This is a genomic window from Acidobacteriota bacterium (genome assembly GCA_016208495.1).
GTDB lineage: Bacteria > Acidobacteriota > Blastocatellia > Chloracidobacteriales > Chloracidobacteriaceae > JACQXX01.
Genome location: JACQXX010000103.1, coordinates 1 through 57,671 on the forward strand (window position 1 = coordinate 1; position 57,671 = coordinate 57,671).

Annotated in this window: 46 protein-coding genes (1 of these 46 running past the window's edge); 30 read left to right on the plus strand and 16 right to left on the minus strand. The window is 50.0% G+C overall.

Features of this window, described 5'->3' with window-relative positions:
* Positions 1-21: 21 nt before the first annotated feature.
* Positions 22-1,083: a prepilin-type N-terminal cleavage/methylation domain-containing protein gene (locus tag HY774_20735; GenBank protein ID MBI4750913.1), complete on the minus strand. Its 1,062-nt coding sequence runs from the start codon at positions 1,081-1,083 to the stop codon at positions 22-24.
* 698 nt (positions 1,084-1,781) lie between these two features.
* On the opposite strand from HY774_20735, the gene HY774_20740 reads away from it, so the two are divergent.
* Together HY774_20740 and HY774_20745 are read left to right on the plus strand one after the other, a co-directional pair.
* Complete coding sequence (locus tag HY774_20740; protein ID MBI4750914.1) at positions 1,782-4,409, plus strand: hypothetical protein; 2,628 nt, start codon at positions 1,782-1,784, stop codon at positions 4,407-4,409.
* 244 nt (positions 4,410-4,653) lie between these two features.
* Complete coding sequence (locus HY774_20745) at positions 4,654-5,823, plus strand: hydroxymethylglutaryl-CoA reductase (protein MBI4750915.1); 1,170 nt, start codon at positions 4,654-4,656, stop codon at positions 5,821-5,823.
* Positions 5,824-5,976: 153 nt separating this feature from the next.
* Here the strand turns inward: HY774_20745 and mqnC are convergent, their stop codons facing one another.
* Positions 5,977-7,065, minus strand: a complete 1,089-nt coding sequence (gene mqnC / locus HY774_20750) for a dehypoxanthine futalosine cyclase (protein MBI4750916.1) — start codon at positions 7,063-7,065, stop codon at positions 5,977-5,979.
* 181 nt (positions 7,066-7,246) lie between these two features.
* Here mqnC and HY774_20755 point away from each other — a divergent pair, with 181 nt between their 5' ends.
* From HY774_20755 to HY774_20765, 3 genes are all read left to right on the plus strand, one after another.
* Positions 7,247-8,350, plus strand: a complete 1,104-nt coding sequence (locus tag HY774_20755; protein ID MBI4750917.1) for a PilT/PilU family type 4a pilus ATPase — start codon at positions 7,247-7,249, stop codon at positions 8,348-8,350.
* A gap of 82 nt (positions 8,351-8,432) precedes the next feature.
* Positions 8,433-12,149 (plus strand): Ig-like domain-containing protein, encoded by a 3,717-nt coding sequence (locus tag HY774_20760; protein ID MBI4750918.1) that lies wholly within the window; start codon positions 8,433-8,435, stop codon positions 12,147-12,149.
* Positions 12,150-12,183: 34 nt separating this feature from the next.
* On the plus strand, positions 12,184-13,032 hold the full coding sequence (locus tag HY774_20765; protein MBI4750919.1) for a hypothetical protein: 849 nt from the start codon (positions 12,184-12,186) through the stop codon (positions 13,030-13,032).
* Positions 13,033-13,110: 78 nt separating this feature from the next.
* Here the strand turns inward: HY774_20765 and HY774_20770 are convergent, their stop codons facing one another.
* Positions 13,111-13,482 carry a hypothetical protein gene (locus HY774_20770; protein MBI4750920.1) on the minus strand — a complete coding sequence of 124 codons (372 nt, stop codon included), beginning with the start codon at positions 13,480-13,482 and terminating at the stop codon, positions 13,111-13,113.
* Between the two features lie 189 nt (positions 13,483-13,671).
* On the opposite strand from HY774_20770, the gene HY774_20775 reads away from it, so the two are divergent.
* Entirely contained in the window at positions 13,672-13,905 is a 234-nt protein-coding gene (locus tag HY774_20775) for a hypothetical protein (GenBank protein MBI4750921.1), read from the plus strand.
* Between the two features lie 34 nt (positions 13,906-13,939).
* Here the strand turns inward: HY774_20775 and HY774_20780 are convergent, their stop codons facing one another.
* The 7 genes from HY774_20780 to HY774_20810 form a co-directional block, all read right to left on the minus strand.
* A complete protein-coding gene (locus HY774_20780; GenBank protein ID MBI4750922.1) occupies positions 13,940-14,329 on the minus strand; it encodes a hypothetical protein in 390 nt (129 codons plus the stop codon).
* A gap of 8 nt (positions 14,330-14,337) precedes the next feature.
* Entirely contained in the window at positions 14,338-14,619 is a 282-nt protein-coding gene (locus HY774_20785; protein MBI4750923.1) for a hypothetical protein, read from the minus strand.
* A gap of 664 nt (positions 14,620-15,283) precedes the next feature.
* Positions 15,284-16,570, minus strand: coding sequence for a glutamate-5-semialdehyde dehydrogenase (locus HY774_20790; GenBank protein ID MBI4750924.1), 1,287 nt, complete (start codon positions 16,568-16,570; stop codon positions 15,284-15,286).
* 209 nt (positions 16,571-16,779) lie between these two features.
* Positions 16,780-17,196, minus strand: a complete 417-nt coding sequence (locus HY774_20795) for a hypothetical protein (GenBank protein MBI4750925.1) — start codon at positions 17,194-17,196, stop codon at positions 16,780-16,782.
* Complete coding sequence (locus HY774_20800; protein ID MBI4750926.1) at positions 17,196-17,927, minus strand: ParA family protein; 732 nt, start codon at positions 17,925-17,927, stop codon at positions 17,196-17,198. Before HY774_20800 ends, HY774_20795 begins: the two co-directional genes overlap by 1 nt.
* 537 nt (positions 17,928-18,464) lie before the next feature.
* Positions 18,465-19,514 carry a hypothetical protein gene (locus HY774_20805; GenBank protein MBI4750927.1) on the minus strand — a complete coding sequence of 350 codons (1,050 nt, stop codon included), beginning with the start codon at positions 19,512-19,514 and terminating at the stop codon, positions 18,465-18,467.
* A 101-nt stretch (positions 19,515-19,615) separates the two neighbouring features.
* On the minus strand, positions 19,616-20,785 hold the full coding sequence (locus HY774_20810) for a hydroxymethylglutaryl-CoA reductase (GenBank protein ID MBI4750928.1): 1,170 nt from the start codon (positions 20,783-20,785) through the stop codon (positions 19,616-19,618).
* Between the two features lie 483 nt (positions 20,786-21,268).
* Between HY774_20810 and HY774_20815 the strand changes: the two genes are divergently transcribed.
* The 5 genes from HY774_20815 (at position 21,269) to HY774_20835 (ending at position 27,454) form a co-directional block, all read left to right on the plus strand.
* The gene (locus HY774_20815) at positions 21,269-22,429 is read left to right on the plus strand and encodes a hypothetical protein (protein ID MBI4750929.1); all 1,161 of its coding nucleotides are present in this window, start codon (positions 21,269-21,271) and stop codon (positions 22,427-22,429) included.
* A 361-nt stretch (positions 22,430-22,790) separates the two neighbouring features.
* Positions 22,791-23,786 (plus strand): hypothetical protein, encoded by a 996-nt coding sequence (locus tag HY774_20820; GenBank protein MBI4750930.1) that lies wholly within the window; start codon positions 22,791-22,793, stop codon positions 23,784-23,786.
* Between the two features lie 146 nt (positions 23,787-23,932).
* The gene (rnc, locus tag HY774_20825) at positions 23,933-24,682 is read left to right on the plus strand and encodes a ribonuclease III (GenBank protein MBI4750931.1); all 750 of its coding nucleotides are present in this window, start codon (positions 23,933-23,935) and stop codon (positions 24,680-24,682) included.
* Positions 24,683-24,728: 46 nt separating this feature from the next.
* The gene (lepB, locus tag HY774_20830) at positions 24,729-25,739 is read left to right on the plus strand and encodes a signal peptidase I (protein MBI4750932.1); all 1,011 of its coding nucleotides are present in this window, start codon (positions 24,729-24,731) and stop codon (positions 25,737-25,739) included.
* Positions 25,740-25,753: 14 nt separating this feature from the next.
* Positions 25,754-27,454, plus strand: coding sequence for an AsmA family protein (locus HY774_20835; GenBank protein MBI4750933.1), 1,701 nt, complete (start codon positions 25,754-25,756; stop codon positions 27,452-27,454).
* Between the two features lie 131 nt (positions 27,455-27,585).
* Here the strand turns inward: HY774_20835 and HY774_20840 are convergent, their stop codons facing one another.
* Positions 27,586-27,855: a hypothetical protein gene (locus HY774_20840; protein ID MBI4750934.1), complete on the minus strand. Its 270-nt coding sequence runs from the start codon at positions 27,853-27,855 to the stop codon at positions 27,586-27,588.
* A gap of 164 nt (positions 27,856-28,019) precedes the next feature.
* Between HY774_20840 and HY774_20845 the strand changes: the two genes are divergently transcribed.
* Both HY774_20845 and HY774_20850 read left to right on the plus strand, forming a co-directional pair.
* On the plus strand, positions 28,020-28,676 hold the full coding sequence (locus tag HY774_20845) for a hypothetical protein (GenBank protein MBI4750935.1): 657 nt from the start codon (positions 28,020-28,022) through the stop codon (positions 28,674-28,676).
* A 190-nt stretch (positions 28,677-28,866) separates the two neighbouring features.
* Positions 28,867-29,328 carry a DUF533 domain-containing protein gene (locus HY774_20850; protein MBI4750936.1) on the plus strand — a complete coding sequence of 154 codons (462 nt, stop codon included), beginning with the start codon at positions 28,867-28,869 and terminating at the stop codon, positions 29,326-29,328.
* A 300-nt stretch (positions 29,329-29,628) separates the two neighbouring features.
* On the opposite strand, the gene HY774_20855 is transcribed toward HY774_20850, so the two are convergent.
* Positions 29,629-29,958, minus strand: coding sequence for an iron-sulfur cluster assembly accessory protein (locus tag HY774_20855; protein ID MBI4750937.1), 330 nt, complete (start codon positions 29,956-29,958; stop codon positions 29,629-29,631).
* A gap of 221 nt (positions 29,959-30,179) precedes the next feature.
* Positions 30,180-31,574, minus strand: coding sequence for an aminopeptidase P N-terminal domain-containing protein (locus tag HY774_20860; protein MBI4750938.1), 1,395 nt, complete (start codon positions 31,572-31,574; stop codon positions 30,180-30,182).
* A 278-nt stretch (positions 31,575-31,852) separates the two neighbouring features.
* Between HY774_20860 and HY774_20865 the strand changes: the two genes are divergently transcribed.
* The 8 genes from HY774_20865 (at position 31,853) to HY774_20900 (ending at position 44,720) form a co-directional block, all read left to right on the plus strand.
* A complete protein-coding gene (locus HY774_20865) occupies positions 31,853-32,785 on the plus strand; it encodes an SDR family oxidoreductase (protein MBI4750939.1) in 933 nt (310 codons plus the stop codon).
* Positions 32,786-33,076: 291 nt separating this feature from the next.
* The gene (locus tag HY774_20870; GenBank protein ID MBI4750940.1) at positions 33,077-34,138 is read left to right on the plus strand and encodes a hypothetical protein; all 1,062 of its coding nucleotides are present in this window, start codon (positions 33,077-33,079) and stop codon (positions 34,136-34,138) included.
* An 11-nt stretch (positions 34,139-34,149) separates the two neighbouring features.
* Positions 34,150-35,136 (plus strand): MoxR family ATPase, encoded by a 987-nt coding sequence (locus tag HY774_20875; protein MBI4750941.1) that lies wholly within the window; start codon positions 34,150-34,152, stop codon positions 35,134-35,136.
* 929 nt (positions 35,137-36,065) lie between these two features.
* Positions 36,066-37,709, plus strand: coding sequence for a formylglycine-generating enzyme family protein (locus HY774_20880; GenBank protein ID MBI4750942.1), 1,644 nt, complete (start codon positions 36,066-36,068; stop codon positions 37,707-37,709).
* Between the two features lie 497 nt (positions 37,710-38,206).
* Complete coding sequence (locus tag HY774_20885) at positions 38,207-40,210, plus strand: histidine kinase (GenBank protein MBI4750943.1); 2,004 nt, start codon at positions 38,207-38,209, stop codon at positions 40,208-40,210.
* A gap of 73 nt (positions 40,211-40,283) precedes the next feature.
* Positions 40,284-41,048 (plus strand): response regulator transcription factor, encoded by a 765-nt coding sequence (locus HY774_20890; GenBank protein MBI4750944.1) that lies wholly within the window; start codon positions 40,284-40,286, stop codon positions 41,046-41,048.
* A gap of 156 nt (positions 41,049-41,204) precedes the next feature.
* Positions 41,205-43,691: a hypothetical protein gene (locus HY774_20895; protein ID MBI4750945.1), complete on the plus strand. Its 2,487-nt coding sequence runs from the start codon at positions 41,205-41,207 to the stop codon at positions 43,689-43,691.
* 69 nt (positions 43,692-43,760) lie between these two features.
* The gene (locus tag HY774_20900; GenBank protein ID MBI4750946.1) at positions 43,761-44,720 is read left to right on the plus strand and encodes a hypothetical protein; all 960 of its coding nucleotides are present in this window, start codon (positions 43,761-43,763) and stop codon (positions 44,718-44,720) included.
* 127 nt (positions 44,721-44,847) lie between these two features.
* Here the strand turns inward: HY774_20900 and HY774_20905 are convergent, their stop codons facing one another.
* Together HY774_20905 and HY774_20910 are read right to left on the minus strand one after the other, a co-directional pair.
* Positions 44,848-45,378: an Hsp20 family protein gene (locus tag HY774_20905; GenBank protein MBI4750947.1), complete on the minus strand. Its 531-nt coding sequence runs from the start codon at positions 45,376-45,378 to the stop codon at positions 44,848-44,850.
* Between the two features lie 370 nt (positions 45,379-45,748).
* Complete coding sequence (locus tag HY774_20910; GenBank protein ID MBI4750948.1) at positions 45,749-46,639, minus strand: universal stress protein; 891 nt, start codon at positions 46,637-46,639, stop codon at positions 45,749-45,751.
* 512 nt (positions 46,640-47,151) lie between these two features.
* Here HY774_20910 and HY774_20915 point away from each other — a divergent pair.
* The 4 genes from HY774_20915 (at position 47,152) to HY774_20930 (ending at position 52,311) form a co-directional block, all read left to right on the plus strand.
* Positions 47,152-48,102 carry an HAD family hydrolase gene (locus HY774_20915; protein MBI4750949.1) on the plus strand — a complete coding sequence of 317 codons (951 nt, stop codon included), beginning with the start codon at positions 47,152-47,154 and terminating at the stop codon, positions 48,100-48,102.
* A gap of 21 nt (positions 48,103-48,123) precedes the next feature.
* Positions 48,124-49,251, plus strand: a complete 1,128-nt coding sequence (gene proB / locus HY774_20920) for a glutamate 5-kinase (GenBank protein ID MBI4750950.1) — start codon at positions 48,124-48,126, stop codon at positions 49,249-49,251.
* A gap of 261 nt (positions 49,252-49,512) precedes the next feature.
* A complete protein-coding gene (locus HY774_20925; GenBank protein MBI4750951.1) occupies positions 49,513-50,286 on the plus strand; it encodes a DUF4384 domain-containing protein in 774 nt (257 codons plus the stop codon).
* A 144-nt stretch (positions 50,287-50,430) separates the two neighbouring features.
* Positions 50,431-52,311, plus strand: a complete 1,881-nt coding sequence (locus HY774_20930; GenBank protein MBI4750952.1) for a protein kinase — start codon at positions 50,431-50,433, stop codon at positions 52,309-52,311.
* Between the two features lie 136 nt (positions 52,312-52,447).
* Here HY774_20930 and HY774_20935 read toward each other — a convergent pair whose 3' ends face one another.
* On the minus strand, positions 52,448-53,797 hold the full coding sequence (locus HY774_20935; GenBank protein ID MBI4750953.1) for a phosphoenolpyruvate kinase: 1,350 nt from the start codon (positions 53,795-53,797) through the stop codon (positions 52,448-52,450).
* Positions 53,798-53,919: 122 nt separating this feature from the next.
* Here HY774_20935 and HY774_20940 point away from each other — a divergent pair, with 122 nt between their 5' ends.
* The 5 genes from HY774_20940 to metH all read left to right on the plus strand — a co-directional run.
* A complete protein-coding gene (locus HY774_20940; protein ID MBI4750954.1) occupies positions 53,920-54,189 on the plus strand; it encodes a hypothetical protein in 270 nt (89 codons plus the stop codon).
* A 186-nt stretch (positions 54,190-54,375) separates the two neighbouring features.
* Positions 54,376-56,322, plus strand: coding sequence for a redoxin domain-containing protein (locus HY774_20945; protein ID MBI4750955.1), 1,947 nt, complete (start codon positions 54,376-54,378; stop codon positions 56,320-56,322).
* Positions 56,323-56,461: 139 nt separating this feature from the next.
* Positions 56,462-56,902 carry a DinB family protein gene (locus HY774_20950; protein MBI4750956.1) on the plus strand — a complete coding sequence of 147 codons (441 nt, stop codon included), beginning with the start codon at positions 56,462-56,464 and terminating at the stop codon, positions 56,900-56,902.
* Between the two features lie 116 nt (positions 56,903-57,018).
* Complete coding sequence (locus HY774_20955) at positions 57,019-57,603, plus strand: Uma2 family endonuclease (protein ID MBI4750957.1); 585 nt, start codon at positions 57,019-57,021, stop codon at positions 57,601-57,603.
* A gap of 12 nt (positions 57,604-57,615) precedes the next feature.
* Positions 57,616-57,671, plus strand: the beginning of a protein-coding gene (gene metH / locus HY774_20960; protein MBI4750958.1) for a methionine synthase. It continues 3,637 nt past the right edge of the window; only the first 56 of its 3,693 coding nucleotides appear in the window; it begins with the start codon at positions 57,616-57,618; the stop codon falls past the right edge of the window.

Genomic DNA, 57,671 nt, shown 5'->3' on the forward strand with positions numbered 1-57,671 from the left:
CCCGAACCCCGAACCCTGATTTTATGGTTTCCATTCGTGAACATAAGCAGTAAAGTCAAATCCTTCAGTGAGTTTCAGATTTCGGTCAGACAGTTTTCCGTGAACGGCAATCCCGCGCAGTGTTGCCAGATTGACCGGCAAAGCGGCACTTTCTCCCGTGTCCGACACATACCGGAGCGAAAGTTCGATTGAAAGCGGGGAGGAGTAATCGGTTTGCGTCTGCGAGGGATCCCCCTGGCTGGTGCACCGCGAGCGTTCCGTCCGCAGAATCTGACCATTGCCGAAGTCATAGCGAATGATCGTGGTGACCGGGACGGCGGACATGGTGGTGGTCACGGTCGAACCCAGCGACGCAAATCCATCGCAGGCGGCATTGGCCGTGCCGGTCAGGACCACCGTCCGGTCCGGAATCAAAATCGTTCCGGCCACCTGACCCAATCCACCGCCGCCGGTCCCACCGCCGGTCCCACCACCAGGACGGTCTGGGATTCGAGTCTCCCGTCCAGGACCTGAACCCGAGTCGCCTGGATCGGGAACGCTGATCGGATTGCCGCCCGGAATGATGAGTTCCGACTGGGTTGGATTTCGGGGAGCTTCCGTCAGTCGAAATAAGGTGGGTTGCTGGCCGCCGCCTGAAAACAAGACCACTGTTCCGATCTTTAATTCTTTCCACACATCGGGGTCAATCCCATTTAAAATCACGGTTGAGCCCGAGACTTGAACCACGCGACCATTGGTGACCAGATTGGTGCCGATCACCATCAGCGATTGATTGTCATTCGAGAGATACACCGCCGGACGACCGACCGACCCTTCCTTGACCACCAGCCGCTCCTCGGATTTGCTCATCAATCCGGCGGTTTCAATGTCGTTTTTGAGGATGGCCGTCAAGTTGTAAGTCAGTTCCTGGAGTCGTTTTTGGGTGGCGACCCGCACCCGGTATTTTTGATAGACGGTGATGCCGGTGACCAGCACCCCAACAAACAGGGACAGTAAGAACAAGGTGACGAGCAGTTCCAGCAGGCTCAGCCCACGTTCACTCTGGGGGAGGGTGGAATTTGAAAACGGCTTTTGGCGCGGCATACTGAATTTCATCCTGCAAAAAATTTGAGAATTACCAGCCACAAATACAATCCTTGTGCCAAAGGCTGGGACTCCTCCGTCAAGAGATCCCGCCAGTGATGTCCGGCCTCATCAAAAGTCCTGGTCCGAAGCGCGAGCGGAAATCAAACCGAAGCGAACACCGCTTCCTGTGCTTTTTCCAGGAAAACAGTATGGGGTTTAAATCGTTAACCCATAATGAGTTCAAGGAAGAAGCAGGTCGAGTCCCAGGACTTGATTCCGGGCCTGGGTTTGAGCGCCAGGTTTTACCGAACGAACCAGCATATTTTGGCATGGGATTGAGCGTGGGTGGCCCCCACATCATATCCAGGCATTGTGCCTCGATAAACCTAAAAGTGCAACCAGATTCTCGGCTGTCCTCCATGACCGGAATTGAGCCTTGGGAGATTTAAATCAGCTTTTTGGATTCTTTTAAATTCATTTCGAAATTAATTGACTTGGTTCATCACAGTTCTATCAAATTTGGTGTGAGTTGATACCCCTTCAGATTTCTTGTTTAGCTATTGAAATCGTAAATTTTCCTCTTTTTGGCAGGATGGGTTCAGGCCGTGTTTCCCGGTTGGCCCTTGTGATGTCGGTCAACTCCCCGTACAATCCCGCCCCTTATCGCAAGCAACCCATTTTTGACCTGCAATCAAAGACAAGGACAACTGTAGACAATGACCTCGACGACTGCTCCGGATCGGACACAGAAAGCCATTTTTTGGGGAATCGGCCTCATTTCGCTTGCTTCACTGTTGTTTGAATTAACGCTCACCCGAATTTTTTCGGTCGTGATGTACTACCATTTTGCCTTCATGGTGATTTCACTCGCCATGTTCGGATTTGGTGTCAGCGGCCTGATTACCTATATCAAACCTGACTGGTTCCCACGCGAAAAGCTGGGAACGAAGCTTTGGCGATACAGCATTTACTTTAGTGTGTGGACGGTCTTCAGTTTGCTGTGTGTGCTCCAGATGCAGGTTGACCTTTCTTTTCGACAGGAAAATGTCCAGAAACTGGTTCTGATTTATATTCTGGCTTCCATCCCGTTCTTTTTTGTCGGGTTATGCGTCTCGATAGCAATGACTCATTTGAGCGAGGTGATAGGAAGGCTCTATTTTTATGACCTGCTCGGCGCCAGTTTAGGGTGCATGATCGCTATTCCGGTGATGAACTTTTTTGGTGGGCCGGGTGCTGTCCTGGCGGCCACGGCATTGGCCGCACTCGGCGGTCTCTTTTTTGCGCGCGTGGCTCAGGAAGAAGTCAATCCCAAAGCCCAGCTTTCGCCCTCAGAACGGGCTCCAGGGCTCATTTTGCTGGGTGGATTGATGGCCTTAGGTGGGCTGGTACTGATTGTTCCAGGGGTAAAGGGGAAAGGAATGGCCTTTTTAACCAGCAGTCAGTTTAGCAGTCTGGCGGTTTTTGCCACGGCAATTGGAACTCTCCTCTGTATCAGCGGTTTTCTCTCTCGGCGGCACCGACACGTCTGGCTTCCGATTTCACTGGCGGCTTCAGTGTTGATTTTAGCGGGCGTGAATACTCAGGTTGAGTTCTTGCGAGTGATCTTTTCCAAAGGAAACCGCGAAGAAAACATCGTGTTTTCAAAATGGAATTCGTTTTCCCGAATTTCGGTGGAAATTTATCCCCCGACTGGGGCGCATACGATGCGGATTGATGCTGACGCCGCAACCGCAGTCGTCCAAACCGGCGGGAAAATCACCGTTCGCAAACCCTTTGAAGAAGGTGTCTCGGGCATTGCTTACCATATTCGACGCGGCGCCGGTCAGGTGTTGATCATTGGACCTGGAGGTGGGTGGGACATTGCCACCGCCGTGGCTCACGATGCAAAAAACATCACAGGCTGCGAAATCAACCCGATTATCGTCAACGATGTCATGAAGGGGCAGTTTAAGCAGTTCACAGGTGGGCTGTATGAATTTCCAAATGTGAATGTTCAGGTGGGTGAAGGCCGGTCGTTTGTTCGAAACTCCGAGCAAAAATTTGACATTATCCAGGCCACACTGGTTGATACCTGGGCGGCGACGGCTGGCGGGGCTCTTTCATTGACGGAAAACAACCTCTACACGGTCGAAGCTTTTGAAGATTATTTTAAGCATTTGACCGACTCCGGCATGATCACTATGTCACGCTGGTTGATGAAACCTGACCAGCAGAATTTACGGCTGGTTTCGCTGGGCATTGAAGCCCTCCGACAGCTTGGTGTGACCCAGCCCGAACGGCACTTTATGCTGGTCAGTTCAGGTCGTGGATTTGAAGGTACAAACCAGCAAATCTGCAACGTGATGATGAAGCGGACGCCTTTCACTGATGAAGAAGTGCAGGCGATGGAACAGGAAGTCCAAAAATACGGGTTCAGCGTGGTTTATACACCGCTGACGAAACCGGATAATGACTTTACCCGACTGATTACTGCCCAAAACCGCGACCAGTTTTACGCATCGTATGCCTATGACATCAGCCCGACTTTCGACAATAAACCCTTCTTTTTCTTCACATTGCATTTAAAAGATATTGCCACGGCTTTTGTCGGCGATTATGAAATGGTGAAGAACAACGCTGGTTTGCTGGCATTGGCCAGTTTGCTGGTGGTGGTGACGGTCCTGGCGTTTGGGTGCATTGTGTTTCCGCTCCTTCTGTTTAAGCGCGAAGTCTTGCGCAAGGATACGTTTAACCGCTTCCGGGCGATTTTGTACTTCGCCGGGCTTGGGGTTGGGTTTATGGCGGTGGAAATGGCCTTACTTCAGAAGTTTGTCTTTTTCCTGGGGCATCCGGTCTACGCCCTGGCCGTGGTGTTGTTTTCGATCCTGCTCTTTAGCAGTATTGGCAGCAATTTAACCGAGCGGATTGGCGTTGAGCGGGCACCTGAAACGATGCGATGGGTGGTTTCGGCAATTTTGGTCCTGGTTCTGATCTATCTGGCCGTGTTGCCGACCATTTTGTATACCTTCCTGGGTCTGGCGGTACCGCTCAAGATTGCCTTGTCGGTCCTGATGCTTTCGCCGTTGGCAATGCTAATGGGGATGCCGCTTCCATTGGGAATCAAAACGATACGACCACAGGCGGCGGCGTTAATTCCCTGGGCCTGGGGCGTCAACGGGGCCACTTCGGTTTTTGGTTCAGTACTGGCGGTGTCGCTGGCGATCAACTTTGGCTATAACGCGCTGCTTCTGGTTGGGGCCGGGATTTACATTCTGGCGGCAATTGTGTTGCCGGCGACGTTGGCCAAAGGTGAAGCCAGGGTCGAAAACGAGCAAGTCGGAATTCCTGACGGAGTGAGTGCCTGATCGGTTTTTTGCTTTCATCACATAAGTACGTTACCGAAAATTTCAGGACATTTTGAACCACGAAACACACGAAAGACACGAAAAAATCAAACACTTACCGAATTCAATCCGTCAATATATTTATGGCAAAGTTATACCATTTTGGAATGAAGTGTGGTCCTATTAGAGAACAGTCAAGCTATTCAACTAAATGAACTTAGTGAACTACTGACTACTGACTACAAACTGGTATTAAGAGGGTTGTATGGCGCCAAAAATTCCACGTTCAAGCGACAATGATTACACCCCGGAAATGGCTGCGCGTCGAAGGGAGTTCCTCAAGGAGCAAACTGGGAAAGAGCTCCACCATGCCGGTCAATATTCATTTGACCCGGCCCTCTTGCCTGGAAACATTGAGCACTTCATCGGGGTAGCCCAGGTGCCAGTTGGAATCGCGGGCCCTTTGCTGATCAACGGTGAGTATGCCCAGGGTGAATTTTATGTTCCGATGGCCACCACCGAAGGGACGCTGGTGGCCAGTTACAATCGTGGAATGAAGTTGTTACAGGCTGCCGGAGGCGTGACCACAACGGTAACAGATGATGCGATGCAGCGGGCGCCGGTCTTTTTATTTCCCAGTGCTCGGGAAGCGCAGGCATTTGGCAACTGGGTAGCGTGCAACTTTGACGAAATCAAGAAACAGGCGGAAACCACCACCCGGATTGGAAATTTACGTGATATTGAGCAGTATCAGGCCAGCCGGTTGAAATTTTTGCGGTTTAATTACACCACGGGCGATGCTGCCGGGCAGAATATGGTCGGAAAAGCCACCAAAGCGGCCTGTGACTGGATCAACGCGACGTACCCCGGAATTCAACAGTATTTTCTGGAATCAAACTTTGCCACGGATAAGAAAGCTTCGGTGATCAATATGCTCCACACTCGCGGAAAGCGGGTGACAGCGGAAGCGGTGATTCCAGCCAAACTGCTACGGGATTTCATGCATGTTGATGCCAAACTGCTGTACCGCATTCGACAGATCAACTTTATCGGCAGTTTTCTTTCCGGGGTCAATAACAACGGCGCCCATTCACCAAACGGCATTGCCGCCCTGTTTATTGCCACCGGTCAGGATGTGGCCAATGTCTCGGAATCTTCGGCGGCGGTTACCTATGCCGAATTGACTCCCGAAGGGGATTATTATTATTCGATCACTATTCCTTCATTGATTGTCGCCACCTACGGTGGAGGCACCGGACTTCCAACTCAACGAGAGTTTCTGGAGTTGCTGGGGTGTTATGGCCAGGGTGGCGTAAAAAAGTTTGCGGAGATTGTGGCCGCAACGGTTCTGTGTGGCGAGCTATCACTTGGGTCGGCAGTCGTTTCCGAAGATTGGGTTTCAAGTCACGACAAGTATGGCCGGAACAGGCCGTAGGTGGGGCTGAAGAAGACGGGCTGAAGGCTTGGGGCTGAAGACTCGCAAGCTCGGAGCAAAGGAAGGGATGAAGGATGAGGGATGAAATAAAACCAATTCTTCAACCCATTCTCTTCAGTCCAACTTCTTCAGCCCGGTGTCTTCAGCGCTCAATCATGCCGAAACCAGTTGGGCATTTTCCAGCCGATGGTAAGCGCCGTTGCGTTTGCAGGGAATAAATCCTTCTTCCTGAATAATGGTGAGCAGTGTTTCCTCTGTGGCTCGATGATTGGCGCCGGCGGCTGAAACGACATTTTCCTCAATCATAATGCTCCCCAGATCATTGGCACCGCCGTGCAGAGCCCGTCGTGCCACATCAAACCCCTGGGTCAGCCACGAAACCTGCATATTCGGATAGTTATCCAGGTAGAGTCTGGAAAGCGCAAACCACCGCAGGTATTCATCCGGTTCCAGACGGTTTGGGAAAACTTTTCCGATTGGCACAAAGTCAGGTTGTAACGTCCAGGGAATAAAAGAGATAAAGCCATTTGTCCGGGATTGGAGTTCCCGCAGCAGCCGGAGATGTTCAAACCGGTCATCAATGGATTCGCCCATGCCATACATCATCGTGGCAGTGGTTGGAATCTCAAGTTGGTGAGCGGCCTCCATTACATCCAGCCATTCTTTCCCGGTACATTGGGTTCGCCGACGTTTGCGGAATTCATCAACCAGAATTTCACCACCGCCGCCCGGAATCGAGTCCAACCCGGCTTTTTTCAACCGATTCAGAACCTGTTCATAGGAAAGCCCGGAGATTCGGGAAAAATTGAGAATCTCAGGCGGAGAAAAACAATGCAAATGGATTTGATAGCGGTGTTTGAGTTCCAGGAGTAAATCTTCATACCATTCCAACGGAAGGTCGGGGTGAAGTCCACCTTGCATCAGCACGCCACTTCCGCCAAGCTCGATGGTTTCTTCGACCTTTTGATACATCGCCTCAAAGCTATGCACATATCCTTCGGGATGACCTGGTGGGCGATAAAAAGCACAAAAGGTGCACACCGAAGTGCACACATTGGAATAGTTGACATTTCGGTCAATCACATAGGTCACGATCCTGTCTGGATGAAACCTCTGACGAATCTGATTGGCTGCCGTGAGCAGGTCCTCAAGTGGGGCGGCCTGCAGCAAAAACATCCAGTCATCCAGGTGTGGATGGTTTCCGGCCAAAATACTTGCAAGCAAAGTGTTCGATTTCTCCATAGTTATGATCTTTCTGTGTTCCAGGCTGGTGAAATTGGCATATTATATTAACTGGCGACAGAATCCACACCAACCTGAGTTGACTTGTTCGATCCAAAGTCAGTGCTCAACTGAAAAAGAAAGGAAGGGGAACTCACTGGCCGCTGGTGCGATTGAGCCACCCGAATGGAAGACTGGTCCCATGCCATACGTCAATCTCAAACCCATCATTGATCATATGCTCAAGCAAAGCGAGCACGTAAGTGACCTGAATTTTTCGGTGAATTGCCCGCCTCAGGTCGAAATCAACGGCGAACTCTTCCCAGTCAATATCAAAGGGCTGCCGATTTTAACCTCGTACCATACCGAAATTATTGCCATGACATTGTTGGGAGGGAATAAAGACGCCGCCGAGAAATTGATTCGCTATGGTTCGGTGGATTTATCCTATAGCGTTTCGGGATGGAACCGGTTTCGGGTCAACGTTTTTTTGCAACGCGGCACTATCTCGGTGGTGATGCGGGTGGTGCTTTCGGAAATTCCCTCGCTTGAATCCCTTGGGTTACCAACCCAGTTGGGAAGCATTTCAACCCTCAAAAATGGAATTGTGCTGATTACAGGTCCCAGCGGAAGTGGAAAATCATCGTCGCTGGCCGCCCTGGTGGACAAAATCAACCAGGAGCGTTCCTATCATATTGTCACAATTGAAGATCCGATTGAGTTTCTCCATACCCGCAAACGATCAACCATCAACCAGCGCGAGCTAGGGAGCGATACCCCGAATTTTGCGGTGGCGTTACGGGCGGCGCTTCGTCAATCGCCAAAAGTGATCCTGGTTGGGGAAATGCGGGATTTGGAAACCACGGAAATTGCACTCGAAGCCGCCGAAACCGGTCATCTGGTACTTTCAACCTTACACACCACGGATGCTTCGAAGACAATTGACCGCTTAATCGGACTTTTTCCAAAAGCCGAAGAGCGAGTTATCCGCGTCCGACTGGCTCAGGCATTTCAATTTATTGTTTCACAACGGTTAATCCCAAAAGCAAAAGGTGGTGGCCGGATTGCCGCCGTCGAAATTTTAAAATCAACCCCTCGAACCCGCGAATACATCGAAAAAGGCGAAAGTCAGGGCAAAACATTGCTGGATGCGATGCAGGACGGGAATTTGGAAGGAATGCAGCATTTTGATCAGGTCATTGAACGATATATTCGAACCGGCATGGTGACGCGCGAGGATGGACTGTCATTTGCGACTAATCCGCATAATCTCGAATTGCGACTGGCCGGATTAGGGGCCGGATGAAGCCATTCATCTGTTGGGCAGAACCAAAATGTAATGTGCCCGTCGCGTTTTGTGAAGATGCCCGTTTACTGGAGATTTTAGTATGAGAATTCTATATCGAACCCTGGTTGGTGTTTTTGTTTTGAGCTGTTTATTTACCTGCGGATACAACATTTTTCAATCAACCGAATTCACAACGACTGCTTCAACCACTGGCGGTAAAGTTGCGCGCCAGTCCCCGACGATCACTTCAATTTCACCTGGGCAGGTTCCAAAAGGCCAGGTACCGGCAAAAATTAAAATTGTGGGCACCGGATTTGTTTCGGGAAGTCGGGTTTTTTTCACTGATCAGGAAGTTCCGGCCAAAGTCAAAGCATCAGGCCGGAAAATCGTTCTCAAAGGGTTGGCGGCGTCTCTTTTTGCCTTGGATCGGACCTATGATGTGGTGGTTCAAACCCCAACCGGGCAACGGTCCAATATTGTGAAGCTAGTGGTTGGAACAGGAGTCAATCCTGCTGAACCCGCCTCAATTCAGGTGAGCCAGCCTCAATCCCTGGCGCTCAATACCACTACCTCAACTCAAATTACTGCCCGGGTCCTGGATAAGGATGGAAGAGAAATCTCGGGTGCTCAAATTACCTATCAATCCGACAACATACCCGTGGCCACGGTGACTTCAACCGGTCTGGTCAGCGGAATCAATGAAGGGGCCGCCTCGATCCAGCTTCAATCCGGTGCGGTAACCACCCGGTTGATGTTTCGAGTCAGTCAGGTTGATTCCGTCTCTTCGGGCATCTTTGGCCAAAGTGATATGGCAAACTTCGCGGGCACAATTTACGCCTCAGATCTGTCGAAACATATCATCCGCCGAAGTCAATCATTCCAACCGATGAATGATTATGCCGGACAATCCGGGATAGCTGGAAATATTGACAGTACCTTAACGGCATCGCGGTTTGATGCGCCACTTGGGGTGGGCTTCCGAAATGGGATGCTCTATCTGGCTGATACCAACAATCAGGCCGTTCGACAAATCAACACGGCTACGGGCGCGGTTCGGACAATCGTCACTCGGGCCAATGCCGTTGCGGCGGGTGGGGTCTCAAGTTGGGGACCGCGGGATGTTGAAATTGATGTCAATAACGATCTCTATATCACCGATGCGGTCAATCACGTGGTCTGGCAGGCAACCGTTCAAAACTCATCGGTTCAGTTGAGAGTACTGGCGGGCCAAATTGGGCAGCCTGGAATCGTGGATGGGCAAGGCACTGGGGCCCGGTTTAACACTCCTCAACGAATTACCCTGACCGGAAAAATCCTGAGTGTCACCCAAACTGGAAACCAGGTCCGGCAAATTGGGTTGCCGGGCGGCGCGGTCAAAACCATTCAAAGCCAATCTGGAAGACCTTCTGATCGAAGCGATTTAGCCAGAACCAATCAATCCCATCCCTTTGAACCCATTGAATTTGAGGATGAGTCGCCGTCCTGGATGGAGGAGGCATCGGCTGATTTCGAAAGCCGTGACCCACTTCAGACTGCCCAACCTTCCGCTATTGCCTCAGATGTTGACGGAAATCTGTATGTGGCGACACCAGGGAATGTTCAACTCATTACCATTACCAATGATCAAGCCATCGTTTCAGACCTGGTTGCTCCCGGAACACTTCAAAATCCAGTAGCACTGACGGTGAGCCCCGACGCTGTTTTTGCATTAGATGGAAGCACCGGTCAACTGGTCCGGATTCAATTTGGAAAACCGACGATCAGTCAGATTAACCCATCTCAAGTTGGAGCCGGGAGCAGCAGTAACTTGATTACCCTCACGGGCGATAATTTTTACTTTGACACTCAGGTGTTTTTGGGAAGTCAGGCGGTCTCAAACGTGACGGTTTTAAGTTCCAAACAACTGCAATTTACACTTCCTCCCCAGCCGTTTGGTGGCAGTTTGATCCTTCGGGTTCGCAACCGGGGCGGAGAGGCACGCGGCATATTGACCATAACTGGGACCCCGGCACCACCAATGGTCAAACTGGGTGCCTTCCCGACCAGCCGCACGGTGGCTCAGGGCGAATCAGCCTTCTTTACGATTGAACTTGACCGGACAAATTTTGAGGAAAACGTAAACCTGGCCGTGACTGGGCTGCCAACCGGCGCCACCGCTCTCTTTAGTGCCAATCCGACGACGGCAAGTGCCGTGCAATTTAAAGTGGATGTCACCACGCGGGTGACGGCGGGGAATTACACCTTGCAGGTAACCGGAACGGGGACCGGCGTAACCGTTACCCCAACCCAATTAACGCTGAGTGTGACTTCGGTTTCAAATGTTGTGTTGGGTGCCAATCCAACCACCCGAACGGTGGCGGTTGGCCAGGACGCCAATTACACCCTTTCTTTAACTCGAACCAATTTCACTGGGTCGGTAACCCTGGCCACCACCAGTCTTCCTTCGGGCGTCACCTCTTCGTTCAATCCAGGTTCAGTCACGGGTACTTCATCAACACTCACGGTGACGGTCAGTACCTCGGCTGCTTCAGGGACCTTTAAATTCAACGTTACTGGAACTGCCAGTGGCACCACCGTGGTACCGGTTGAATTAACCTTAACGATTACCGGAGCACAGCCGCAGGTATTGCTTTCGGTTTCTCCTGATACCCGCCAGGTAACCGCTGGCGGAAGCGCCGACTATACAGTCACATTGACCCGAACAAATTTTACGGGCGCGGTTGATATGACCGTCAGAGGGATTGGCGGTCCAACTCCACGCGTTGGACTGGATGCTGCCTTTACACCAGATAACACCACCGGGAATACCTCAACATTGAATATTCGGACCAATATCGGCGGCACGACCTTACCTGGCACCTACACATTTCGCGTTACGGGGACAGCTTCCGGGGCCACAGTGGTGGATTCAAATGTATTTAGCCTGGTTGTCATTAGCAACAATCCGCCATCGGTCGTTGTATCGGTTGATCCATTGAGTCAACAGGTGATTGCTGGGGGTATTGCACAGTACCGACTCACCGTGACGAAGACCAATTATTCGGGGTCAGTGCTTCTTTCCCTCATTGGCAATGTGCCACCACAGACAACCGTGAGCTTTAACCCGCCCCAGTTTGATGTCTCAACGACCATGATTTTTGATACTTCGTCTGATACTCCGCATGGAAATTATGTCATGCAGATTGTGGCTGAAGCTGATGGGGTTGTGATCCAACCCGTAACCTTCTCGTTGCAGGTGGAAGAACAATCCCCGCCAACGATTACCCTGTCAATGAACCCAACCAGTCGGACCATTATGTCAGGCGAAACCGCAAGCTATACGGTCACCGTGACCACCTCGAATTTCAGTGGCTCCGTGAACCTCTCAGTGACAGGGAACATTCCGCCAGCCACCTCTTTTTCCTTCAACCCACCTCAATTCACCAGCACCACAACCCTGATTTTTACGACGAGCGGGAATACCCCATCGGGAACCTACAATATGCAGCTTGTAGCGACGAGTAACCCATCGGTATCAATCACACCAGTTAGCTTTTCTCTGATTATTCAGAATGTTGGTCTTCGGAAAACCGCCCGGCTGGTTCAAACTTCACCCGTTGAAGGCAAGTTGGATTCAAAAGAGATCAGGTTTGACCAGCCTCCAATTTTCAGTGAGTTGGTTCAGCCAGTGACTTTCCCGATCCAAGAAAATTTCAGCTCAAACATGATATTTGAGTTACCGGATGTCAGTGGTCTGGAAAAGCTGAGAATGTGTGACCTGGGATCCCAGGTCAGGAGGTCAGAGGGAACCTTGACCCCGATCAACCCAATAAATTGACAGCCTTGAAATTCTGACGCCCATGAAGCAGATCGTGAACAGTTTGATTCTTGCCTTGTGTTGTGTACATAGTGCCTGCACGGCGGCTGGAGGGGTTTCACCCCAATCTGGCCGCCAAATTTCTTCACCGCCCCCCATGTCGTTTGCTCAACTCCTGATCCAACAGCAGGTTCACTACAATCCAACCAGCCTGGCCGAGCGCAAAATTATCGCGGCATATGGGGCCGTCTGGGCAGCCAGCGGGAATCTGGTGCTCCCCGACCGGGTCATTTTTGCAAATCAGGCGGAAGTGAGCCACTTTCAACAAAAAATGCACATTGGGCGGGCTCAAATTGGCAAAACGACGATTGAACTTCAAGAAGAAGCGCTGGTGGCATGGCTCAAGGCTCGTCAGGAATGTCTTGCAAAAGGGGTTAGTCTGACTCCCCGAGGTGGTGCCTCAGCCGCCAGACGCGATTATGTGACGACCATCAGTTTATGGAAGAGCCGGGTCACTCCAGGCTTGAATTTCCATGTCAAACAAAAAAGAGTAACTGCTCAGGAAGCTGCTCGGATCCAGAAACTGTCAATTCCAGACCAGATTGAAGAAATTTTAAGACTTGAAGAGCAGGGATTGTACTTTAGCAAAAGCCTGGATAAGTCAATTCTGTACTCAGTGGCACCCCCTGGCGCGTCGCAGCACCTGGCTTTGCTGGCCATTGATATTGAGGAATATGAAAACGCACAGGCCCGTGCCATCCTGGCAAACCATGGATGGTTTCAGACGGTAGTTTCTGATCTACCACATTTTACTTATTTGGGACTGCCAGAGGCCGCATTAGCAGCCCGTGGGCTCAAGAAGGAAGTCAATCAGGGGCGGGCCTACTGGGTCCCCAACCTGTAAGATTCCTTTCGGGTGCAAGTGAGAGGATCGCAACCGAGTTATAGGCCAGGGCAGGCGGGAAGAGATCGCTTTGATGAGTTATTTGAGGTCGCGGGCCGCAATTATATCTTCCAATCGGCGGCGAATTTGGAAGTAATCCTCTAAAAGTCGGTTCATATTCACAATAAATGGAATTTGAAGTGCTGCGGCTTCCTCAGCCCGTTCCGTCAAGACCTCTGCCTCAACCGAATCAGGATCGAACTCATCTAATTGATCCATCAATTCATAAACATTCTCACCTCGCGGGTGGCGGTGGTAACAAAAGGTGACAAAAGCGAGTGTGAGTCCATCAATGATTTGTTCAGGAAGTTGTGGATCTTGGTTATTGAGCGGATGACAGAGAAAAGAGTCATCTTCAACACCAAGGGCCAGGGAAAGTTCTCGAATATCGTCAGCTAGTACAGGGTCCATAGGTCTGAAAAAAAGGAAGAGATTAAACTTAACAGCAGAACGGTCGGCAGTTTACCATAGGCAGGTACGACTATGTCCAGATGGATATTAGGCATCGCTGCCAAACCTTCCGGTACTATGGTCAAGGACAGTGGTTCTTACTCGATTCAAACAACTTAACCAACCACAAGGAAAGCGAGCGCGCTGGATATGAATAACGGTTCAAACGAAACAGAACCCACCGACATGATTTTATTGGCTGAGTCGGATAATTATGACGTATTTACGGACCCGGAGGCCGACTTAGTCCATGTCGATTTTTATGGACAGGGAATCACCCTACATCTAACCCGGATTGATTTTCTGGAGATGGTTCAAGTTTTAGAAACTGCGGTTACTCGACTCAAAACAATAGCTGATGAGTCGGAACCCACCCAATCCTAAGGGGGAACCCGACCAGGTTGGTTCTGGCAAGTGCTTATTTCCGTTCCGGGACAGCGCGTTCAGCCATTGCGACCAGCAGCCGTTGTCGGGCATTCACCCCGTTTCGGCGGGAGGTTTGCCATGAGGAAACGGCCTGTTCATATTGCTCGCGCAATCGCGATGCCCCCTGGTCAAGCGCCAGTTGTTCTCCAAGGGATCGAATGTCACGCAATGCCTGCTCCTGTTCCTGCCGGGCTCGGATTAACTCCCGCATTTGATCGGCCAGATAGCCTTCTAAATTGTCACCAAAGGTGATTGGTGAGGTAACTGAACCCTCCAATCCAGAACCCATCGCCATTCCTTCATTATTGGAAAATGAGCGACCAGGTTTGGCTTTTGGCCGATTTGTGGTTGGCGGATGAAACCGCCGTGGTGTTTTTTTCATTTGTGATTTCATAGTTTATATTGGACCTCAAAGTCTAAACTGGCAGATTGAAATGGATTACTCCCTGGACGGAACCACTCTTTGTGGTCACGGATAAAAGCAAGTGGTACCGCTCTGCCACTGGTTTGGTGGTCAATCAGCAACAATTGGATGGTTGCTGGTTGAAAAGAGAGTGGATATAGAGTCGAGATGTGGGTAATGGTGAAACAATCTGCCACGGTTCGGATTTGGCCAGTGCCCATCCCAGAAAAACCACCACTGGTTGATTGATACATCGAGCCAGGATTCATACCTCTCAGATGATTCCAGATGAAATGCTCAATCAATTGATGGGTTTAAAGGTTTTTGGCACAGTTTATATATGACCCAGGGAGTCGAAGATGGGTTTCAAATCCTCTCCGGTTTGATCTCTTTCGAGTGAAGTTTCGGGTTTAACAGCAATCCTGTTCATTAAGATAAATGATGGGGGAAGAAGGGCAACTTATAGATTTACCTTAATGAGGAGCTTGAAGACGCACAACCTGTGCTTTTCTCAGCGAAAGCAGCCATTTTTCAATTTGGTGTTGAGGGTAAAACGGTGCTGATGATTGAATTCAGACATTGAGAAGCTGAAAAAAGAGTCAACCAGCGATGCCAGGCACGGATGATATTTACTCAAAGAGTAAACAGCAGGAATTCACAAAAGGTGGAAGATTGTGAAAAGGTGCTTGTTTTGTTGGATTTGCTGCATGACTGCAGATGACACCAACCATAGTCAGTTGGGAAAAGCTTGTCAAGCAACGATTACCAGATCCGTGGCGAAGACAGGTGTCTTTCTTATTTTGGCGGCGACAACTCATCCGAGGGGTACGAACGGTTACCCCGTACCTGGCATCCCCCCAAGTTTCGATCCAATACGGGTGAAAGAGTTGAGCCACGCCAAATTCTTAACTGACCTTCTCAGTTGCATTGATGCTAACTGGTGCGGATTTGACCATCCCCAAGGACCACGAATTTCAGTGTTGTCAGTCCTTCGGCGCCCATTGGTCCATATGCATGGAGTTTAGTGGTGCTGATTCCAATTTCAGCTCCAAGACCAAGCTGAAACCCGTCAGCAAATCGGGTTGAGGCATTGACCATGACGGTTGATGAATTGACTTCGCGGATAAACCTCATCGCCTGGGCATGGTTTTCGGTCACAATCGTTTCAGTGTGATTTGACCCAAACCGTTGAATGTGAGCAACGGCGGCTTCAAAAGAGTCCACAATCTTCACCGCGAGAATAAAATCAAGAAATTCCATGCCAAAGTCATCGGGGTAGGCTGCTTTGAGCTTGCCTTCAGGGAGTGGTTCATCGTTCAAAGCGTTCAGTGTCTGATCACACCCTCGGATTTCCACCCCCAAATTTACCAGTGCCTGGATCATTGGTTTCAGGCAGGTTTCAACCGCATCTTTATGAACTAAAAGAGTTTCAGTCGAATTACAAACACCTGGCCGCTGAGCTTTTCCGTTGCAGATGAGATCAACCGCCATTTTCGCGTCGGCGCTGGCATCAACGAAAGTATGACAGACTCCACGATAATGTTTGATGACTGGAATTCGCGAATGCTGGGCTACAAACCGAATCAGGCTCTCGCCTCCCCGAGGAATGATCAAGTCAATGTCATCTTCGAGTGTGTGTAACTCAAGCAAAACGTCTCGATCCGGGGTAGGAATAATTGTAACCAGTGCTGGCGGTAATCCCTGTTGATGCAATACCGATTGAAACAGCTTTCCAATTGCCTGATTGGAATGGAATGCCTCTGACCCTCCACGCAAAATACAGGCGTTCCCAGCTTTTAAACACAACCCCGCTGCATCGGACGTAACGTTTGGGCGTGATTCATAAATGATGCCGATGACCCCAAGAGGAATTCGCATCCGCCCAACCATCATTCCATTTGGGCGGCGGGTCAACCCGATTATTTCACCTACCGGGTCGGTCTGGTCAGCCACTTCTTGCAGTGAGGTCATCATGCCTGAAATGACTTTATCGGTGAGGCGTAGCCGGTCCAGCATTGCCCCACGAATTCCATTTCGTTCAGCCTGCTCAACATCTCGGGCATTGGCCGTATTCAACAATTCACGATTCTGGTCAAAGGCCAGGGCAAATGCTCGAAGCAAGTTGTTTTTGGTGGTACTGGAAAGTGTTGCGGCGACAAAAGAAGCTTCACGAGCCGAGCGGGCAAGATCACGGATTGAAAGAGCGACAACTGGTTCAATTGACACGATTGAATCTCCTTTGATGAAAACTACGGGCTGAAAAAACCTCGGGCTGAAGACATCGGGCTGGGGGCTGAGGGCTGAAGACTCGCAAGCTCGGGGCAACTCAAGGGATGAGGGATGAAATAAAACCAATTCTTCAACCCAATTTCTTCAGCCGGTTTTCTTCAGCCCGAAGTTTTCAGCCCCCAGCCCTCAGCCCTAGTTTTTCAGCCCTGGTTTAGTCCTGGGCCATTCAAGTTTACCTGATGTTCATAAACAGGACGACCCCCGCGGTCCCCAGTTTTTCGGGAGAATGAGACCTCAACTAGCCCAGCTTCATCCGCTTTCAGAAGGACCTCTAGTGCCGCGCGAAACACAGCCGACAGGTCGCGACAGCCACGGAGGTATCCGTACTTTTGGGCTTCCAGCACATCGGCATCGCTCAAAACGATGGTGCGAGGTCCCAGGGTTGACAGGGATTGAGCATCAGTTTTTCGTTCAGGGGCGGCAGCTTTGGGAGGTTCCGGCTGGACTGGCTCAGGTTGAATGGGAGTCATGGGCTGAGTCAATGCCCGAATTGCAGCTTTGGTTGCATCTGGAGCGAATGGATTGGACATGGATGGAGCTTTGGTATTACGGGCCATTACAGAACCTCCGAAATCAAACGTTGATAATCCTCAGCCCCGCGTGACCGAGGGGCAAATTCAAAAATTGACTGGCTAAATCCAGGCGCCTCTGACAGCCGAACATCAGTTCGAATGGGCCCAGTCAATTGCTGTGGGAATTGTTCTTTGAGCATTTCCATGATCTGGAGGGTTTTTCGATTCCGGCTATCAAAAAAAGTAGGAATGACATGGCGAATTTCAACTGTGGTTTCAAGTTCTTCAGCGATGGCTGAAATCTCATTCACCAGTTGGGCCACACCCATCAGGGCAAAATATTCCATACTGACTGGGATCCAGGCTTCTTCGACAAAAAGCAGAACGTTGGAATGCAGGGTTGAAAAACTTGGGGCACAATCCAGCAGCACCAGGTCATATCCTTCAAGGTTTCCAAACCGTCGCCGCATCACATTGACCGGGTTTTTTTGTTGCATCAGGAAGACCGAGACCGCCGAAAGGGAAATCGTGGCCGGGATCAAATCCAGGTTCGTTCGAATTGTTTGTCTGGCTGTATCCCAACTGGCTTCGCCAATCAGCACATCATAAATTGTCGGACCCGGCCTGGCCCCAAGGTGAGCCGAAGCATTTCCCTGGGCATCACAGTCAATGAGCAGGACTTTTTTCCCCTGGTCGGCAACCCCCGCCGCGACATTGACCGCAGTGGTACTTTTACCAGTTCCTCCTTTAGAACACATCACACAGATTTTGCGCATGGGGACTTCTCCACAACCTTTTCCCAAAGAACGGGAAAACGTTGATTCGTGAAAACATTTTAACGTATTAACCATCTTCCAAACCAATCCATCGGTTGAGGGGCCGGCTCACACAACCAGGCCGGATTGCCCGGGAAAGAGGGGCCGCCCATAAGCGCCAGGAGAAGGAATGTTGATTGCTTTTGAGGTCAGGAGACTGGGGGACAAGGGGACAAGGGGAATAAACAACTGGTCGCCTTCCCCCGCTCTCAATCGGAACTGATTCAACCTGATAAACCTGGTGAATTGTCTCCGTGTCTTCCTAAGTACCTTACCGAAAGTTTCCAGACATTTTAACCACGAAAAACACGAAAAACACAAAAAAGATCAACCACTTACCAAACCCAATATCTCAGGAAACTTATGACAAGGTACTTATCCCCTTGTCTCACACAGGCTCAAACTTCCTTCTCCTGGCGCTTATGGAGGGGCCACCCCAGGGGGTATCTGGTTGGCGCCCTCTCGGACTGGAAACAGATTACCTTGGTGATTGGGAAATCAAACGTAATTGCAGATAAATTGAATGTACTCGCGTTTATCCGGTTGACGGGCTGACCGCCGCCGAACTGAGGCCAGCACCATTTCCACTGCATTGAGCAACAGGGTTGGATCGGGTTCGGTTTCGACTTCCTCTCGGAAAATCTGCTTTACCAGCGCCATCCCCTCGTCAAGAGCTTCAAGGACAAAATTGACTTCAAATGGGTCAACTGCTTTGAGTTCTTGATTTTGTTCCAGGGCATGTTTGAGGTGTTCCAAGGCTGCAACGATGTGGCTATCGTTGAGTTGAGGATTGGGAATGGTCGCATCCGCGATAAAGCGCTCGATGGTATACAGCATGCCCTTCATCACATCCTGGGTGAGCAGGAGCCCAACCGCTTCCTCCAGGGAATCAAGCGGGATGGCGCGTTCAAGAATATCCCAGCCGTTGGGTGTCAACGTAAATGTATCAGATTCCCGAAAGGCCGATTTCAACCGATGGTGGGCGGGCATCACATAGTTCAACCGTTTCGCACCGAGTTGACGCCGAGAGGTACAGCGTTGACAGGCCATGTAGCTATCGGCTCCGTTTTGGGCGGCTTCTTTTATGGCATTGACGATTTCTGGGGGAAGTGCCGCATCGCAAACCGGACATAAGTAAATGCTGGGTGGAAGTGAAAGTCTGGCGCCTGGTCCAAGATGTTCTTTAAATTCAGCAACTCCCTCTGGGGCTTCTTTCCCAATCGCACCCAGAATTCGAAGCCCGACGCCAAGATTCTTTCGAGTTTGATCAGCATCACCGCGAATCCATTGAAACGGACCCTTTGCCATCAACTCCGCAACCTCTGTCGGGCTATCAAACGTGGCGGTTTGAAACTTAAATAAGCCAGTTCCAAATTCGTCAATACAGAATAAACTCGCGTCCACCGAGTTGTTCTCAGCATTGGGTTCCGCAACCAAAACCAGACGGAGACCATCCTGGCGAGTCCAAAAATGGCCCAATCCAGGTTCGTTTTTTTGAGCGGAAACAACAGCCGCCCCAGCCGCTTGGGTGGGGCGGTGAACTTTCATTTTTTGTGCTTTTGTCTTTTTCGGCATGACTCTCGCTTTATAACTCCAATTTAAAAATAGTAAGGATCGTTCATCGGAAGACTTCACTCGGGTCAGGAGGATTACCGATTTCGGCCATATTGTTCATGGCTTGACACCCAGTCGTGGGAGCTGATGGCTGAACTGAGTGAAATTTCCCCAGCCAGTGCCACTGCCGCGATAATCTCGGCCAGTTTATTGACTTTGCCTTTCCCCTGACACCCAAGGATTCCGAGACATTCCTGTTGGGTTGGTAATCCGGTTCCTCCGCCAAAAGTCGCAACGATCAGTGACGGAATGGTGAGTGAAATATAGAGGGATCCGTCTCCGGTTACCTCGCAATAGAGGACTCCGGCTGAAGATTCAGCCACATTGGCGACATCCTGGCCGGTGGCGATAAACATGGCGGTAATGGCATTTGCTGAGTGAGCACCATTATTGTTGACACCCGACAAAAACCCGGCCACGTTGGCCACGCTGTAGTGGTAATGGAGCTGTTCCGGAGTGGTCCGCATGACCTGTTTGAGAACCTCAGCCGGAATGGTGCACTCGGCAGTGACACGTTTTCCACGTGTCATGATCGAGTTAATCTGAGACCCTTTTTTGTCAGTGGCAAAGTTCGACTCCAGAAACCATCGAACCACGCCACCATGGTTTTCGACCATCCATTTAGAGGCGGCATAGGTGGCCCGACCAACCATATTCTGACCAGCCGCGTCACCCGTTGAATAATTAAACCGGGTATAGAGGAATTTATTGGACTGGTAAAACTCAATACTCACGAGTTTGGCAATCCGAGAGGTGCTTTCCGCCACCGCCCTGATTTGATCCAGGTTATCCCGAATCCAGTTGGCAAAATCCCTGGCTTCGCGGGCATTGTGAAAGATAAAGACTGGGGCGCGCTGCATTTGATCAGCCGTCACCGTGACGGTGGCGCCGCCAGAGAGGTTAATGACCTTCATTCCCCGACTGTAGCTGGCAACCAGGGTTCCTTCAGAGGTGGCCAGAGGAATATAAAATTCTCCCTGGGCTTGCTCGCCATTGACGAGCAATGGACCGGCAATACCAATCGGAATCTGAGCCACTCCAATAAAATTTTCAATGTTGCCCTGAGTGATATGGGGATCAAAGGAATATTGTGGAAGGTGGTGAAGCTTCAGTTCGTTGGCTTCTTCAACGAGTTCCTGGCGTTGGCGAATAATATCTGGTGTGTAGTTGTCGTCTTTGCTGTAAGGAATTCGCTTCAAAGGCATGCCTATATGCTCCTCTTCGTGAAAAGGCTGGATGGTGTTGAGGAAGGGATTTGAGAGAATTGATATGCGCGTTATACACCAAGCCGCTCCTCCTTGTCCAAAAGCATTTCTTGATACAGATTGGTGTGTGCTCGTTCAATAGAAACCAAAAGCCACTACGGCGACTGAAGCAACTAAATCAAAATGGGTCAGGTGCGCATTCGTTTTTGGTCGCACTTTTCTGAAAACTCCTCACCCTGCCTGAAAAAGATGGGAAAAAGGAAGTGAGTCCAAAAGCGTTGACAAACCCATGGCAGCGTGTCAGCATCCGAAATTCGTGAAAAAACACTGTGTTTAACCACATTCCAGGCTTTTCGCGTGTTCGACAAACTTTGCTTTTACAGGCATCGCTGGTAAGGTAAAAATCATCACTCAATTCGCCTGTCCAACACTTCACCGTCATTAAAATTTCATATTTCGCCTTAGGAGGAGCTTAACCCCCTTATGAAAAAGTCTCTGATTTGCCTTGTCAGTTTATTCCTGACCCAACTGGTGGTTGGTGGAAATCTTGCCCTTGCTGCCGCTCCGGTAGGGAGTACAACTCGAATTTTGGCCTCGCAGCAGGTGGCCAGTGCCAGCACCGCGGGTGGTTCCAGTGGTACGGCAACGGCAACCGATGCTGTCTCAAGCCAGACCCAAGAATATAATGACATGATTGCCGCAACCGATGAAAAAGACCCCGAGTTGCGGTATAAAAAAATCCAGGAGTTTCTGGTCAAATACCCACAATCCGAGTACAAAGTATTTGTCAATACCCGGTTGAATGGTGCTCGCGGGGTATTGATCAATCGAAGCCTTGGGAAAGCAAATATGGTTGATGCCCACAAATATGGGAAGGAACTGTTTGCTGAACCCAAAGAACATAAAGAGGGAATTGATGATTTCCCGTACTACTGGGTCCTTGGCCGTGCTTCTGGACTGATTGCGATCCAGTCGAATGACAATAATTATCTCAAGGTCGGAGCTGAGTATTCTCAAAAAGCTCTTGATTTGATCGCCCAGGGCAGCAAGATTGATAACAGAAACTTTAAGTGGGATGAAAAGAAGAATGCGGTCACGGCGGATTTGCATCGCACGATTGCCATGATGCATTACGTGGATGCCAAATATGACGACGCCACCAAATCGTTTGAAGAAGCGATCAAGGTGGATTGTGACGCCTATGGCCTTTACTATCGTGGGCGGATCAAATTTATTGAATTTACCGCTATCGCCAAGACCTATAACGACATCCCGGATAAAACCACTCCCGAGGCAACGGCGGCTTTAACGGCAGCCAAGGATAAAGCCAAGGTTGCAAGCGAATATCTGGCCAAAGCCGTGGCTTATATCGAAAAGCGATCAGATGCGGCAACATTCAAGTCTTTTTCCGATGATGCCCGGAAATTGTTAGATCCAGTATTTAATTTTGCTTACGAAGAAAAAATCAACGAGCAGCCGGCACCACCACCAGCACCAGAACCTGACCCCAAAGCAAAGCCAGGTGCTGCCAAACCAGCCACGACGGCGGCTCCAGCCACTGCACCAGCCGAAGATCCAAAAGTGAAAGCTGCCCGGTTGATGGCCGAGGAAATTGATAAGTATAAAGCCCAGCCGTGCCAATAATTCCACAATGACCAATTGTGGATCATGTTTCCTAAAAAAGGGGCCGCCAGGATCTTTCCCAGATCCAAGCGCCCCTTTCGTTATTTCCCTGCTTGCCCAATCATGAATTGGTCCCGTATAGTTTCCCCGATTCCCATGAGTTTTTGATGCTGACCGCACCCTGGCTCCTCTGTCCTAACCTGGTCCCCTGGTCTTCCACTTTCGGATTCAAAAAATCACCTGGTTTCATGGAAACTCGGCCTCTAGTCAATGAGATTGCTTCAAAATGAACCCTCATAACCATCCTGCTCACTTCCATCGTGGATTTTCCGGCAAGCATGGATTTTCCATACCAGTATCTCGGTGTTGCTGGGTGTTTTTGATGACACTGGCTGGTTTGATCCTGGGTGGCGAAGTCTGGGCGATGCAGGGTGACGCCCAGTTGATGCCGGCTCAAGTGGTTGGTGTCTTGGGCGTAGCGCAGTCACCTCCCAGTTCTTCCTCCACTCCTCAGACATCAGCAAAATCTGATCTTCAAACCCTGGAGAAGGTAGTCCAGCCGGAAAAGCGATATGAAGGGTTTCAAAGCTTTTTGCAAAAGTATCCGCAGGCCGAAGAGGCTCGATTTGCCCGCGAACAACTCAACTCAGCCCGGTTTACCTTGATTTTTGAGTATCGAGACGCTGGGAAACTGGAAGATGCCTTTCGAATCGGAACCGAATTTGTAAAGGAGCCGCCAGAATTCAAGAAAAATGAAGATGAATTGCTGGTCTGCATCACCTTGGGTGAAGAAGCCGGGCGGATGTCGCTCAAGGGCAATTTTCAACATCTGGGTGCGGGTGAACTTTTTGCCCGCCAGGCGATTTCGTTGATGGAAGGGGGCCAAAAAATCCAGCTATCCACAACTGATTGGGAGATCTCAAAGGGGCGGTATCTCAGCCAGATGTACCAGACGGTTGGTGTTTCAAACTTTAAGGATCACAAATTTGATGACGCGTTGTTGTCCTTATCCCGTTCGATTGAGCTGAATTGCCGTGATCCATTTAGTTATTACCTGACCAGTCTGGTTTATCAGGAACAATACTTCGAAGCCGCGACGCAGTTTAATGCGATATCTGATAAACAATCCTCAGATGCCCGGGTGGCACTGGCAAAGGCCCGAGCCAGCGCGGCAAAAGCCGCGGAATTTATGGCAAAAACCATTGTGGTTTGTGAAAGCTGCATGACGGCTGGAGATAAAGAGTCACCCACCTATGGTAAATTATTAACCTCCTGCCGAACAGATATTGAGGATCCGTACCGAGTCAGCCACAATAACAAACTGGATGGGTTAGATGGTTATATTCAAGCCATGCGCGCTCGAATCTGCTCAAAATAATTGCACTCAGTTTGAAACCCCGTGTATCCCCCAGAGCTTGTTTCTTCAGGCTTACAGTGAACAAATTTACCGGCAATGGTTCCCAGAGTTGTTGGTATTTCTTTCTGATCCATTGATTTACCGAAAATTAACCGCGGAAAGGGCAATTGACTTTGAATCTCAGTGAACTCGAAGAACGCATGGGATATCAGTTCCAAAGGCCCGAGTTGCTTGAGCGAGCCTTGACACACCGTTCCTATGCCAATGAGCATAGTCACGAAAATTGTTTAAGTAATGAGGGCCTCGAATTTTTAGGCGATGCCGTCCTGGGCCTGATTATCAGTGAGTGGCTGGTTGAGCGGTTTCCAGAGTCTCCCGAAGGAGTTTTGGCACGGTTTAAGGGGTATCTGGTCAGTTCACAACACCTGGCGGAATGTGCTCAATTATTAGAACTGGGAAAATTCTTGCGGTTAAATCGGGGTGAAGAAAAAACAGGGGGCCGCCGGAAGCGCGCGATTCTTGAAAATTCCTTTGAAGCAGTTCTGGCAGCACTCTATCTGGATGCCGGATTGGCCCGGACGGCTACTTTTGTCCGAACCCTTTTTGAACCTTCAGTGGCCACACTTGACCCGACTGAAGCAAATTTTGCCGATTCCAAAACGGCACTCCAGGACTGGTTGCGGGCTCATCGGATGCCATTACCTGAATATTTTACCGTGGCTTCAGATGGCCCCCCGCACAGCCCCGAATTTTCAGTTGGACTCCGGCTCGGGAGTGAAATCATTGCCCAGGGACGTGGCCCAACCCTCAAGGCGGCGCACCAGTCAGCCGCGAGTATGGCGTTGAAATACCTTAAGATGCGTCATGTAGCTACCCGCACATCGAAAGCCAAGGAACAACCGCCCTCAACACCTTGATGGGCATAGTCGCCCCTGTGGTGGACCTGGGTGATACCATTTTGGAATGAAGTCATCGTATGATGGGAAGGTTAAACGATTGAAAAAATTGTATTTCCCTGAACCCGATACCCTGAACCCTGAATGGTATGACTTTGCTCATTTTTCCTCAAATTCCGTGTTCAAATCTGTCTTTGCTCACTTTCAATCTGCCTTGAACCAGGGCCGGAAGAAACACCCGGCAGCCTCGACCACTGCTGCACCTTCTCCCGTGCTTGCTCGACAGAAGCCGGGCTTGATCCGCGAGTTTATTGAGGTCGCCCTGATGACAGTCATTGGCTCGCTCTTTGTTTTTACCTTTGTCGTCCAGGATGTACGGGTCGAAACCGGATCCATGAAAAATACAATTCAGGTCGGTGACTACTTGTTGGTTAACAAGTTTATGTTTGCTGATGGTGGTTCAACTGGAATTCCCTGGTTGCCTACCCGCAATATTCGCCGGGGTGACATCGTGATTTTCAAGTTTCCAAAAGATCCCAATGTGAATTATGTCAAACGAGTGGTAGGGTTGCCCGGAGAAACCATTGAGATTCGTGGAAATCGGGTTTTTATCAACGGACAGGAGTTAGCCGAGGTCAGGTTTACCATCAATATTGAGTCTGACCGGCTCAATCGAACCGCGCCGCTTCAAATTCTGGCTGAACTCCCGCCTCTGGATGTGGGACCCAATGCCTTAACTTCACCCACTCCGTACAACGTGTATTATGGTCCGCAATCCAATGATCCAACTGACCCAGGTAACCGGCAAGTGGTTGATGAACTTCTGGATACGGCTGTTTATGGCGTGGGGAGCCCCTATAAAATTCCACCTGACCAGTTCTTTTGTCTTGGGGATAATCGTGATAATAGTGAAGATAGCCGGCAGTGGGGGGGCGTCCCTCGAAAAAACATCATTGGTGCCCCAATGTGGATTTTGTATTCAATTCGTGCTGACGATAATCAAACCGGGTCCTCGAATTTTCTGATAGATGTGCTGTTAAATTCAAAATGGGATCGTTTCGGGACCCGGATCCGGTGAAAGGAAGGTTTGGTATGTCTACGGCTGAACCACCGTTGCCTCCACAGGTCCCTCCAACCATCAGAATCGCCAAAACCCATCAGCCAACCAGCCGACCACGATCAAGTCGGTTGATTTGGAAAGTTGGCGTGGTACTGGTCGTGTTCCTTGGGTTGGTGGTGCTGGTGGTTATTTTTCCCTCTGTGATTCCAACAGGGGCCACAAAATCAAGGCTTGAACAAAAACTGGGAATTTTAACCGGGCGCAATACCCGGATTGGGACCGTTTCCATCAAGTCGGTTTTGTTTCCGACGCTGGTTTTGGAGCGGGTTGAAATGGATGACGACCCGGCATTCCAAAAGGGTTCTTTCTTGCTAGTCCGGCGTCTGGAAACCAGAGTTCCCCTCAGCGGGCTTTGGGGGGCTAGCCTTGAGATTTCCCAGATCAAAGTTGAAGGGGCACAACTCAATCTGGTTCATCGCCTTGATGGTGAATGGAACTGGTCTACCTTGCGAATTCTCACACCAAATCCACTGGCTGCCAGTGACCACCCCTCCCGAACCCCTCGCTCCTGGATTGACCTCCCCTCGGTTCAGGCAAGCAACCAGTCCCACACCGGGGCACTGGTCTTGCTCGACATTCCATTTGAAGTTGAGAAGATTCAGGTGTTTGACTCATCTTTTATTGTCAATTCTGAAAGTAAGAAGGAACCTGAAGCCACAGAGGAACCCCCTCCCAAATCTAGTTCCGGGACCACCACCACTGATGCCCGGCCAGGCATTGAGTCCAATATCTTCCGGTGTACCAATATCAGCACCGAAGGCGTCTTTTCAAAAAATCGGCTCGCTTGCCGATCATTGATGGCGTCATTAGCCAACGGAACCTATCAAGGGGAGCTGGCGATTGACCTTTTGCCCCGAACGTTTCAATTTGAAGTCAAAGGTTCGCTCAAAGGAGCGGAAATGAAGGAAATCCTCAATGCCCTCAGTACCAAACCTGTTGTCACCGGTGCCGTCAGTGGTGATTTTCGGCTTCGGGGAAAATTTGCCGAGAAAACCGACGTCAGCCGATCACTAGAGGGTGAAGGAAAGTTGGAATTACGGGATGGGACTTTCCCGACCATTCGAATTGGCGAATTTTCAAAAAAAGAGGCACCACAACTTCCTGTTCCATCAGGATTTCCATTTCCAATCCCTAAACTACCATTTCCCCAACAACTTCCAGCCCCTGACCAGTCTCCCCCATCGGAATCTCTCCAGTTGGCTGCAGGGAAACCCAAAAGCAAAAAGTCGCCAACCGAATGGAAAACTGGTGTTGCCCCAGGGCCAACTCAACCTGAGGGAACACGTTTTGAACTGTTGACCTGTAGTTTCACGATTGATCCTGAAAAGTTTCAGGCAAAAGAATTGATGTGCAATACCAAAGAAAAAACAGAGGTCGCTGGCCACGGCACCATCTTTTTTCGGGGAAGTGTCACCACGGTTGATTTTCAACTCAAAGCAACCATGACGGCTGAAATGGCTGCCAAACTGCAAAAATCACGACCGGTTGCGTCGGTGATTTCAACTTTGTTGAGTCAAGGGAAAACAGTTCGTCTCCCGCTCAAGGTCACCGGAGATATTCGTCACCCGGATGTTGAAGTTGATTATGTTGGGTTTGTCCGGCCAGGAGACTCCCAAAAGGAGGGAGAGTCAAACAAGCTCCCGATACCAGATTCGCTCTCGTTACCCTTTTAGAGCAGGGCTGAACAAACCGGGGCTGAAGAAAGTGGGCTTGGGGCTGAAGAAAGTGGGCTGAAGATTCGCAAGCTCAGGGCTGAAGAAATTGGGTTTAATACCCTGAGCCCGAAGTCTTCAGCCCAATGTCTTCAACCCGATATCTTCAGCATTTGAAGAAATCGTTGGAGGATCCCGCCGCCACTAGACGTTGATTTTGAAACCTCGGATTGGGCCTGTTCTAACGGAGTGCCAGTTTCAAGTGCCGTGATCAGGTCAATTACTTCGTTGTTGTTTGGAAAACGTCCAAGACGTCGTTTGGAAAAGATCAATTCATCATCGCGGTAGACTTCAAAAATCCCGCCTGAAAGTTTGACCAGGGTTGCCGTAACACCAAATTTTGCTTTAAGTTCTTCTGCCAACCTGACAGCTTTGGGATAGTACCCTCAAGACCCACAGTATTCGACTTTGAGTTTCATGGAAAATTACCTCGAAATGTAAAATGGTTGTGAATGATTTTCCGGGAAAGTGATTGAAACCATTCCAACTATAGCACTTCTTTTGAATGTGAGGAGTTGAAATTGCCGTGACCGCACCAATTAAGATTGTGACGGAAAGTCAATTATCCAATGCCGAGTTTCTGGAACGCTATGCCCGTGAAGGATGCATCGGGTTAGCTGGCGGGCCATCGCTGGTTGATAAAGCCATTCGCCGGGCACAACGCCGACAACGCCCGGATCGAAGCTGGAGCGAGTGGGGGCATGCCTTCTTTTTTCAAGGCCGGCGACTGGATGGCCACCATTGGGTGATCGAATCAGACCTGGAATTCCATCGCCGAAACATCCGGCTTGGGGTTCAGGAAAATCGAATTACCAAATACCATGACGAAGAGTACTTTCAGTCACTGGCCATTCTGGATTTTCATTTGGAACCCGCCCAAATCAGTACCTTGATTTCAAGCGGGTTGGAACTGGTGGCAACCAATACCAAATATTCGCTGCGCGAAATCCTTGGTACCTACCTGGCCTTACATAACATCGGCGGGCGAGCCACCGCCAACCGCATGCAGAAAGAGCGCTCGCTCTTTTGCTCAGCTTTTGTCCGGCATTTGTTCTCGAAAGTCGGCATTGATATTGCCCCCCAGGTCCATGAAAAGCACACCACTCCGGAAGATATTGCTCAAACCACTATCCCCCATACTCTGTATCTTTTGCGTCGTGAGGTCGCAAGCCTGAAAGATTGAATTGGGTTGCTTGATTCATGGTTCAATTTTCGAGGCGGGTTGTGGTACTCTCTGCCGCAATTCAAATCACCAGCTTTTCCACTCGTTCAACCGTTTTATGGCGACTTGCCTGCCTGCCTGGGGTGAACCTTTTGGTTCCTTCAGTGTCCAGTGGAAGCTGTGTCAATCTTTCAATGCGTGAGGATTACCCATGGAAGACACTTCTGCTCAGCTTGCCCATGAACCCAAAAGCGAAGCCTTTAGCCGCGAGGAACGGATTTTATTTTGTCGGGCTGTCGCCAATATGATTACGGCGGATCATCAGGTTTCCGAAGAGGAGCGCGCTTACCTGTCCGGGTTAGTTCGTGAAACCGGTTTGTCGTTGCTCGATGAAGATGTGACCCTTTCGATTGAATCTGAACTCAGGTCGCCGACTCCCCTGGCTGATTTAGTGCAACCGATCAAAAGCCCGGAATTGCGCCGGACCCTGTATCGGGCCGTTGTCGAAGTCGCCCTCTGTGATCGCACGCTCGTGAAGGAAGAAGAGGATCATCTGGCCAAATTAGCCGAACTCTTTGAACTGGATCCTCAGGCCGCTCGGGAATTGATTCAGTGGACGCTTGACAGTTTGGAACTCGAAAAACGCGAATCGGACATTCTGGCCAGACTGTAACCGGTGCCGGAAAATCAATTTGAAGAAAAAGCGAAAGAGCATCCGGGATGATACCCTGGATGCTCTTTTGCTTTGTTCTTTGGTCGTTTGAAGGAGGAATTAGGGACCCAGAAGAAAATAAAGTCCCAATGATCCAGGGTTCAGGGTTCAGGGTTCAGGATTTGAGGCGATGAAGCAACGGGTTCCGCTCAAGATGAGTACCAGGAAACCGGCGGTTACGGCTCAAGTTGGATTAGCCTACCCTGAACCCTGAACCCTGAACCCTGAACCCTGGTGGTATGATATTTCCATCCGACTCCCTTAGACGGTGAAGGAACTGCCGCAGCCGCAGCTTCCAGCCGCGTTGGGGTTGCGGAACGTAAATCCAGAACCCATGACACTTGTCACATAATCAATTTCCACACCTTCCAAATATTGTTCGCTAAATGGATCGATGAAAACTCGTAATCCATTGGAATCAAAAATGTTATCGCCATCGCGTGGGGCTTCTTCAACATCCAGAGCGTATTGGAAGCCTGAGCAGCCTCCGGGCATTACGCGTACACGCAAACCCCCCTCTGTGCCAAGGCCCTCATCCGCAATAAATTTTTTCACTTCAGTGATTGCTTTAGGAGTCAGCGTCAGTTGCATTGCTATCTTTTTCTCACTTTCTGGAATTAGTTAAGGTTTATGTTGAAAATAGTTCTACCTTTGACCGTTGAGCTTGTCAACTCGTGCTTGGAGACAAGAAGGCGAATGAAGAATTGAGAATGAAGAATTGAAAAAAGCGAGTTTAGCCGCTTTATTTCTACACTCTACATTCTCAATTCTTTATTCACTTGTCTTCAGCCCCAAGCCCTCGGCCCCAACTCTCATCGGGCCATCAAGGCTTCAATTTCATCAATCAACTTCGGGACACCAGCCGTCAGGATTTCATTGCCCGTTTCAGTGACCACCACATCATCTTCGATGCGGATACCAATTCCCAGGTATTCGGCAGGCACTCCTTCCAATGAAGTTTGGAAGTAGAGTCCTGGTTCGACCGTGACGACCATTCCCGGCTCAAAGATGCGCGAGACATAGTCGTCTTCCTGTTCGACCACATAGCTCGACGCATCATGCACATCGCTTCCAAGCCAGTGCCCGGCGCGGTGCATATAGAACTTCATATAGGATTTGTCTTCCAGGTTTTTCTCAACTGTCCCTTCCAGCAAACCAAGCTTGAGGAGTTCTTCAACCAGTACTTCGGTGGCTTTGTTATGGTAGTCAATAAAACGGTTTCCCGGTTTGACCATGTCAATTGAAGCCAGTTGGGATTTCAGAACGGCTTCATAGATTTTGCGCTGCGGGTCGATAAATTTCCCGTTGACCGGGAATGTCCGGGTGATGTCCGAAGCGTAATAGCCATATTCACAACCCGCATCAATCAACAGCAGATCGCCGTCTTCCATCAGCCGATCATTGGTGTTGTAGTGCAAAATCGTGGCATTAGCGCCCGATCCAATGATGCTTGTATAGGCCGGACCCAGCGCGCCACGCCGCCGAAAGACATATTCAATCACGGCTTCGATTTCAAATTCATATTTGCCTGGGGCCGTTGCCAGCATGGCTTCACAGTGAGCTTCGGCGGCAATTTCACCAGCAATTCGCATCCGATTCAGTTCCGATGGATCTTTCCGGAGGCGCATTTCGCCAAGCAGGCATCCCGTGTCGCGAATCGTATCCGGTGCATGCCCACTTCGATGTGATCGCCACCGGGCAGCTTTCATGGCGTTGAAAATATGCTGGTTGAAGACTTCATCGCGGCTAAACCGGTAGTACAGGGTCTGGCCATTGTTGAGGTATTCGGCAATTTTGGATGAAAACTCACTGATGGGAAAAGCGACATCCGCCCCATATCGGTTCACTGCGCCTTCAAGCCCGGCCCGGAAGCCATCCCATGTTTCGCGTTCGGGGTCGCGAGGTCTGACAAACATCACGAATTTGTGTTCCGGATGATCATTGGTCAACACCAGGACGGTTTCAGGTTCATCAAATCCGGTCAGGTAATACACATCGCTGTCTGGGCGATAGCGATAATTCAAATCGTGGGTTCGGTGGGCTTCAGGTGGGCTAAAAAGCACCAGCGTATTTCGGCCTAATCGTTCCAAAACCTGCGCCCGGCGGGCTTTGTACAGATCGGCATCAAACGCAACCGGAGCGTGAACTCCGCCTTTGGTGCGTTGTTTGGGTGAAGAGACACTTGCGCTGGATGGTTGTGGCGTCATGCAATACCTCGCGTGATCTGGATTGATAAGAAGATGAAAAATTCACACGCACTATATCACTGGCGTCAGGAAAACGGCTACCTTGGAAAAGTTCCTGGTTGGAAAGGTCTTTGGAAAAGGAATTGCTTTTGCTGATAGCATTGTAATTGGGCGAAGGGCTGAGGGCTGGGGGCTTGGGGTTGAGATTCAAGCATTTCAGTGCAAAATCAAAATACACGGACCCAAAACCAAAACCCAGGAGTCAAATACTCATTTCAAAAGAGAAAGCGGAAATCCATATGGTACAACTTGTTACAGGTGGAGCGGGTTTTATTGGGAGTCATATTGTCGAGGCATTGCTGGGGCGTGGGTATCAGGTGCGGGTGGTGGATTCGCTTGTCACCGGGCACAAGGAAAATCTGGCCGGATTTCTGAAAGATATTGAGTTTATCGAAGGCGATTTAGCTGATCCGGAAGTTGCCGCCCGTGCTGTTCAGGGGGTGGAATGTGTGTTTCACGAAGCAGCAATCCCCAGTGTTCCGCGCTCGGTGCGCAACCCGCTCCAGACCCAGCGGTCAGGTGAAATTTCGACGTTGAACCTGCTTGACGCTGCGGTGCGAGTTGGTGTGCGAAGGGTGATTTTTGCGGCTTCCTCCAGTGCCTATGGCAACACCGAAGTGTTACCCAAAGTCGAAACCATGCCGCCGCGTCCGTTGAGCCCGTATGCCGCCAGTAAAATTGCCGGAGAAGGCTACATGTCGGCTTTTGCGGCATGTCATGATCTCGACACGGTTTCGCTCCGCTATTTTAATGTCTTTGGACCGCGACAAGATCCAACCAGCCAGTATTCGGGTGTGATTGCCAAATTCACCGACATCATGCCACGTGGCATCCGTCCAGTGATTTTTGGAGACGGCGAACAATCCCGTGATTTCTGCTTCGTCAAAAATGTCGTCCACGCCAATTCGCTCGCAATGGATTGCCCCGAACGGTTAGGTGGAGAAGTCATCAACATCGGCTGTGGTGGCCGCATTACCTTAAATGAACTGGTTGTCATCCTGAACCGGATTTTTGGAACCGATCACACGCCGATTTATGAATCAACCCGGGCGGGTGACGTCCGCCATTCGCTGGCATCAATTGCCAAAGCCAAAGCGCTGATTGGATATGAGCCGCTGATTCAGGTTGAGGAAGGGCTGAGGCGGACAATTGAGTATCAGATACCTCAGTGAAAATGGTGTAAAATCTGAGGGGAAATATAACCAACCAGCGAATAAGTGGTTTTCTGTCCGAAAAAGTGATTATACTTTCTGTATCTGATTGATTCTTAAAAATTTCTTCAAGCAATGATGATAGGGATTGACAGTTAAAAATAAATTGTCAATGATTGGGTTTATCCAGATCCCATCTGGATTCTTCTTGCTTTCATTTTCAAAATCAAAACCAAACTTGTTGAGGTGCACGAAACGATTGTTGTGTGCCTACGTGTCATTCTCACACCTCAGAAGTAAGGATCAGAGGATATGGTGGATGAGTCAGTCCTGCTTGAAACTTTGAATCAGCTTACTGAAGTTCAACTGCATGGGATCATTGTGTCAGTTGGCATGCCCCAATCTGAACAGCGCGGTTCTTCTGCTCAGAAGGGAGAAAGAGTGATTGCCTTATTGAATTGGGCGAAAAGTCCGAATGGGTGTGGATTGGGGAAAATTGAAGCTGAACTGAAAAAGCTTGTCTCCTCACCAAAAGAAACCTCACCCCGAGTTCCCCCTGAACCACGCCGTCACTTTTTGTTGATTGAAATTCCTCCCCCTATGTCTCCACGGAGAAAATATCCAGATCAAATAGAGTTTTGGTTCTTTCACGATGATGAGCCTGGATTGAGCGATATAAGGCCCTGTGAACCTTCACTGAAAGGTGTTCAAGCTGCGGTAATTGGACTTTTGAATCAACTTTTAGCTGGGGATTTGAAAACAAAGGTAAATGTTCAAAATTTATTTCTGGAGTTTCTCATTCCTATTCAATACTTCTCCTGGGGAATTGATCAATGGTCGTATCGAGAGGCTGAATTGGGAGCTTATCATTCCGTCGTTCTCCGCTGGCGTGATAGAACAACGGCCAAACAGAACCCCGAAGGTTGTCAGGTTTGGAGCACGGTTGCGAACAAAATTAAAACTTGCCCTGAGTTGTGCCAAACTCCAACTGTGTTTTGGCTTCCAGATGAACACTTTTCGTCACCAAAAAAACTGGTTGTCCACCTCGTTCAAAAACTTTATGGAGCATGCGTCGGGTTTTCGGTAGTTCCAGATCTGACAAAAGAGTCAGTTGAAGGGAAGCTGCTTCTCACCTGTCTTCAAAATGGCGTTCCGTTTGCCCTTTGGTCACGGGAACAAAAAGATTGGGTTGTTTTCAGAGAGCATCTTGGAGAACTTGTGAAAGGCGGTACATTGGAGGAACTTCCGCTCCGAATCCGTGAGTTGCGTGAAAATGCGATGGACAATCCAACTCATCATGGATCCGCATTGACATTCTTATGGGACGATCCACGACGAAATCCCATGGCCCATAAATTTATCCCGTTCAGGTAAGGAAGCGCATTATGCAACACGACTGGAAGATATTTACCGGCAGTGGTCACCCTACGGACGCCATCAATCGCCTCCCGGAGCCGCCACCGTGGCGACAGTTCAAAGGCAAAGTCGTCAAAGAGCGAAACTTCCCAAAAACAGAAAAATCAGTTTCATCTGAACTGATTGAGCGAGGCAAAACATTTCTGGCAAACGATCAGATAGTTGAAATGGTCAATGCGGCGTTGTATCTGCGCCGACCCTTGCTGGTGACCGGGAAGCCCGGTACTGGAAAATCTTCGCTCATTTATCGGGTCGCCTACGAACTGATGCTGGGCGAAGTGCTTGAATGGCCGATTACATCAAGAACAACGCTCCAACAGGGGCTGTATCAGTACGATGCCATTGGACGGCTCCAGGAGTCGCAACTCAAAGGGCAAACACCTGACATTGGTAAGTACCTCAAACTTGGGGCGCTTGGGACGGCACTCCTTCCAACCGCTCGTCCCCGCGCTTTGCTGATTGACGAAATTGACAAAGCTGACCTGGATCTTCCGAATGACCTGCTGAACATTTTTGAAAAGGGTGAATTTCGGATTCCTGAACTTGAACGACTTGACCAGCAAACTGTCGAAATCAGAGACCAGACTGGTGAACTCTTCCCCATTACAAACGGGTACATCCGATGTTCTCAATTTCCATTTGTCGTTATGACCAGCAATGGAGAGCGCGATTTCCCGGCGCCGCTTTTGCGTCGGTGTCTGCAATTGACTCTCGGAGAACCGGATTTAAACCAGTTGGAACTCATTGTTGAAGCGCATCTCGGTGCGAACATTGCCCGTGAATCAAGGGTTCATATTCAAACCTTCTTAAATCAACGGGATACCGAAGCTCTGGCAACGGATCAACTTTTAAATGCCTTGTTTCTGGTCATTGGAAGATCCGGGATTCAGGAAGCGGACCGACCACGATTGATCAAAGAGTTGTTTCAATCACTGACAACTATGGAAACACCATGAATGCCAGTTAAGGGTTTGAAGCAGTTTTGGCTCTCAACCTACGAAGTAGGTGATGGCTTGTAGCCCAGGGCGAGTCTTCGAGCCCTGGGAACCTGATTTTTCCTCATTTTTCCCTGCCCGACCAGCCGCCGTCATAGGCGGCGGCTGGTCGGGCAGGGGTGGGAGACAACGTTTTCCCAGGGTTGCACCCTGGGCTACATGCCTTCCGCCCAGTTCCTGGGCTCAAAACCACTTTTTTTCAACCCGTAATTCGCATCATGATCAAGCAGTTTATCTCCCTCTTAAATCAAACTGATCTCGACCTTGACTATCGCCAGATCGAAGAGGCCCTTTGGTTAAGCCAATTTAACCCAGAAGTGTCTGTGTTGGGGCGGAATGTAGAGCAACCTGATTTTCATAAAGTTTCTGCTTCGGAACAATCTTCAGTTAACAAATCTGAACAACTCAACCTTCAAACTGCTGCCACTCCGGAGAAACAACCGATTTTCCCATCTGGTTCACCTTCTCAAACCGGGAAAGCTCGTGTGTCAAAAGTTCGAGTGGCTGGCGCTCCTCCACTTCCGGAAGCCCCTGCCATCAGTCGTGCGTTGCGCCCGTTCTCACGTCGTTGCAACTCCCAGCAAACCCTTGTGTTTGATGAAGAAACCACCGTTTCTCAATCGGCTGAAGTCGGGTTTACTTTTCCTGCTTTCCAACCTGCAAAAGAACGCTGGTTTGAAGCCATTCTCGTTGTCGAGGACAGTCCTTCGATGGTTGTCTGGCAATCCACGATTCGAATGCTGGCTCAATTGCTGGGGCGTCATGGTGCTTTTCGTGATGTCCGGGTTTGGAAGTTCCAGATCCAGGAAAACAAAGTGCAATTGATTGATTCTTCAGGGATAGTACACGAACCCGGCATTCTTCGTGACCCGGCGGGACGGCGGTTGTTGATGATACTGACCGATGGGGTATCGGCGGCGTGGCAAAATGGGAATCTGTCCAACACGCTCATTGGTTGGGGAAGCCAAACCCCAGTTGTCATCTGCCAGATGCTTGGGGAATCATTGTGGAAATCAACCATTTTAGGCGAGCCGGATGTGATTGTGAGAACTGGTATACCGGGTGTCCCAAATAAAAGGCTTGAGGTTGAGCGCCCGTGGTGGGCAGAAGCATTTCACGCTCAGGAAACTGACCTTCCAAATCCAACCAAAAAACCCGTGCAACTGGCCATTCCAATTGTTTCGTTGAAACCAGAGTTAATCGAGGATTGGGCAAAGATGTTGATGGGGCAGGGGATTCCATACTCGGCAACGCTGGTTTCCGCTTCGCCAGGTACATCAAAAATTCAACCGCACGTTGAGCCTTTGGAAAGAATGAATCCAGAGGAATCCCTGGAGCGATTTCGGATGCTGGTCTCTTCTGAAACATATCGGCTGGCGGGCTATCTTTCCTGGATGCCGCTGACCTTGCCGGTTATTCAGTTGGTGCATTACCGAATGATTGCCAATTGCAAACAGGAGCAATTGGCCGAACTTCTGCTTGGAGGAATTCTCAAACGTCAAATACCTTCTGAACCAAAAGGCGAGGTGGAATATGAATTTGTTGATGGTGTAAGGGAACAGCTCCAATCAGAAGCAACAAATGATCTTGAACAGGTTTTGGCCTGTGTTTCCGCATATGTCGAGCATCAACTTGGAAAACCATTCGACTTTTTGGCCTGCATGATCCATCCACAAGGGAAAGAGTCCCTTCCAGCCATTGCCCGACCATTTGCCAGGATTTCAATTCCAGTTTTACGGCGGTTAGGGTTAACCCACCTGACTCTCAGTGATTTCGAAGAATTGCCACCACTTCCCCCAACCTTTACCAATAGCATCGGCATGGAATTTGTTTTGATTCCAGCCGGAAGTTTTCTGATGGGGTCACCAGAAACTGAAGCTGAACGTTATCTTGACGAAAGGCCACAGCACAAAGTCACGTTCAGCAAGCCTTTTTATCTGGGGAAATTCCAGGTGACCCAGGCACAATGGCAGGCAGTGATGGGAACCAATCCGTCATATTTCAAAGGGGACAACCTGCCGGTGGAGCAGGTATCGTGGAACGATTGCCAGGAATTTTTGAAAAGGTTAAATGCCAAACAGGATGGCTACAGCTACCGGTTACCGACTGAAGCCGAGTGGGAATATGCCTGTCGGGCAGGGACGAGGACGCCGTTTTCATTTGGGGAAACCATCACGACCGACCAGGTAAACTATAATGGAAATTATCCTTACGGAGATGCACCAAAAGGCGAGTATCGCGGAAACCCTACATCGGTCGGAAGCTTTCCACCTAACGCCTGGGGGCTCCACGATATGCATGGGAATACCTGGGAGTGGTGTCAGGATGTCTGGCACGACACCTATGACGATGCGCCAACGGATGGAAGTGCCTGGGAGGGTGAGTTTGATAACGAATATCGGATGATGCGAGGCGGTTCTTGGGGCAGCAGTGCCAGGCTCTGCCGGTCGGCGTTCCGCGACAGCTACTTCCCAGAGGGCGACGATAGGGTTAACAGTTTTCGGGTGGTTGCGGTGAGGACTCTAAATACTTAATGCACTTTTCAGAAAAAGTACAGAGTTCAAGCTTTAGCTTGCTTCTGGCTGAAGGATAGAACAATTTTAGTCGAATCAAGAGCTTGAACTCTGCGATGCTCCACTTTTTGCAAGCTAAGGGAGCGTTAAAAAACAACTTCCCATTTTTGGTTGAGGGCAGGTATTTGGATTGAGCATCCCGAAGGGCTGCAGTTCGGATAGCCGGTCGGTTGCGAGGCTTTGTGAGCTACCACCGGGAAAAGGTTGGTTCCCATCCCCCCGCGCGAGCCGCGCCCCTGCGGGGCGCGGCTCGCGCGGGGGAAAAAGAATCGGCCACCGGATCCGGTGGTAGGCCCAAAGCGGCCAACCAACCGGCTATCCGAACTGCAACGCTTCGCGGTGCAAAACCAAAACCTAGACGTGACAGGATGCCCGCGCTCCCAGGAATTTATTTTTTAACGCTCACTAAAGCTTGAACTCTGAACCGAAATCCGTAATCAGGACAGCGGTGTGTTGATATGCCAGCTTCGATCAATGTTTATTTAACCGTTCAAATTCTAAGTTATGCAACCGGGAGCGTCGTGTTTGTGATGCTTCTCGGGTATTTAAGAAAAGTTCAGCGACTGGGCGGGTGGACGACGTATGGGTTTGTAGCGGTTGTGCTGGGGCTGGTTTGGAATGTGGGAATCTTGATCAATCGGAGCGCGGGGCTGATGACCGGCAATAATACGTTGCCGGTCATTTTCTTATGTGCGGCGTTGGCCCACAGTGCCCTTGTCTGGCTGCCAACCGTTTTGTGGCTTGATCAGGGAACAGTCAGATGGCGGGCGAAATGGTATTTTTGGCTTCAATATTGGGTTAGTTTTCTCTCGGCCATCAGTGCCGGTTTGTTCACGGTTGGATATCTTCTTGGTATCATTGGCCCAATCTTTCGAGCCTGGGGAAACTGGTTGCTGGAAGCAACCGCTTATAGCCTTGTGCTGCATGTTCTTTTGGGCTGGATTCTGTTTCAAGGCAGGCCACACCAACCACCCCGCGAACTGATTTCCACTCGAATAGTTATGGCGCTGGGGTTGATCATGGCAATGAGTTTGTGGTTCAGAGCCCAGCCATCAGTATCACCCGAGTGGACATTGGCTGTTCGAACGGTCGCAGAACAATCAACCATTGTCGGTATCATTGTGTTGTTCAGCTTCCTGGCGCAATTTCGCTTTGCGGATGTTTTTGTGAAGTGGTGTCTGACGATCCTGGCGGCGGAAATTGTTGCTCTGGTTGCGGTTATGGTGGTTTTTGACCTGCTGAAGCCACATATTCGGAAACTTGTCATGTTTCCCAAGGCTGGAATCAGCATTACGGCTGTTTTTGTGGTGGCGGGGTTGTTGCTGGTTTTTCCGCGTATTTCCCGGTTCATTGACAGGGCGGCGGACCGATGGCTTTTTCATCGCCCTGACTATGGTGAACTTTTCAAGGAATTTACACTCAAATCAGCATCCGCATTAACTCAGATGGAGATTTTCAAAATTGCCGAAACGACCGTGAGCCGGGCGCTGGGAATTGAATCAGTTCGCATTGTCCTTCTTCATAAACCGCCTGGTTTCTGTTCCGAAATAGATCTTGGCGCCGAAAAGGTCGTAACGCTGTGGCCAGGTCACCCTCTGCAACGTGCCTTTGACGGGCTTGACCCTGAAGTCATCGTTCCAATGTGGGTGGGCGATAAGCTCCATAGTGTGATGGGGCTGGCTGCCGGGGAACGCCGCCGCCAGCTTCTGAGTGACGAAATCTCGTTTTTGACAACCATTGCCGAACGCCTCAGCCGCCGTCTTGAACAACTGAAATTTGACGAAGACCGTCGGCGGCAACACCTGCAGGAAACTCACTTGCAACAGTTGTTGATGGAAGCTGAAATCAGGGCCCTCCGGGCCCAGGTCAACCCGCATTTTCTGTTTAACACCCTCAATACAATTGCCGACCTGATTGCTGACGAACCCGAAAAAGCTGAACTGATGACCGAGCGACTGGCTGAAGTTTTTCGATATTGCCTCACCCAGGCCAGTCAACCCACGATATCACTGGGAAAGGAATTTGATTTTATTCGGGCCTACCTTGAAATTGAACAGGTCAGGTTTGGCTCCAGGTTAAGGGTGATACTGGAACTAAATCCCAGCCTGGCATACTTTCCAATTCCATCACTGTTGTTGCAACCTCTGGTTGAAAACGCTGTCAAACATGGACTGGCTCCAAAGACGGGGCCGATCAGTCTGTGCGTTCGCGCCCAAGACAATAGAGATTCAATCAGGTTACTGGTTGAAGATAATGGAGTTGGCCAGTACTCCGCGGCTGAATTTTTCTCCGGGGAGAGAAGTTCAATGCGTTCTGAATCGAGTGGTGTCGGGCTCCAACTGGTGACTGAACGGCTCCGTGCGCTGTATGGCGAATCGGCCTGGCTGTCGGTTGAAACAAAGGCTGGGACCGGAACCCGGATTACCGTGACGATTCCAAATCGAGTGAAGGCTGAGGTTTAGGATTTTTGATTCTTTTCGTGTATTTCGTGTATTTCGTGGTTAAAAATCGCCTGGAACTGTTGGTATAGCACTTATGAAACTCAAGACCATCGTCATAGATGATGAAGCCTCAGCCCGATCACGGCTGAAAAAATTGCTTTCCTCTCATCCGGAAATCGAGATTATCGGCGAAGCCGGGGATGGAATGGAAGCGGTCCAACAGGTTGAAGCATTGGGCCCGGATCTCATTTTCCTGGACATTCAAATGCCTGGGTTGAATGGATTTCAGGTCTTACAGGCCCTTTCCAACCCTCTTCCGCTGGTCATTTTTGCCACCGCCTATGATGCCTTTGCACTGGCGGCCTTTGAAGCCAATGCCGTTGGATATCTGCTCAAACCTATCAACCGTGAGCGGCTGGCTCACGCCATTGACCGCGCCCGCCGAATCTCCCAGGTCGAACCAGAAATGGATGCGGAACGCAAAAAAGTCCGCCAGGTTGTCTCTGATTCCGTCTCAACTTTCCCACGGCAAATTGTTGCCCGAAAACAAGATCGGTTTGTTTTGATTCCAACCAGCGACATTGTCCTGGTGATGATTGAAGACAGCGTCGTCAAAATCCAGACTGACTCAGCCCGGTTTCCAACCAATTACCGGCTGGTTGATTTGGAAAACCTCCTGCCTCAGCCTCCGTTTTTCCGAGCCCACCGGTCAGCATTTGTAAATATCGAAAAGGTGAAGGAAATCGCTCCCTTCTTTAAAAGTACCTTTCTGTTAACCCTCAATGATCGAGATGGGACGGTGGTGCAGGTCAGCGAGCGGCAGTCAAAACAGCTTCGGGCGCTTTTACAAGGGCTTTGACCACCAGGATTTGATGGTTATTTATCCGCGCTGGATTGGGTTTTTTCCGCGTTTGGTCCAATTTTCTCCCCTACCATACCCAGATTGTGGATGATTTGACTCCAAACCAGTCCGACAATGTCCAGCCTTCACTCTCACGTTTGAGTCCTCATCACTATGAAAAGATCCCTTATTGCCCTGATTGGGGTTTTGGGCCTGCTTTTGCCTTGCGGACTGGTCCTCCCTCGGTTTCAAAACCCCGGTTTCGCTCAATCGAAGCCAGTCCAATCGCCAGAACCAGATTCCGACGCCGATTTTGATCCAGATTTACCGGCCTGGTTACAGGGAAGGATAGATAAAGAAGACTTTCTCTTTCGGCGGTTTGAATATGTCGCCCAGATGCGTGGTTTACCGCATAGCCTTCCGTATGACCCCAGGATAAAAGCCATCGCTGAAATGAAGCGGGCTGAAGCCAGGATTGGCCGCAGGCAAGCCGAAGGTGCCTGGCGCGAAATTGGACCGGCGCCTATTCCAAATGGTTTTCTTCCAGGCGGTTTGGAATCAACCGTGAGTGGCCGGGTCAATGCGGTAGCGGTGCATCCGACAAATCCTGACATTGTCTATATTGGCACTGCTGCCGGCGGGCTGTTTCGTACATTGGATGGAGGAAAAACCTGGGTGGGACTCATGGAAGAAGCCCAAAGCCTTTCGATTGGTGCTATTTCCATTGCTCCTTCACAACCGACAACCGTGTATGTTGGAACCGGAGAACCGTTTTTACCAGGATTTTTCGGCGTTGGAGTTTACCGGATTGACACTGCCGAAACCAATCCGAAGTTGACTGGCCCTTTGAATCGGGACGGGTCTGGAACTGACATTATGAGCCGGAGTTCAGTCTCGAAAATCCTGGTTCATCCAACCAACCCAAACCATATTCTGGTGAGCACGGTGCCATCCGCCAGCGGCTTCAGTCGGTTTACCTTTCTGCCGCCAAATGGTATGGGATTGTTTCGCTCGCAAAATGCTGGTTCCGCCTTGCCGACGTTTTCCCGACTGGCGGTGCCAGGAAACGGATTGGCGCGACCCGTGACAGATATGGTGTATGAGCCTGGAAATCCAGACATTTTGATTTGCGCCGTGCAGAGTTTTAATTTTGTTCCAGATAGTGCAAGTGTTGGTGGAATCTGGCGTTCGACCAACGCCCAGGCTGACAATCCACGCTTCCAACAAATGGACCCCCTCACCGGCTTAAACCTGTATGTCAAATTGGCCGCGGTCAAAGTTGACACCGGTGTGACGATCCTGGCCGCAACCTCTGAACTCGACAGCGTCAAAGGCTGTGGAAGTGGTATTTTTGCCGGTCGCGGTGGGGTGCTCAGGCGTTCAACGGACAGCGGTGTAACCTGGTCGGAACCAATTACAGGCATTAGCGGGTATTGCGGCACCCAGTGTTTTTACAACATTGCCGTTGCCATGTCGCCGCTTGATCCAAAAGTGATCTATGTGGGAGGTCAAGGGCGGGCTGGACAGGTTGGAAATTGTGCCAGCATCACCTTTGCCAGATCCGGCGATGGTGCTACTTTCTTCCGCCGTGAACGCGGGTTGTATGCTGACACCCATGCGATTGAAGTTTCAGCCACAAACCCATCTATTGTTTACACTGGGGATGATGCCGGGATCTTCAAATCAACCAATGAAGGGATGACCTGGACCAGTTTAAATACCCCGGATCTATCCACCATTTTATTTCATACGGTTGCCTTACATCCAACCAATCGAAATTTCTGTATCGGCGGAACCCAGGATCTTGGGACGGAGTTTCGAAGGGCGGATGGTACGTGGATACAAACAGACAACTCTGATGGCGGGGCTGTGGCAATTGACCGCAATGTCCGCGATACCTCAAATGTCTTGATGTATCACACCTATTTTAATATTCGAAATAACATCATTGGCTTTCTCAGAGTGCGAACCACGGCCTGTGCTGAAAGTGCAAGCTGGGATTGGCGCGGATGCGGGATCCGGCAGTCAAACCAGGGATGCGCCAACGAAGCCATCGCGGCTGACAATGGAATCAATTGTAACGACAACACGTTTTTCTACGCACCAATGGAGTTGGGGCCAGGAAACCCGAACACCTTGTACTTCGGGACTGAGAAACTGTATCGGTCCACTGATGCGGGCGACACCATGACGGTCGTCGGTGGTCCATTTGGCCAGTTCTCTGGTTCGACCCTTGGAGTTCCAATTACAGCGATTGGAATTTCCCCAGTTGATGACAACCTGCGCGTGGTTGGACTCATTACTGGGAAGGTATTTCGTACCACGACGGGCTCAACCACGTTTGATGATATTTCGGGGCCAATTCCGGCTGGAACCTTTGTCACACAAACCATTATTGACCCAACGAATGACGATACGGCCTATGTTACCCTCAATGGTTATGGTCTGGCATTGGGGCAGCACATCTGGAAGACGACCAACCTGAGGGCTGGACGACCAACCTGGAAACCTTCTTCAATTGGAATTCCAGATGTTCCGGTCAATGATCTGGTGGTTGATCCAAAGAACCCACAAGAACTCTATGCGGCTACTGACATCGGGGTGTTTCGGTCGCTGGATGGCGGCAAAAACTGGGAACCTTTCAGCGCCGGGTTGCCGTGAGTTCCAGTCTTTAATGTGGCCCTCCACCCAACTTTCCGCTTTCTTCGCATTGCAACTCACGGACGTGGAATGTGGGATTGGCAGTTTCCGCGAGATCCCGACACTGCCGCTCCCGAAGTGCAGATTGTTTCACCAAATGGCGGGGAGGTGTTGACGCCTTCAAGTTCATTTGAAATCAAATGGACATCACAGGATGACTTTGAAGTCAAAAGTCAGGATGTGGCGCTCTCGACGGATGGCGGTACAACTTTTTCAACCGCGATTGCGACCGGATTGGGCGGCGCTGCCAGTTCCTTTGCCTGGACAGTTCCCGACATGGACACACAGCAAGGCCGCATTCGGGTAACCGCAATTGATGAAGCCGGTAATCAGGGCAGTGCGGGCAGTGCGGGAAATTTTTCAATCACTGGAAACCCGGATTTCTCACTGACCGCAACGCCATTGTCACAATCCATCACGGCTGGTGCCACTGCGGAATTTATGGTTTCAGCTACAGGTCGAAATGGCTTTAGTGGAACGATTGGGTTAGAGGCAGTGCTTGAGACTCCAGTGGCTGGGGTCGCCGTGCGATTGTCGTCAAATTCAGTGGAGACAGATGGCATTGCAACGTTGACGGTTGAAACAAGCCCGACAACGCCAGGCGGGACATTGACTGTTACCCTGAAGGCATCAGGCGGGCAACCTCTCATTGCTCGAACCACAGTCGTTTCAATTATGGTTCAGTCGCCTGATTTCGAACTTGGGTTTGATTCCAGTTCTATCACTTTGCGAAAAGGGGAAAAAATAAAGGTCGGGATAAAAATAAATCGCACGGCTGGTTTTTCAGGGGCTGTAACCGTGACACCGCCAGACACCAGGGCACAGAAACTTAAAATAACTCCGTCAACTCAATCCACCAGCGGCGCCAGTCTTGAATTTACAATCAAAGCCAAATCAGGTGCCACCGTTGGAACCTACCCGTTGACATTTTCCGGTCAGGACTCAACCGGGCGGACTCGGATGGCCACCCTGAATCTGGTTGTTCAGTAGCCCTGGCGAAAAATTGCCAGAAAAAACTATGGAGGGCGACTGAGTGCCCAACTCAGTCGTCCTCCACGGTAAGCTGACGATCCACGCTTTGAAGTTCGGGAAACTTCATTCGAGAAATTTCAAAGCGCTATTCAGTTTTTACTTCAACCTTGGTGCCTTTCTCAGTAACCACGACTGGCAGTGTGAGGGTTAAAATCCCATCCTTTAACGTCGCCTTTGCCTGGGCTGGGTCAACTTCCTTTGGAAGCGGAAGCGTGCGGAAAATGCGATTTGACCGATATTCGGTGTAAACCGTTTTTTCCTCTTCTTTCTTTTCCTCAGTCGTTTCGACCTTGCCGTCAACCATCAGGCTCAGGGGTTCGACGCTCACTTTCAGGTCTTCGGGTTTGAATCCAGGCACTTCGATTGTCACCTTCAGCGCGCCGTCGGCTTCTGTCATTTCAACCGGGGTCCTTCGCAACAATTCTGATTCCGCTCGGAACCAGTCCTCCCAATCATTGCCAAGGTTTGGTTCCCGATGGCTGAAAAGTTCAAAAGCACGATCAGCAATGGTCCGGTACATTTTTTCCATTTGCTCGAAAAGGTGCTCAGCTTTAACAAAAATTGGAAGCTCCGGCTTGGCTTCAACTTTTGTTTTTACAACTGCTTCGCTTTTCATACGACCTCCTTTTAGAAAACTATGGAGATGCACCGTCACAGAGTATTGAGGCTGTGCCTACGATTTTCTTTAGGGCAACCTGTGTGCCATTCTCAAAAAACCATTGAATCAGAATTACCAGTCTATCCAGAGAATACTATGTTCATGGCAAAGTAAAGTTTGTTTTTCAAAGAGTTAAATCAGGAATTCCCTCATTGAAAAAATAAGGGAAAAATTTGGAAAAAAGAAAAAACGAGCGTTGACCTGACTGGCACAGGTCTCTGATCTCATCGGGAATTTTGAGGCTCGGTGCGCATTATTTCCCGGTTAATTGGGAAATCTCACCCAGCCTCCGGAAATATTTTTGGAGTGCGCCGACGTGTCAGCACTTTCAATTTGAGCCTGGCCTGATGACATTGACTGAACATGGCGCGTGGAGTGCCACAGCCTCGGACACACTGCCCATCAAAAACCTGACCAGTCCGCGTTTTCCGTGTGATCCCAACACAATTAAATCGGCTTCCCACTGACTGGCTTCGTCCAAAATACGAACCTTGGCATCCCCTTCAAGCACATGGGCTGACACCTCATATTCAACTCCAGCCAGTTGACGTTGAGCGGCTGCCACCAGATCTTCAGCCATTTTCCGGTGTTCGGTCTGGATTCGACTGATTAAGTCAGACGGCAGAAACCCTGGGTCCGCCACTGGGACGCTTGGATCAAACACACTAACGACTCGAATTTGCGTTGGTGTCGGCCACGGGCGATATTTAATTGAATCAATGGCTTGAATGGCGGATTCTGAACCATCCGTTGCAACCAAAACTTTATATGGCTTGAGGCTGCCGTCATCGGTACCTGGCCTGCGGTCTCTGACCAGTTCGACTGAACAGGGAGCATTGCGCAGGACGGTTTGACAGGTACTCCCCAAGAAAAATCGCACCAGCCTCGAATGGCCGTGCGAACCCAGCACCAGGTAATTTGCCCTCCACTCTTTGACATATTCCAGGATTTCAGCCTGTGGGTAGCCTTCAGAAATGGTGGTTGAGGTGGTCAACCCCAGCCGTGAAAATTTAGCCGCCGCCCGGCTGACCAATCGTTCGGCTTCCTCGACCTGAAACCGGGTGACACTTTCAACGCCCGGTACTGATGGAATGAAGGCTTTGGTATCAACCACGGTCATAACACAGATTTCGGATTGTGCTGGCCAGGGGCGGGACAGAACCTGATGGATGACTGAATCAGACGATGGCGATGAATCAATGGCGACAAGTATTTTCATGGCTGCCTCTCCGCAAAACAAAATTTGAGAAATTATACCATTTTGGAATGAACCTATCGCATTACTGGAAGGCTAAATCATTGAAAAAATTGTATTTACCTGAACTCTGAACCTGATACCCTGAACCCCAAATGGTATTATTTGTACCGGCTGGTGAGGTCACTTGAGTACTGAACACTCACTCGGATGAAACTGTTGGAAAAGGAAGCCGCTCTGATGCTATAAAGACCGGTTTCTTTCCCACGTCACTTTCTGAGTGATGTCCTACCATACTGAGTGCATATCCTGTACCACAACCAGGAAATACTAGTCAACAGACTCGGCCATCAAGGGCCGAGCTTGAGTCGTCAAGCCACGACGCCATCCTGCCGGATGGCCCACCGTGGTTGCATTGGTTCAAGTTCCGGTTGACCAGACCCCCGTGCAAATCACGGGAACCGATTGGGAAGAATCGATAGGTACCTGCGGATGCCGCCTCAGTCCGCTGCGCTACGGTGACCGGTTAAACAGGCATGGGAGTCAGTGCCAGTGCCGGTCACGGCAAACCTTCCCAAATCCGGTCGAGAGGACGTCGAATCCGGTCGGCGGTCACAGTCAGACCGGTACGCACTACCCGACGCAAGTCGGTGCGTGACGTGAATCTTTCACATCACATCGAGGGCGGGAAGGATCCGTTCTTTCCGCTTTCGTCTCAACTCAAAAAGGAGCGGCGTTTCCTCCCGGCCCAGCCAGGACCGGGTCTCCACGCCGAAGATAGGATGAAACAATCACTTTCAGCACTGGTTTTTGATTTTGGCGGTACTTTAGATGGGCCAGGAATTGCCTGGTATGAACGGTTTTTTGTGTATGCCCAGGAATATGCACCGCACGTGACCTGGAAACAGTTTCTTCCCTTTGTAATCGAGGCCGGACGGGCACTGGCTCTCAATGAACGGGCACTCTCTCTGAGCCTCGAACAGACGGTTGAACATCTGGTCAGGCACGTGGTCAATCAACGCAACCCTGAACTGGAGGGGGTTGATGCCACCGAAATCACCAGCCGGTTTCTCCTTGATGCCCGGGCACATTTGGAACGAAGCCGCGAGGTGCTACAGGCATTGTCAACTGACTATCGGCTGGCCTGTATCAGCAATAACTGGGGCAATGCCAAAGGATGGTGTCAGGACCTTGGGTTTGACGAGTATTTTGAACTGGTGATTGATTCGACTCTGGTCAATGTCCGCAAACCGGATGCGAAGATCTTTCAGATTGCGCTTGAAAAAATGAATCTCCCCGCCGAAAAAACAGCCTATGTCGGAGATCAATTTGTCGCCGATGTGCTGGGCTCAAAGTCAGTGGGCATGATGTCGGTCTGGCTCCAAAGCAATCCTCCCAAGCCCTGTCCCGATGCGTCTAAAGTTGACTGGTGTATTACCCAAATTGAGGATTTGCTCGAATTGAAAGCAATGCCCAGATCTTCTTAAAACACCTGAAAATAGAATGCCATGCGAAAATTCTCGTTAAAAAATGTCAAACGGATTGTCATTAAAATTGGCAGCAGTGTCCTGGTTGATGCTGAAGCCGGGTTGAGCGAAGACGTGTTTGCGTCGCTGACCGCTCAGGTTTCTCACCTTCGGAAAGCCGGTAAAGAAGTCGTTTTGGTGTCCTCCGGCGCGATTGCCGCTGGCCGAGTCCGGCTGGGAATGACCGCCGGGCCCAAAACCATGCCCTATAAACAGGCGGCGGCGGCGGTTGGCCAGAGCCAGTTGATGCAGGCGTATGAACGTCACTTTGCCACTCACAACCTGCAGGCCGCACAGATTTTGCTGACCCAGGATGATCTGGTGGACCGTGGGCGATTTCTCAACGCCCGCAACACCGTTTTTGCACTGCTTGAACTTGGAGTCGTTCCGATCATCAATGAAAATGACACCGTGGTGGTCGAAGAAATCAAACTCGGTGACAATGATCGTCTGAGTTCACTGGTTACCAACTTAATTGACGCCGATTTACTGGTGATTTTATCGGATATTGAAGGACTCTTTGATTCCGATCCTAAAGCCAATCCCGAGGCAAAGTTGATTTCACAAGTTGAAAACCTGGACCGTCAAACTGCTTCATTGGCCGCTGAGACCAAAAGTGCGTTTGGAACAGGCGGGATGGTCACCAAATTGGAAGCAGCCAGAACGGCGTCGAGGTTTGGAATTCCAACTCTCCTGGCGCGTGGCCGAAGATCAAATTGCCTGATTGATTTGTTTGCTGGAAAGGCAATTGGCACCCTGTTTTTACCCAGTCAGGAAGCCCTGAGCAGCCGCAAACACTGGATTGCCTTTACCCTCACCCCGACGGGGCGGCTGGTTTTGGATGCCGGTGCCTGCCAGGCCGTCATTCGCGGAGGCAAAAGCCTGCTTCCATCGGGGATCCGCGCGGTTGAAGGGAATTTTGGTGCCGGTGAACCCGTGGCCTGTGTGGATGAGCAAGGCCAGGAAATCGCCCGTGGCTTGGTTTCATACTGTGCCGCCGATATTGATAAAATCAAAGGCGCCAAAACAGCGGAAATTGAAAACCGGCTGGGATATAAGCTCTATGACGAGGTTATTCACCGGAATGATTTGGTGTTGACGGTGCATTGAAAGGAAAGGATGAGGGATGAGGGATGAAAAAATCTTCCCATCTCGTTCATTTCGATTCAGAGAAAGAAAATGACTATCTCATTGACTATATTAGGCTTGAGTTCTTCATTCTTCATTCTTCATTCTTCATTCCGCCTTCATGACCTTGCCTCGAAAAACCACTTCGCAGTACTGTAAAAACACACATTTACAGCCACAATCATTTCACATTCACAATTTTAGTCGTGCATGTTGTTTCGTGAACATAAAGGAGGTCGGTCCATGTTTGCACGTTCCGTTTTGCTGCTGGGCCTCTGTGTTGCGCTCTTCCTCGGAATGCCTCGATTAATGGCCTCAACTCAGGAAGAAGACAGTCCCCGAGGTATTTTTGATACCCAAACCAAACAAGTTCCCTCTGGATTAACCAATGTTCGTCCTCGAACCGAAAAACCAAAACGCCAAAACCTGCCAGGTTCAAAGAAAAAAGACGTTGCCCCGGTCGCCAAATCAAATATGGTGGCGTTGAAGTACAGTGTGCTGGCTTCCGGCACCCAAACCCCTCCCGGATATGAAGTTGGCCGGAATTTAACCAAAATCCAGCCGGTTTCCGGGGAAAAGCCCTATGGTGTCACCAATCCACAACGCAATTTCCGCCAGGGTGACATTATCTTCTTGTGTTTTGAAGTATCGCAGGAAGGGTATTTGTATGTGATCAATCTTGGTTCCGACGGGGTTACCCGGTCATTGATTTACCCGGATCCTGGCAAACCCGCCCGAGTTCTGCCTGATGAACCAATGACCATTGGTCCATTGCGAATTGATCCTCCGGCTGGAACAGACAAGTTGACCGTGCTGTTTAGCAAAACCCGGATTTCTGCATTTGAAGATCCGAAACAGGACTTGAACAAAGTATTTCATCAAGAATTAAGCTCACGCACCTACACCACCATTGAGGAAGAAGAAATTTATCTTCCATCAAAGGAAATCCTGGCCATGTACTTTGCCAATAAGGGAGAGTTGCTCAAAGCTGAAATTGATGTTCGGCATTCTGAGTAACATTTGGCTCATCAATCTTTACCATGACGTTCAGGGTTCAAGCTGGCGGCAGCTTGAACCCCGAACCGATTTTTTTCTCCCTCTCTCCCCCAGACCCATGTTGATTGATCCACGCCAATCCCCTTGACCTTTTCTGTCGCTTGCATGTCATCAAACTCCTTTGAACTAAAACCAAATGAAAAGCTAGGTGACCGCTATGTCATCCAGGCCAAGCTCGGCGAAGGGGGCATGGGAACGGTCTATCGAGCCATGGATGAGCGGAATTTAAACCGCCCGGTTGCCATCAAACTCATCAACGCGAAAGCCAATCAACGCTTTGCCGTCAAAGCCCGCCAACGATTGCTGAGAGAACGTGAAGCCTACCTGCGCATCACCCATCCCAATGTCGTTCAGGTCATTGATAGCGGAGTCACCGATGATGGGAATTTATTCTTAGTTCAAGAATACATTGCGGGCGAATCGCTGGATAAACTGGTGCGGCGCAAGGGGCAACTTCCAAAAAATGAAATTCTGTCAATGGTCGGCCAAATGAGCAGTGCGCTGGAGGCAATTCATAGTGAAGGGGTTCTTCATCGTGACTTAAAGCCGACTAATATCATGCTCCAAAATCTTTCCGGAGGCGGGAAGCAGGTCAAAATCATTGATTTAGGGATTGCCCGAGTTGAAGATTCAGTAATTGAAGACTCCCTTACCGTCGAAGGGGCCAGCATTGGAACACCCTGGTATTCTTCTCCAGAGCAATTAACCGGTGCCGTTGCCACCCCACTGGTTGATTTATGGGCGCTGGCCGTGATTGCGTACCAGCTTGTGACCGGAGTGGCTCCGTTTCGCGAACCGACGATTGTACTGCTGGTGCGCAGGCAGCTTTCAGGCCCAATTTCACCAAAACAGCTTCGTCCTGATCTGCCGGAAGCCGTCAGTACGGTGTTGATGAAGGCACTCAGTTATGAACCCAGCAAGCGGTATCAAACAGTCCGTGAATTTTCAACCGCCTTAACCCTTGCCTTTGCTGGGAGTTCGGGAACCCAAACCAGCAACCAGCCTGGACTGAACCCGATTGAGGTGGTTGAAGAAGTCGAAAAAGATACTGACCCAACCCTGGCGCCCGCCAGCAAAAAAGAAGCTGAAGCGGCCAAAATTGCTCAAATTGCGGCACTCCGCGAGACGGTTGAAAAACCGCTGTCTGTCCCTGCAAATCAAGAAGTGGTTCAGGCTGGTGAACTTTCAATTCGTCAAGATAGTTCCCAACCCGCCATCTCCAGTTTGGGCGGAGCAACCCCCCAAAGCGGTCTAGCTGTGCCGAGTCAGATTGTTGTTTCACCCTCGCAAATCCAGGTTCAAGTTGTGCTTCCAACTCCGTCCTGGCGGCATCCTCGCATCTGGTTCTTCGTTATTGCCGTGGTGGCTGTGATTGGGGTGGTGGTATGGCTGGGCAAACAACCGGAGCCAGTCCCCAAACCCGCCGTTATCAAGGGAACTGGAACCGATCCAGTCCAAAATCCGACCGGCACCACGGCCTCAACCCGACTGAGTTATTCGCTGGTGGTTGACGATCAGCGGGGAACTCCATTTAATGCTTCAGGTCGCGAAATTTATCGTTCGGGTGATTCATTCAAATTTATTGTTGAGACGATGGAAACAGGCCATTTTTATTTACTCAATGAATCCACCAGTGGCGAACTGGTTCAGCTTTTTCCAGCTCCTCATTTAAATCAGGAAAACTCAATCATCCAGGCCAATCAGAAACTTTCACTTCCTCAGGAGTGGTACCAGTTTGACAAATCGGTTGGCGCTGAACGGCTGGTTTTGATCTTTTCGCGGAAACCAGTGGAACTGCTCGAAAAGTTACAATCCAAAAAACTCGCAACACCCCAGGGAATCATCGCTCCGAATCAATCGCGCCAAATTCGAGAATGGATTAAGTCCAATCAGGCTGAAAATAAACAGGAAAACTTCGATTTTGAAACCAGGCTGGAGTCACCGAAAGATCCGCTCGTGGCCCAGATCACGCTCCAGCATCGGTAAGTGACAAGGGGACAAAGGGGACAAGGGGACAGGTGACCAGATGACAGGGTGACAGAGTGACAAGGTGACAAGGTGACAAGTGGATTTTCTTCATCCCTCATCCCTCATCCCTCATCCCTTAAAGAACCCGACCCCCTCACTTCCGATTCTGCAGGATCTTCAGAAATGAGCGGCTTCGAAGCTCCTCGTGGGAAAGTCCAGTTCGTTCAATGGTTTCGGCTTCTGTAAGTGCCCCGCAGTTGATCGCCCGGAGGAAAAAATTTAGCAATCCTTGACCCGTGGCCGCATCGTCAAAAACATCTCTCACCCGTGTCGCCTGGGCTGCTTTGTGAACAAAATTCCGCAATCGTTCCGCCGCCGGGTCAAGCCCTTCAAAGAAAAACAGATAGGTCGCCGCATATCGGATCGGCAATTGCGCCGGATGCAAATCCCAACCCTGATAAAACCCGCTTTTGAGTCCGTGGTAAATGTTGTCAAAGTGGAGTTTCCACGCCCGGTGAACTGTTCGCCGATTTTCCATCATCTGCTCGGGCGTGAGAAGTTGACCAGCACTGGCGCGATGCGGCGGGATAGGCATGACATTGGTTGCCCCATCCACGATCCACACTCCAGTTCCTGAAAATCCAACCTGCATTAGTTGTCGGGCAAAATCACAGGCTGGATGTTGGAGCGATTGATACGTTGACGTGATATTGCAGCCAGCGGTGTAGTCATAGGCACCAAAATGGGCTGCGAGACACCGCCCATTGGCGGCATTGAGTAATCTGGGAGGGACAAACCGACCCTGAGCGTCAAACAAAGATTGGGTGGTTTCAATCATGATTTCGATCTTAATCGCACCCGAAGGGAGCCCAAGGCGTGTTTCAAGCTGGTCAAGCAACTGAACCAGTACCGTAACCTGTTCTGGGATAGTCACTTTCGGCAAAGTTACACAAAAGTTCTCAGGCAACTGGCCGTTTGTTTCCTGGGAGAGAGTGGTCAAAAACAGATCGAGGGTTCTGATGGCCCGGCTCTGCATTTCGGGACTCAATGCCTTGACGCGAAAGCCAGTGAAGGGTGGAAGTGATTGAGTCTGAATTCCCCTGGCCAGTTCCCTGGCTGCTGCCACGACGTGCCCATCTTCTTCTTCGTCCGAACGGATTCCATAGCCGTCCTCAAAATCAATCCGATAATCTTCAACTGGCTCGCGTCGAAGTTTCTCAACCACCCGGTTGTAGATCAAATCAAGTACATCTTTTTTGAGTGTCAGACCAAGTGCCTCACCCAACTGACCACTTTCCGGAGCAAATTGTTCGAGTGAAGCCAGGGCCAGTTTCCCGAGTTTTGAGGCGGCTTCAGCTTTGAATAAATGCCCTCCCCCATAAACCGAATGAACTGGCTGCCGGTGGCCCGATTCACCAGGAAAATGTCGGGCAAGGGTGTGATTGGCCTGGTTGAGCTGGGTCAAATGCTGGGCAAGAGAATCAGATGAAAGCGTGAGGTTCATGGCGTGCCTGTAAGTCCTGAAAGTGTGGTGCGCAATTTTCAGTGTGAAAGAAATATCCAAAGTACCTTCCCTGAAGTAGTATGCCTCTGGCTCAGGTGAACAATTTTGGATGGAGGTAAATGATGAAGACCATTCTTAAGGTAATTATCTTCCTGATTTTATTGATGATCGGTGTTGGGCTGTTATTTAAGTTGCTTGGATTTGTGGTTTGGCTTGCGGCGGTTGCGGGAATGATTGCGTTGATTGCCGGGTTGTTGTACGTGCTTTTTGGGCCGAATGTCAATTCACAACCCAACCAAATTGAATCCCAAACGACACCTGATGCGGACAGTGTCCAGTCCGAACTCCACCGCCGCCAGCGGGAAATTGAAAACCAGCGAAAAAATCAGTAACGACCTGGCTGGCGTTCTTCATTTTCCCGGTACTTCAATCTAAACTTTCTAACCTTCTCATTTTGTTGGATTTATATGAATCGAATATTGTTGATGCTTTCAACCTGGGTGGTTGTCTTGTCGCTCAGTTTTTCTCTCCTGATTCCGGTACAGGCACACCACAAAATCCCTCTTTTGATAAACCCAATGAACAAAAACGTGCTTCGACATCAAAGCAAAACGGCTCAACTACGAAAATTTGGACCTGTCCGGGCTCCGGAACTGAGTGGCGGCATAAGCTGGTTAAATACAGCACAACCTCTTTCATTAGAGAAACTTCGCGGCAAAGTCGTGCTCCTTGATTTTTGGACGTTCTGTTGCATTAACTGTATGCACATTCTGCCTGACTTGCGAAAGCTCGAAGAAACCTTTCCCAATGAACTGGTCGTGATTGGCGTCCACTCGGCCAAATTCACCAATGAAAAAGAATCAGAAAGTATTCGACAGGCAATTTTGCGATATGAAATCCAGCATCCGGTTGTGAATGATGCCGATTTCAAAATCTGGGAATCGTTTGGTGTCCGAGCCTGGCCGACCCTGGTTCTGATTGATCCAGAAGGCTATGTGTCCAATGCGTATTCTGGTGAAGGCCACCTGGAAGCCATGCAAAGTGACATCCAGGCGCTGATTGATGCCGCAAAAGAAGACAAAACCTTGAAATCAGAGCCGTTGACGCTTTCCCTGGAACAGGCCAAACGGGTTGATATGCCGCTCTCATTTCCAGGCAAAGTTCTGGCGGATAAAGCTGGGAAGCGGCTGTTGATCGCTGACAGCAATCACAACCGGATTGTGGTGGCAAGCTTTGATGGAACTGTGACGGATGTGATTGGAAATGGCCAAATTGGCCGATCTGATGGAACATATGAAACCGCGCAGTTTCATCATCCGCAGGGAATGGCGATTTCCGGCGAAAGCCTGTATGTGGCTGATACTGAAAACCATTTGATCCGGCGGATTGACTTGAAAAAGAAAACCGTGGAAACCGTGGCTGGAACCGGAGTTCAGGGCTATGAGCGCAATCCGTCTGGTCCGGCCTTAAAAACAGCGCTGAGTTCTCCCTGGGACTTACAACTGCTCGGTCAGACGCTCTATATCGCCATTGCGGGGTTGCACCAAATTTGGAAACTTGATCTGGAAAAGAACACTGTTGACCGCTACTCGGGAACCGGCGCTGAACGGCGCTGGGATGGTCCGGCCAGTGCTTCCGCTTTTGCCCAACCTTCCGGGCTGGCAACTGATGGCCAGCTCCTGTTTGTGGCGGACAGCGAAATCAGCAGTATCCGGTCGGTGGATACCAAATCGGGCGGGACGGTTGCGACCCTGGCCGGAGGCGATCTGTTCGATTATGGCGACAAAGACGGAACTGGGGACGATGTGCGGTTGCAACATCCGCTGGGCGTAACTTTTGCCGATGGCAAGGTGTTTATCGCTGATACCTATAACCACAAAATCAAAGTGTTGAACCCGGCAACTCGGAGTGTGACTTCCCTGGTGGGGAGTACCAGCCCAGGGCTTGAAGATGGCGAAAAGGCAAAATTTTTTGAACCCGGTGGACTGAGTGAAGCCGATGGGAAATTGTATGTGGCTGATACCAATAATCATGCTGTCCGGGTGGTGGATGTAGCGACACGAAAGGTTTCAACCCTGGCTCTCAAAGGGCTCAAGCCGGTGAGCGCGCCACCAGTTTCGTCTGATGAATTTGCCCCAAATGCTGAAACCCTCACCCTTCCAGCCCAGAAAATTGTTCCAGGGCAGGTCGGGAAATTGATTCTGGATATCACGCTCCCAGGCGGGTTTCATTTCAATGATGCGATTGAACAGCGGTATCAGATCAAAATAAGCGGCACTGGCACGCTTACTTTTGCGCCCGGTGACCTGAAAAAAGCTTCCAAACTGCTCACATTTCCCGTCAGTGTGCCATTCGAGGCGGCGAAGGTCGGTAAAATGGAGCTTGAAGTTTCCGCCACTTTCTATTATTGCAGGGAAGACAACACCGGCGTTTGCCAGATCAAATCCGTGATTTGGAAAGTGCCGGTCGAAATTACCGCCAGCAAAACTTCAGACATACGGCTTCAATTTCAAGCCAAACCCTAAGCCTCAAGAAATTATGAATGATGAATGATGAATTAGGAAGCTGATAAACCTTGGCCATTCAATCAGATGGGTTTATTCATAATTCATAATTCATAGTTCATAACTCATAATTTATAATTTGTATTCATAAGGAGAACCAATGACCGCGATTGTTGATGATTTGAAACAAACTATTCGGGCGGCTTCCATCCGGTTGCAAGCCTATAACGACAAAAAAGCCAGCCAGCCAACGGCACCTGACAAATGGTCGCGCAAGGAACTTTTAGGTCATTTGATTGATTCAGCGGCCAATAACCATCAGCGGTTTGTCCGGGCACAGTTTACGGATGGTGTTGTGTTGCCTGGGTATGAACAAAACGAGTGGGTGGCCTGCCAGCAATATCAATCGGCTGACTGGATTGATCTGGTTGGATTGTGGAAAAACTATAATGAACACCTCACCCGCGTGGTGGCGGCGATTCCAGAAGAGAAACTGGGCAACCGGTGCCAGGTTGGGCAAAACGAACCTGTAACCCTCGAATTTTTAATTGCTGACTACCTTCAGCATATGAAACACCATCTGGGACAGATTTTTGGGTAGTTGCCCTCCGCACTTTTTCTATTTTTCCTCGAAGGCGAACCTGAAACGGTTCGCCTTTTATAATTTGGGACTCGTCAGTTATAGTGTTGAAAAGCAAAAGCTTGGAGGACAAAAGTATGAATTCGGTACTGATTTCAACCTCACCGCTGGTCAAAACCTATAGCCTCAACGAGTTTTGGGAGTTGCCCGAACCGGAAGATCACTCTAAGCGCGAACTGATTGCAGGAGTGTTATATATGGCGCCACCACCGAACTACTCACACGACTCAATAACCTCACGCCTTATTGATGCGCTGGTCGCACATCGGTTTTCAATTGCTGACAAAGGAAAGCTTTACACCCCACGAGCCGCAATTTGGACCAGTGACAAAACCTACCTGGAACCTGATTTGTTTTACCTTTCCGCCGAACTGGAGGCGACGTTAGATAAAAACTTCCGCAGTACGGCAGATTTAGTGATCGAGATTTTATCTCCGGCGTCTGAGCAATATGATCGAACGACCAAAGCCGACACCTACGGCGCACTGGGCGTGCGTGAATTGTGGCTGGTGGACCCAACCAATCGCACCATAGAAGTGAGAACTCAGACGGGAAATGGCTTTGACAAAGGTACGGTTTTCAGTCAGGGTGAGGCCATCAAATCCCAGATTTTCCCTCAACTCGACCTCCCAGTAACTCTTATCTTTGCTGATTTAGGGTAGGACCACTATTGAATGAAACACGACACAGACTGTACGGAGTTGTTAAAGAGCCTGCTGCACGAACGGAT

Excerpts from the sequence above, each read along its gene's own strand:
- HY774_20885 (MBI4750943.1), top strand. The coding sequence starts at position 38,207 with ATGCCAGCTTCGATCAATGTTTATTTAACCGTTCAAATTCTAAGTTAT.
- HY774_20910 (MBI4750948.1), bottom strand. The coding sequence starts at position 46,639 with ATGAAAATACTTGTCGCCATTGATTCATCGCCATCGTCTGATTCAGTC.
- HY774_20945 (MBI4750955.1), top strand. The coding sequence starts at position 54,376 with ATGAACAAAAACGTGCTTCGACATCAAAGCAAAACGGCTCAACTACGA.
- HY774_20755 (MBI4750917.1), top strand. The coding sequence starts at position 7,247 with ATGCCATACGTCAATCTCAAACCCATCATTGATCATATGCTCAAGCAA.
- HY774_20810 (MBI4750928.1), bottom strand. The coding sequence starts at position 20,785 with ATGCCTTTGAAGCGAATTCCTTACAGCAAAGACGACAACTACACACCA.
- HY774_20880 (MBI4750942.1), top strand. The coding sequence starts at position 36,066 with ATGATACTGACCGATGGGGTATCGGCGGCGTGGCAAAATGGGAATCTG.
- HY774_20735 (MBI4750913.1), bottom strand. The coding sequence starts at position 1,083 with ATGCCGCGCCAAAAGCCGTTTTCAAATTCCACCCTCCCCCAGAGTGAA.
- HY774_20740 (MBI4750914.1), top strand. The coding sequence starts at position 1,782 with ATGACCTCGACGACTGCTCCGGATCGGACACAGAAAGCCATTTTTTGG.
- HY774_20935 (MBI4750953.1), bottom strand. The coding sequence starts at position 53,797 with ATGAACCTCACGCTTTCATCTGATTCTCTTGCCCAGCATTTGACCCAG.
- HY774_20930 (MBI4750952.1), top strand. The coding sequence starts at position 50,431 with ATGTCATCAAACTCCTTTGAACTAAAACCAAATGAAAAGCTAGGTGAC.
- HY774_20785 (MBI4750923.1), bottom strand. The coding sequence starts at position 14,619 with ATGAATCCTGGCTCGATGTATCAATCAACCAGTGGTGGTTTTTCTGGG.
- HY774_20855 (MBI4750937.1), bottom strand. The coding sequence starts at position 29,958 with ATGCAACTGACGCTGACTCCTAAAGCAATCACTGAAGTGAAAAAATTT.
- HY774_20955 (MBI4750957.1), top strand. The coding sequence starts at position 57,019 with ATGAATTCGGTACTGATTTCAACCTCACCGCTGGTCAAAACCTATAGC.
- HY774_20835 (MBI4750933.1), top strand. The coding sequence starts at position 25,754 with ATGTCTACGGCTGAACCACCGTTGCCTCCACAGGTCCCTCCAACCATC.
- HY774_20875 (MBI4750941.1), top strand. The coding sequence starts at position 34,150 with ATGCAACACGACTGGAAGATATTTACCGGCAGTGGTCACCCTACGGAC.
- HY774_20950 (MBI4750956.1), top strand. The coding sequence starts at position 56,462 with ATGACCGCGATTGTTGATGATTTGAAACAAACTATTCGGGCGGCTTCC.
- HY774_20760 (MBI4750918.1), top strand. The coding sequence starts at position 8,433 with ATGAGAATTCTATATCGAACCCTGGTTGGTGTTTTTGTTTTGAGCTGT.
- HY774_20795 (MBI4750925.1), bottom strand. The coding sequence starts at position 17,196 with ATGGCCCGTAATACCAAAGCTCCATCCATGTCCAATCCATTCGCTCCA.
- HY774_20895 (MBI4750945.1), top strand. The coding sequence starts at position 41,205 with ATGAAAAGATCCCTTATTGCCCTGATTGGGGTTTTGGGCCTGCTTTTG.
- HY774_20940 (MBI4750954.1), top strand. The coding sequence starts at position 53,920 with ATGAAGACCATTCTTAAGGTAATTATCTTCCTGATTTTATTGATGATC.
- HY774_20815 (MBI4750929.1), top strand. The coding sequence starts at position 21,269 with ATGAAAAAGTCTCTGATTTGCCTTGTCAGTTTATTCCTGACCCAACTG.
- HY774_20860 (MBI4750938.1), bottom strand. The coding sequence starts at position 31,574 with ATGACGCCACAACCATCCAGCGCAAGTGTCTCTTCACCCAAACAACGC.
- HY774_20900 (MBI4750946.1), top strand. The coding sequence starts at position 43,761 with ATGTGGGATTGGCAGTTTCCGCGAGATCCCGACACTGCCGCTCCCGAA.
- HY774_20865 (MBI4750939.1), top strand. The coding sequence starts at position 31,853 with ATGGTACAACTTGTTACAGGTGGAGCGGGTTTTATTGGGAGTCATATT.
- HY774_20905 (MBI4750947.1), bottom strand. The coding sequence starts at position 45,378 with ATGAAAAGCGAAGCAGTTGTAAAAACAAAAGTTGAAGCCAAGCCGGAG.
- HY774_20745 (MBI4750915.1), top strand. The coding sequence starts at position 4,654 with ATGGCGCCAAAAATTCCACGTTCAAGCGACAATGATTACACCCCGGAA.
- HY774_20820 (MBI4750930.1), top strand. The coding sequence starts at position 22,791 with ATGACACTGGCTGGTTTGATCCTGGGTGGCGAAGTCTGGGCGATGCAG.
- HY774_20775 (MBI4750921.1), top strand. The coding sequence starts at position 13,672 with ATGAATAACGGTTCAAACGAAACAGAACCCACCGACATGATTTTATTG.
- HY774_20850 (MBI4750936.1), top strand. The coding sequence starts at position 28,867 with ATGGAAGACACTTCTGCTCAGCTTGCCCATGAACCCAAAAGCGAAGCC.
- HY774_20915 (MBI4750949.1), top strand. The coding sequence starts at position 47,152 with ATGGGAGTCAGTGCCAGTGCCGGTCACGGCAAACCTTCCCAAATCCGG.
- HY774_20800 (MBI4750926.1), bottom strand. The coding sequence starts at position 17,927 with ATGCGCAAAATCTGTGTGATGTGTTCTAAAGGAGGAACTGGTAAAAGT.
- HY774_20925 (MBI4750951.1), top strand. The coding sequence starts at position 49,513 with ATGTTTGCACGTTCCGTTTTGCTGCTGGGCCTCTGTGTTGCGCTCTTC.
- proB (MBI4750950.1), top strand. The coding sequence starts at position 48,124 with ATGCGAAAATTCTCGTTAAAAAATGTCAAACGGATTGTCATTAAAATT.
- HY774_20870 (MBI4750940.1), top strand. The coding sequence starts at position 33,077 with ATGGTGGATGAGTCAGTCCTGCTTGAAACTTTGAATCAGCTTACTGAA.
- HY774_20770 (MBI4750920.1), bottom strand. The coding sequence starts at position 13,482 with ATGGACCCTGTACTAGCTGACGATATTCGAGAACTTTCCCTGGCCCTT.
- lepB (MBI4750932.1), top strand. The coding sequence starts at position 24,729 with ATGAAGTCATCGTATGATGGGAAGGTTAAACGATTGAAAAAATTGTAT.
- HY774_20805 (MBI4750927.1), bottom strand. The coding sequence starts at position 19,514 with ATGAAAGTTCACCGCCCCACCCAAGCGGCTGGGGCGGCTGTTGTTTCC.
- HY774_20780 (MBI4750922.1), bottom strand. The coding sequence starts at position 14,329 with ATGAAAAAAACACCACGGCGGTTTCATCCGCCAACCACAAATCGGCCA.
- mqnC (MBI4750916.1), bottom strand. The coding sequence starts at position 7,065 with ATGGAGAAATCGAACACTTTGCTTGCAAGTATTTTGGCCGGAAACCAT.
- HY774_20890 (MBI4750944.1), top strand. The coding sequence starts at position 40,284 with ATGAAACTCAAGACCATCGTCATAGATGATGAAGCCTCAGCCCGATCA.